The following is a 56,892-nucleotide window of genomic DNA, read 5'->3' on the forward strand; positions in this document are numbered from 1 at the left end:
CACAGCGGCCGGTCTGCTGCGCTGGTTGATGGCTGCTCAGACCGGCCTATTGCCAACCCCACCAACACCAGTTCAGATCACCAAAGGACTCTCGTTATCGCTGGATGAGAAACGGGGGTCACGTCAGTCCCTCTGAACCAGTAACATATTGAGGCCAGCCGATGACGAAACCCACCAACGATCAAGCGCAGGCCAGCCCGACCAAACGGTTCTTCGTGTCGATGCTGACGCGCGACATCAATCTCGCCGACGCAATCCTCGACCTCCTCGACAACTGTCTCGATGGTGCGCTCCGGCTCGCGGACGGCGACAACGTCGACTACGCGCAGCATTTCGTGAAGATCGAACTCGCCGCCGATCACTTCTCGATCGAAGACAATTGCGGCGGCATCCCACGCGAGGTCGCCAAGAACTACGCCTTCAAGATGGGCCGCGAGCCCGACGACGACCGTGACTCCGACACCGAGACGATCGGCATGTATGGCGTCGGCATGAAGCGCGCCATCTTCAAGATGGGACGCGAAGCGCTGGTGCGCACCCGCTATGGCAACGACACCTTCGAGGTGCCCATCACCTCTGCCTGGCTTGAAGCCAAGGGATGGGACCCACTACCGATCAACGAGCCGACGGAAGCGAACGAGAAACTCGCAGAGCCCGGCACGGTGATCCGCGTCGACGAATTATACGAAGGCGTCTCCCGGCACTTCGCCAACGAGGCATTCGAGAACGAAGTCCGTACGGCCATCGCTGAACATTTTACGATGTTCCTTCAGTGGGGCCTGAAGGTCGAACTCAACGGCAAGCCCGTTGAGCCGGTACTCGTCGAAGTGCTCGTTTCGGATCGCGCCGATGGTCCAGCGCCGTTCGTTTTTCAGAAGACCATCGACGACGTGCTGGTCTCGATCACGGTCGGCTTGAACACTGGGCGCACTCTCGGCAACGACGATGAGGACGATTCCGGCTTCGAGCGTGATCGCTCGTCAGCGACCGCTGGCTGGACGGTCCTTTGCAACGATCGCGCGGTAATCGTCGGCGACAAGAGCCGCCTCACCGGCTGGGGTGACGGCATTCCCCTCTACCACCCGCAGTTCGCAATCATCACCGGCATCATCGAGTTCCGCTCCAAGCGCGCGGACAAGTTGCCGGTGACGACGACCAAACGCGCGCTCGACACGTCGTCGAACGTCTGGCTCGAGTCTCTGGTGAAGATGAAGGAGGGTATGCGGGTCTGGATTTCCTACACCAACCAGTGGAAGAACCATCCGCGCGCTGACCAGTCGGACTACTGGGAAGATGCAAAACCCTTGTCGTTGGGTAAGACCATTGCGGCCGTTGCTCTGCGAAGTGACATAAAAAAGAGCGACAGCCAGATCGAGTTCAATCCGCAAAAGGCAAAGGTTCTGCCCGAACCTCCGGGCAAGACCCCCTCGTCGCGGAAGATCGTGTTCTCGCGACCGATCGAGGAAATCCGGCTAGTCTCGAAGATGCTGTACGACACCGACGACGAGAAGCCGGGGATTGTCGGCGAGAAATGCTTCGAGCTGACGCTCGCCAGGGCCAAGAAGCAGGACGGCTGAGATATGAGCGCCGGATCTTCGCTTCCCTACCGGCTGAGGCCCAACAAGGCCGTCGACCGGGAATTATTCCTCTCGCTGCTGATGCGGTTGGCTCCCGCATTGGCGCTGGAGAAATACCATTATGTCGGCCTTGGCGGCCCATTTCTCGAAGATTTCAGGCTGGTCCATGCTCGGCTCGGCCTCGCGCGGATGACCTGCGTGGAGACCGAGGAGGAAGTCCACAAGCGTCAGCTCTTCAATCGTCCAGTCGCGTCGATCGAATGCGTCCATGAGACACTTGAAGATTACTTGGACGGAATCGATTTCGAGACGCCGGCGATCATATGGTTCGATTATACCGAGCCGAAGGGTATCACCACGCAGATCGAACGCTTCGCGCGGACGATCGGCAGTGTTCCCATCGGGAGCGTACTTCGGGTGACGCTCAACGCGAACCCGGAGTCCCTCGGGAAGCCGGATGCCAATGAAGTCTCTGTCGAGATCGACGGTGCGGCCTCGGGCGATCGCAAAGAAAAGCCAACCGTACAGGAATGGCGACTTGCTCGTTTCAAGGAGCGGGTTGGGCAGCTCTTCCCGAGCGGTTTGTCCGCTGAGGGTATGACGCAGAAGCACTTCGGCTTTAGCGTGCTCCGCGTTCTCAAATTGGCGGTCGAAAAAGAGGCGCTCAACTTCCTCGATCGGCATATCGTGTGGGCACTGGCCACGCACTATAAAGACGGTCAGGCAATGGTGACGGCGGCGCTCGTAGTTTGCGCTGCTGATGATGCCGCTGTTGCAGACCTCGTGAAGGGGTGGGAATTCAATTGCACGCCGGATGCCCCCCACCGCCTTGATATGCCCGCCCTTTCGACGCTGGAGCGATTGACGATGGAGTCGACTGACGAAGTTGCGGCGAAGATGGCCTTCAAACTACCAAAATCCGACATGGGCGAAGATCCCGTCACGGTCTTCAGGAAATTCTATCGCATCTATCCGCACTTCTCGCGCGTCGAGCTGTAGAGATTTATTTGGGGGCGACGCATGACCTTGACTACTGATCCAGACGTGCAGAGTTGGCTTGCCAAGGAACCGATTTGGCTCGGCCCGTGCATAGCTCGATTGAGCGGCGAGCGTTCGGCTTATTCGGCGGTCGATGAAGGGCATTGGATCGTCGCGGCCGAAGCCGATGGCACGTTGACACGGGCCGGGCGGGTTTTGCGCATCCGCGGCGACCTAGACAGCACGACGATCTATTTCGACTATGTGCATAGGTTCCGCACGTCGGGAACGGTGTCCGGCCTGGCGTTGACGTTGCCTACCGGCCCGATCGCACGCCTCCGGCCGGAAGACCTGATAAGCATTTTCGGTAGCGACGGGATTTCGATCGCCGATGTTCCGCTGATCCAGAACGTCGCCTATGTGCGCGATCTTCTCGAAATAGCCGTCCGCGACGACCTTCTCGGCCCGGCCGGCGGGCCGCACGAACTCATCAAGGACATGAGCGTCCGTGACCGCTATCTGGTCGGCAAGCTCGCGCCTCGACGGCCGAACGACACCGATACCGTCGCCGTCGAGCCGGCGGCCGGTGCCGACGAAATCCGCGACGTCGAGGACGAACGGGCGGCGCCCATCCACGAACCCGGCGCCGAGTTCGCCAGCGTCTCCGGTCGCGTGGAGCCGGAGGACGACGCCCTCGACGAAATCGACACCACGAACAATCAGTCGCTCGTGCCGTCGAGCATGGGACTCACCTTCTGCGTCGCGCCGGGCGTGGAAGCGCTGGACGCTGAGGTCCGGTGGGGCCGCTATGAGCGCGTCCCGGGCGACGAGCACGACGTCGTCAAGACCCGTCGAAACCGGGCGACCGGCCGGGAAGAGGAAACGAAGGTCAGGGTGTGGCGACGGATCCCCTGCGGCGGTGTGGTTCCCCTGCCGTTGAAAGATGGGCCGATGCGGCCGGCGACGCCGGACCGTGACCAGCCCGAAGTCCGGCTCCAAGGGACGATCCGCACGAACGCCCAAGGGGAGCGCCTCGTCACCCTGTTCCTCGTGAACGGCCAACTGGAGCCCGACGATAACAAGGACCGCGCGTGGCTGTTCCAGCCGGAAATCTCGGTGGTCGCGCCGGAAAGCGCCGCAGATCCATCGATCTTCAGGCGGCGGCCCTCCAACGAAATCATCGTCGATGACCCGGAACGCGATCGCCTCGCCCTGATCTATCGTAACCGGCTGGAGTTTGCCGTGGGCCACGGTGTCTCCGTCCATGCCGATACGACGCCGGGCGACGCCGCGAAGGCTTCGCACCTGCGCACGGAAATCATCCCAAGCTATGAGGTCGGCGTCACAGAAACGCCGGGCCTCGACCCGGACGACCGCCCGGCCATGCGCCGGATGGTTGATGAGGGATGGCTCGACATGGGCCGCCTCGCAGAGATGGAGCCGCATCAACTGCGTGAGGCCTTGTCGTGTCTGGTCGATGACTATGCAGTGTGGATCGGAGAACAGAGGACGCGGCTGACAGCCGAGATCACGGGCTTCGACGAACCAGGGAAGGACGTGATCGCCCGCTGCGAAGAGACCCTGCGCCGCCTGCGCGAGGGTATGGACACGCTCTTTTCCGACCCTGCGGCGCTATCGGCGTTCCGCTTCGCCAACAAGTCGATGGCGCTCCAGCGTGTGCGGAGCCTCTATGCTCTCAAACGCAGGCGCGGTGAGACGGCCGACCTCGTGCAACTCGACATCCCGAAGAATCGGTCCTGGCGTCCGTTCCAGTTGGCCTTCCTCCTGCTGTCGGTGCCGTCCCTCGCCGATCCGGCGCACCCCGACCGGACGAAGCCTGCGGAAGCCTTCGCCGATCTCCTCTGGTTCCCGACCGGCGGCGGCAAGACCGAAGCCTATCTGGGCGTGGCCGCCTTCGCCATGGCGATGCGCCGCTTGAAAGTTGATCTTGGCGGCCTTGATGCGTCTCGCGGCCTGGCCGTCATCATGCGATACACGCTGCGCCTGCTGACCCTGCAACAGTTCCAGCGCGCTACAGCTCTCTTGTGCGCGATGGAGGTGATCCGCCTCGCCGACGAGAAGCTGTGGGGCAAGGAACCGTTCTCTCTAGGGCTATGGGTCGGTAATCAGGTGACGCCGGGGCGAACCGATGACGCCCACCAGGCGATTGAAGCGCTGCGCAACGGCGACCGCAACAAGTCTGGTATCGCTTCGCCGGCGCAATTGACGAGCTGCCCCTGGTGCGGTTCCGAAATCGCTGCGGGCCGCGACATCGAGGTCGACCGGATAGCCGGCCGAACCCTCATCCATTGCAGCGACAAACTCGGCGCCTGCGAATTTTCTCGGGCCGGCTCCAGCGGCCGCCCGCATCGCGGCCTGCCCGTAAAAGTGGTCGACGAGGAAATCTATCATCGTCCGCCGACCATGATGATCGCCACCGTCGACAAATTCGCCATGATGGCCTGGCGGCCGGAGGTGCGAACCCTTTTCGGCCGGGTCGATGAAGAATGCGAGCGTCACGGCTTGCTATGGCCGGGGCACGACTGCGGCACTGGGCATCGCGCGCGGGGTGCTCATCCCGCCGCGAGAGTGAAGCCTATGCGCGCCGCTGTCCGGCCTCCCGATCTCATCATCCAGGACGAGTTTCACCTCATCAGCGGGCCGCTCGGCACGATGGTCGGTCTCTATGAAAGCGCAGTCGACGAGCTGAGTTCCTGGCCTCTCGGCGACACGAAGGTCCGGCCGAAAGTCGTGGCTTCGACCGCTACCGTTCGGCGTGCCGAAGATCAAGTGCGCAACGTATTCATGCGGCGGATCTCGGTCTTTCCACCCACCGGCCTCGACGTGGAGGACAATTTCTTTTCGGTTCAGCGCCCCATCGGCGAGAAGCCCGGACGCCGCTACATGGGCATCTGCGCGCCCGGCAGTTCCCGGCCCGCCGTTCTGATCCGAACCTACACGGCCTTCCTCACCGCCGCACAAGCCCTCTTCGATCGCTTCGGCCCGGTCGCCGATCCCTACATGACGCTCGTCGGCTATTTCAATTCGCTGCGCGAGTTGGGCGGGATGAAGCGTCTCGCCGAGGACGACGTGCAGACGCGTTCCTTCCGTGTGAACATGAGCTTGGTCGATCGTCCGGGGCTGTCACAACGTCGCGTCGATGACGTTCGGGAACTTACCTCCCGCGTCTCCAGCCAGGACATCCCGCGCTATCTCGATCAACTCGAAATACCGTTCAATGGGGCGCTTGATCCCAAGACGGGCGAATGGGCCGAGAACCGGGCTCCCGGCGATCCGCGTCCGATCGACGTCGTTCTGGCCACCAACATGCTGTCGGTCGGTGTGGACGTGAACCGTCTCGGTGTGATGGTCGTCAATGGCCAGCCGAAAGGAACGGCGGAGTATATCCAGGCGACCAGCCGCGTCGGCCGCTCGCCGCCTGGCCTGGTCGCCACTGTGCTCACCTGGGCGCGGCCGCGCGACCTTTCCCACTACGAGACGTTCGAGCACTACCACGCGACCTTCTATCAGCATGTCGAGGCTCAATCCGTGACGCCGTTCTCCCCGCGGGCGCTGGATCGCGGCCTCACGGGCGCGATGCTGTCGATCATGCGGAACAGCTACGATCCTTTCGCACCGAATATGGGTGCGGGTGCGATGAACAGTCCGAGCCGACCAGAGATGACGGCGACGATCCGCGTCGTGTCGGAACGAACCTGGGAGGTCACGGAAGACTCAGCAAAGAAGGCGCTGACCGAACAGGAACTGAAGCATCGCGCCGACGATTGGGCGAAGGAGGCGAGCCTCGGAGGTCGCACACTCGTCTATCAGAAATATGGGGCCGGCCCGACGGCATACCCTCTTCTGGAAACTCCGGGCGTGAAGCCCTGGACGGATTGGACCGTCCCGATGTCGATGCGAGAGGTAGAGCCCGGCGTGAGGCTGGTGATGGAAGACTCGCGCTCGACGAGTGATCCGACCTGGCGAGCCCGCGTCGCTCCGGCCGATGGGGGCGACGCATGAGCAAGACGCCCGTTGGTGAAATCCGTCCGAGCCAGCTTCTGTGGACTTACGGCCCCGGCGCTCTGATCGACCTGCCCAATCTCTCGGTAGTCACCATGGGGATCGACCGTTGGGAAAGGGACAGATGCCAGCCCATCCAGGAGGCCCGGCTGCTGGCGAACGTCCGAAGCGTTCTCGGTCCCCAAGTGGAATCGCTGCGTATGCCACCGCTCGGCGACCGCGATGTCGTCGATCCGTTCTCACCCGCGGCGCTGATCGGCGTTCCGGTGAAGCCGTTTCCCCGATGGCTGCGTTGCGTGAAATGTGGGCTGTTGTCGCCATTCGACGCCGGCTTGTTCAAGCTGAAAGAAAACCGCTACCGACCGGAATTGACGCGCTTCGTCCATGAGGGATGTCGCGGATCGAACAACGATCAGAAAGCCCGAGACGCCGACGCCGTGCCGGCTCGCTTCCTGATGGCCTGCCGTGCTGGGCACCTCGATGATTTCTCGTGGCATTGGTTCGTCCATGGCGGCCCATCCGATTGCCGTGGGACGCTGAGATTCTTCGAGAGCGGCGCATCGCTGCAAACCGAGAATCTCTGGGTCAAATGCGATGCTTGCGGCGCCTCGAAGAACATGGCCCAAGCCTTCGGTCAGGCCGGCAGAGACAACCTGCCTGCATGTCGTGGACGGCATCCCCATATCGACCGTTTTGATGACGACTGCTCCGAAGATCCGCGGGCGATCCTGCTCGGCGCGACCAACGGCTGGTTCCCGGTCACGTTGTCGGTCCTCGCCATACCTCAAACGGGCAGCCCCTTGGTGCAGCTCGTCGGCGATGGTTGGACCTTCTTCGAGGATGTTTCCTCGGCTGATGAAGTTGGCTTCGTAGTCAAGACGCTGAAGAAAACGGCTCAGCTCCCCGGCATCGAGCAGTTCACCAGCGAACAAATTTGGGCCGCCGTCGAAGCCCACCGGAACGGAGGCGCGGACATCGGCCCGAGCGACCTCAAGGAGCCGGAATGGCAAGTCCTGACGGCCGACGATCCGCCGACCGACTACCCGCACTTCATGAGCAAAAAGGTCGGGATTCCGAAAGGCTTCGAAGCCGCGATCACGCGCGTCCTGCTGCTGGAGCGGCTGCGCGAGGTAAACGCATTGCTCGGTTTCACCCGCGTCGAGTCCCCAGATGAGGGATCGGGTGACGATGCGGCACCTCGCGCTCCGTTGGGGCGTTCGGCTTCCGATTGGGTCCCGGCGACGCAGGTTCACGGCGAAGGCATCTTCATCCGCTTCGACACCGAAGCTCTGAAAGCCTGGGCCGATGAGGATGCAGTCAAAGAGGTCGATGCACGTTTGCGTGTCGGCCATCACGGATGGCGCCAAAAGCGGAATCTCGATCCGCGAGAGGGTTATCCCGGAGCGCGCTACGTCATGCTCCATACCCTGGCGCACATGCTGGTCAGGGAGTTGGCCCTCGAATGTGGATACAATGCCGCCAGCATCCGGGAACGCATATACGCGGAGGTGGATGGCGCGAAGGACCAGGCTGGCTTCCTGATCTACACGGCAGCCGCCGATTCCGATGGAACGCTCGGGGGACTGGTCGAATTGGGCAAGCCCGAAAATCTCGGAAGGCTGCTTCGTCAGGCGTTGGATCGAGCGCATGTCTGCGCCTCCGACCCCCTGTGCTCCGAACACGACCCCAGTAAAGATCAATCGCTGCATGGAGCGGCTTGCCATGCTTGCTCCTTCGTGTCGGAAACCTCATGCGAACGGGGCAATCGGCATTTGGACCGTGCGTTGGTGGTTCCGACACTCGAGAATTCAAACGCTGCGTTCTTCCGGGGGAGCTGATGGAAGCGCTCCTGGATGCCGTGACCGAACTCGTGACTTTGCTGCCGCCGTCGAAAATCGAAGCGATAGCGTCGCGGCTACGCGACGGTCTGCCACCGGGGCGAGAGCAAGACCTTCAGCAAGTCGTCGGCACGCCGGCGGCACGGGCAGCTATGGCCTCCCTTACCGACGCTTGGCGGACAACGAAGTCATCAGGGGAACTCGTCGCCGGGATGCTGATGGGCGCGGCCTATGCGCGGGAACGCACGCAACGAGACTGCGCCGTCGAATTGGTCTGGACCGGGCCGACGACACCATTCGTTGCGCCGCGCCGTACAGAACAGGTACTTCTGGACGTCATCCAGCAGGCCACGAAAGAACTCTTCATCGTGAGCTTCGTTGCCTATGACATCCCCTCGGTCATAGCTGCGGTCAACGCAGCGACCCTTCGAGGGGTGGAGGTAAGGATTCTCGTTGAGGCTGCCGTGACCCAGGGCGGTAGCCTGCTCATCAATCCGGTCGCGACGATGAGAAGCGCCGTTCCAGCAGCAAAATTGTATGCTTGGACAGATCGCCCGGATCCCTTCACGAACGGCCGGGTTCACGCGAAGGTCGCCGTTGCCGACGACGTAACGGCCTTCGTGACGAGCGCGAATCTGACCGGCCATGCGCTTGAAAAGAATATGGAAGCGGGCGTCCTCGTCGTTGGCGGCCATATCCCGTCTCGCTTGCGGGACCACCTGCATGCCTTGATCGAAACGAAGATCATCCACCCAGCCTGAATCGCCGCAGGCGTGACTGCTTGCCACAAATGGCGGGCGTGTCGGCCTGCCCGCCGACACGCCCGCCCGTCTTGTTCATGAGAGCCAAGCAGGCCTCATGCGGCTGGCTATATGTCGGCCAGCCTGGTGGGCTTCATGCGGGTTCGCCGCCATTCCCACCACCATGCTTGATCCGCCCCACGGTGCGGCTTCTCCCATGGTCCCCGCGCTTATCGGGTCCGGGTCCCCATATCTGACTCAGGCGCCCGGCGTTTCCGCGATCGGACCGAGCCTGTCGATCTCGGCGATCTTCTGAAACTCGCTGAGATAGTCCTGTTGATGGGTCGCCAGCCAGCGAACCACCCGGTTGTTCGCCAGCAGCTTGGCGACATAGCCGCGGGCGACGGTCAGATGCAGATTGTCGATGCCGTAGGTTTCCTCGACCGACTTCACCTGGGTCTGGAGCGCCGCCAACTCGCGTTCCATGCGGGCGATCTGCTGGCCCGAGGGCGTTGGCTTGCCTCCCCCTTTTCCTTTGCGGGTGGCGGCGAGTTGGTTCTCGGACGTCGCCGCACGCAGCGCACGCGCAAACATGACCGTGAAATTGTTCTGGCCGATCATCAGATCTGCGGCTTCGATCTGCCTGACCGATGTCATCTGGCGCAGGATGTCGAACACCTTCATCGAACAGGGCGTATCCTTCAGCATCTCGGCCGCCTCGGGGCTGATCCCTTCCAGGAGCCGGAAACGCCGCAGCACGGACTCAACCTGAAGGTTCAATGCGGTGGCAATGTCGGTCGATGACACGCCCCGGTCCATTGCCCGCACGATCATCCGATGCTCCTGGATCGGCGGGATGCGATTGACGCGCTTGTTGTAGGTGTAGGTGTCGTCGTCAGCTGCAAGCAGGCACTCGACCTCAGAGATCTCGAGTTCCTTGAGCGCCTCAAGCCGCAGATGACCATCGAGGAGAAACCAGGTTCCGGCATTCTTTTCGTCTGCCATGACGACGGGCGCTTCGATCAGGCCGATCGCTTTGATCGAACTCAGCACCTGCGAATAGGATCGGCTCTCCCTGGCGCCGGGCGGCAACGTCTTCAGCGGAACGATCGCCGCTACGGGGATCGTCAGAAAATCGCGATCGAAGCCCAAATGGATACGGCCGTCATCCCGATCCTTCGGTTCTTCAGTCATGATCGTCTCCCGACACACGGACCTTGAGCGCGCGTGGCATGGTCGCCAGCCCCTCCGCCCTCAACAGATTGATGAAACCGTCATTGCCGAGCAGATCCTTCAGCGCCTCGACGACGAACAGCAGCCGGGTTTGCGTGAAGTCCGACTTCTTGACCAGCAGACGCTGCTTTTCCGCCTCCCGCTGATAGACCTGCATGAGATCGGCGGCCGTCATCCGACGGACGCCGGTGCCTTTTCGGCCCAACCGCCCGACAGGCAATCCACCCTTGCGCTGGCTGCGCATCCGCATTTCCAGCAGACGTCGAACCGCGGCGAGTTTCTTGCCCCGAAGCTTGCCGGTCTCGTAAGCGTCGAGGAGCAGGTTCTGCGCCTCTTCCGTTTCGGCTTTGGAAATCTCCATTGCCAAGGTGATCGGAATGAGCCCGGTCTCTACGGCGGACACCAGCCGTTCCTCGCCACGCTCGAGTAGCGACGCGATCATGTTCACCCAGGATGCCCCGACACCGATCTTCTCCGCGATGGCAGCGTCGTTGTAACCGCGAGATCGTAGCGCGCCGATCTCCTTCATGAGATCGATGGGCCGCGGCGTGCGCCGGGCGATATTCTCGACCAGGCTCATGACGAGGCACTCGCTTTCGCTGGCCTCGATCACCACGGCCGGAATCTCGGTCTGACCAAGCATCTGGAAGGCTTCCAACCGGCCCTCACCACAGACGAGATCATATCTCGGCCCGCCTGCGCCATCGCGGCGGCTCACCGTGATCGGCCTCTTCAAGCCGATGGCTTCGATGTTGTTCACGATCTCCCGATGCTGGCGCTTGTTGCGTGCGCGAGGGTTCAGAACCGTGATCCGGGAGATAGGGATCATTTCGATCTTGTTCGGTCGAACAGCAGGCATCAGGCGGCCTCCCCAAGAGGAACAGGCGCGGCGATGTCATAGAGAAGCTCAAGGTCGTCGAAGCGGTAGGCATCGAGCGCGAGCGCATTCTCCTCTCCTAGCCGCAGCTTTTCGGAGAGCATGTCAATGCGGGGGAACAGATAGAAGTCGAACGGCGCGCGATTGGCTCTATCCATCCGCGCGACAATCGTGATGTCGGGCGCGAGCGAGGTATCGAAGTGCAGGTTCCACCGAAGGAGCCCGGTCGGCGTCTCGATGCACCGCGCGATCACCAACGAGACGCTGAACTCACCGTTGACGACTATCCGGTCGGCCTCGAGATCCTGCCAGGCATCGCTGCCCGTTGCCCGCAATCCATCGAGCACCTCACGAAGAATACCGGGATGGAGCTTTCGCAGTTCGCGGTTGATTTCAACGTAGCGGTAATCGCGATCCGGCGTGAAGCCCACGAGACCGTAGGCGCGAAGCAGGCTGCCAAAGCGGGAGCTGTAGGCGCTGCTGGACGGCATCCCATCGGATTCGTCGATGACGATGCCGGAGAGCAAACCTTTTTGCTGATAAAGCGCCCTCAGAGATTGCAGCATCTCTTCGTCGCTCAGCCGGAAGGAGCGCACACCGATGATGGTCCTGGCCGCCTCGAACAGTTCGCGTTCGATGACGGCCGCAAACGCATCCTGCGCCCTGATCCACATACCGGGATCGTTCCGGACGCGCTTCTTCTTCAGCTTGAAAGAGCGGCGGTTCCATACGTTGTCGCCGACATATTTCTCGTTGATGAGAATCTGGTGGACGGTTCCCCTGGTCCAGGGTCGCCCAAGGTCGGTGGAAATACCCCGCCTGTTGAGATCGGCCGCGATCTCGCTCTCGCTATACCCTTGATGGACGAACGCCCGGTAGATTTCGCGAACCAGATCGACTTCCTCGGCCGGGCCGAGTGTCAGAATCACGCGGTCAGTCTGGAGACTCTTCTGCTCGCCGCGTTCAAGACACCCCTTGATAGCGCCGTGCTCATCGATGAGCGTTCGCCGTAGTCCAAAACCCGCCGGGCCTCCCTGACGATACCCTTTCTCGATCAGGCGCCCCTGGCCGGCGAAAACCTTGACGGAAAGCTCACGGCTATATTCCCCGGCCATGGCGCTCTTCACGCCCTTGATGATGGCCGCGATCGGGCTTCCGTCATTCTCGAACTGTTCGGCGCAGTATTGGACACGAACGCCGGCGCGCTTGCAGATATATTCGTAGTAGGCGCTTTCGTCGGTGTCCTGGAAGCGCCCCCAGCGGCTCACGTCGTAGACGAGGATCATCTCAAAGTCGGCGCGGCCTTCCACGATGTCCGCGATCAGCCGCTTGAACGCATCACGACCATCGACGCTGAGCCCGCTCTTTCCTTCGTCGGCGTAGGTACAGACGATCTCGATTCCGCGCGCCTCGGCATAGTGCTTGATCGCGTCGGCTTGGTTTTCCGTCGAATACTTCTGATGATCTGTCGACATGCGGACGTATTCGGCAGCCCGAAGAGGACGTTCGGGCTGCTCTGACCGATCATTATCGTAGTCTCTCCGGCTCATCACATTACGCCTCACGAACTTGCCTGCGGCGGCCCGGGCGACCTACCGCCGCAGCGCATGACGGGCCTCTGCCGTCACTCCGCACGGGAACAGTTTAGCTGCGGAGAAAACGGAAGATGTTGCCGAAAACGGGCAGGAAATTACCCCTATGGACAGGTGTTCTTGGCGGACGCGAAGTCTATGCGCGGACCATCGCTGAGCTGCTACGCAAAGAGCATGGCGACAGTCGCCGCGCGATTAAGCAGCTCATGCGCCAGACGGACGCAAGCGAGCGAACCGTCAAGCACTGGCTCTCAGGCCAGCACGGGCCAGACAGCGTCTATTTCCTGCGGCTGGTGGTCTCGTCCCCAGTCATCAGGGCCTTCGTTCTCGGCCTGATTGATGGGCCGGCAGCCATCCCGCTGACCGGGCCAGTGGATCGCATTTCCCTGGTCAGAGCGCGCGAAGCCTATGCTGCCGGGGAAGCCGCAGGGGGACGATCGGCAACGGGCGCGCGGAAAAATGTCCCTGAACGTGTCCCTGAACGCGACCCTATAAATGTCCCTGATCGGGCCGAACTCAACGAGCGGCAGCACTGGTTTCTCGACCGAGTCGCGGCAGGTCGAAGTGACGCACGGGATATTGTGGCAATGTGGGCGGTTAGTCTGAAAACCGCGCGTCGGGACATCGCCGCGCTCAAGGTGGCTGGTCTCATATGCTACGTCGGCTCACGCCGGAAGGGCCGGTATCGACGATCAGCCAAATGAACCGATTGGAGGTCTGGCTGGGCGCGGCGAGGGCCGCGCCTTATCCGATATGCACGCCAGAGCGCGATACCGTTCTACGCCCCTCAATCCGGGCTTTCTTTCAACGTCGTCTATCGACTTCTATCCGTTGAACCCAATGGCTGACGGAGTCCTCTGATGAAATCACACGAACCTCCCGCCGTGACACGGACCATCCGGCGCCATGAGCTTCGGCAAATCGTCCCGTTGGCCGACACGACCATCTACGACATGGAGCAGCGCGGTGAATTTCCGCAGCGCTTCTATCTTACGTCTCGCTGCGTGGTCTGGGACCTCGCCGAAGTCGAAGCCTGGCTCGAGGAGCGCCGCCGCGCCTCGCGCGCGAAAACCGTGAAACGCGCACCCATGCCCGATGTCCAGCTTCGCAAGACCCGCCCCATCAAACATCCGGCTCGGGCGTAAGCAGGTCCATTGTCGGCGGATAAAGGGTCGGCGTGTATTTCTCCCCCACGACCCAAGCGTCCACGATGTTGGACCATTCCTGGATCATGTGCCGGCGCTGATGCTCATATTCCGCCTTGTTGTAGATGCCCCGTGAGGATCGGCCATCCTCGTGCGCCAAGCACTTCTCGATCCAGTCGCTGTTGAAGCCCAGTTCGTTCAGCAGAGTCGAGCCGGTGCGCCGGAGATCGTGAACCGTAAAGGACTCCAGCGGCATTCCTTCCTTCTTGGCCCGCACCACCACCGCCGTCGTGACCCGATTGAACGTGGCCCGCGACATCGGCGCGTCAGCGTCGTAGCGCGACGGCAGGACGTATTTCGAGTTACCGGCGCAGGTCTTGAGAGCGATGAAGATGTCGAGCATTTGCTGCGATAGATAGACGTTGTGCGCTTTCGAGCGCTTCATTCGCTCCTTGGGAATCGACCAGACGGCGTTCTCAAAATCGACCTCGTCCCAGACTGCATCCTGCAATTCGCTCTTTCGCACCATCGAGAGCAGAATCAGCTTTATCCCGAGACGGATCGTCGGCAGCGTCGGGACATGCTCAAGCTGTCCGAGCATGATGCGGATCTCCGCGGGAGATAGCGACCTGTCCTTCGGCACGAAGGTCGCGATCGACGATGGGCCAACCTCGTCGGCCGGGTTGGCGACCTTCTCCCCGTGCAGGATGGCGAAGGCGAAAACCAACTTCACAATGTCTCTGACGTGGACCGCTGTTGCCGGCGCCCCGCGTTCCTTTACCTTCGCGCACAACCCGCGCAGATCCTCCGGCAGGATCTCGGTTAGCAGTCGATTGCGAAACGCCGGGAGGATGTCGCGCTCGAAGATCGACCGCCGCATCGCGCGTGTACTGTCCGCCATCCTCGCTTCCTGAAGCCAGCGCTCACCGAACTGGCCGAAGCTCTTGGCTTCCTTGATCCTCCGCTTCTCGCGCTGCTTTTCCTGCGCCGGCGAGCGACCCTCGGAAATCGCGCGCTTGGCATCAATCAGCTTCTCACGCGCCCGGGCCAGAGACAGACCCGCCGGGCCATAACGACCCAACGTCAAGGTCTCCCGACGGCCGTTGAGCCGGTAGTCCAAGCGGAACACGATTGAACCCGAAGGTTGGACCACGACGTACATACCGTCACGATCCACAATCTTGTATAATTTATCTTTTGGTTTCAGTGCCTTGATGGCGGTGTCGGTCAGCATCTGCACCCTCCAGATCGGTCAAAAAATGCAGGAGAGCACCCAATTATACCGTCAGGCCAAAACTGGGCCGCCTGACATAGCTTTTATTCAGAATTTACAAGTATTTATGCCAAAAAATATACCGTCAGAAGCTCTCTTGCCCCTGACGGTATATGCGTTTTTCGGTTGAGACAAGACGCGCCATACCGCCAGCCATACCGTCAAACGGGAGGCTAACCCGGCGATAGACGCCGTAAGTCTCAGAGAGATTTTTTCAGCATTTTCATTGTCTTATGTCGTATTGCAGCGTGAGTTTGGATACGCCCGGATGGGCAAAAATTATTCCCACTCGATCGTGCCGGGCGGCTTGCTGGTGTAGTCGTAGACCACGCGGTTGATGCCCTTCACCTCGTTGATGATCCGGGTGGCGACACGGCTGAGGAAGGCGGCGTCGAAGGGGTAGATGTCGGCCGTCATGCCGTCGGTCGAGGTGACGGCGCGCAGGCCGCAGACGCTGTCGTAAGTGCGGCTGTCGCCCATGACGCCCACGGTCTTGACCGGGAGCAGCACGGCAAAGGCCTGCCAGATCGCATCGTAGAGGCCCGCGTTGCGGATTTCCTCGAGGTAGATTGCATCGGCCTTGCGCAGGATGTCGCAGCGCTCGCGCGTGACTTCGCCGGGGATGCGGATCGCGAGACCCGGCCCGGGGAAGGGGTGGCGGCCGACGAACACGTCGGGCAGGCCAAGCTCGCGGCCCAGTTCGCGCACTTCGTCCTTGAACAGTTCGCGCAAGGGTTCGACGAGCTTCATGTCCATGCGCTCGGGCAGGCCGCCCACGTTGTGGTGGCTCTTGATCGTGACCGAGGGGCCGCCGGTGAAGCTGACCGATTCGATCACGTCCGGGTAGAGCGTGCCCTGTGCCAGGAACTGCGCGCCGCCGATCTTCTTCGCCTCGTCCTCGAACACGTCGATGAAGGTCTTGCCGATGAACTTGCGCTTGGCCTCGGGATCGGTGACGCCTTCCAGTCCCTTGAGGAACAGGGTCGAGGCGTCCACGTGGACGAGCGGGATGTGGTAGTGGCCGCGGAACAGGCTGACGACCTGCTCGGCCTCGCCCATGCGCATCAGGCCATGGTCGACGAAGACGCAGGTGAGCTGATCGCCGATCGCCTCGTGGATGAGGACGGCGGCCACGGCCGAATCGACGCCGCCCGAAAGGCCGCAGATCACCCGCTGGTCGCCGACCTGCGCGCGGATCTCCTCGATCTTGGTCTTGCGGAACTCGGCCATGGTCCAGTCGCCGGCAAGGCCGCAGACGTGGCGCACGAAGTTCTTGAGCAGCTTGGCGCCGTCGGGCGTGTGCACCACCTCGGGGTGGAACTGCATGGCGTAGATGCGCTTGTCGTCGTTCGCGATGACCGCGTATGGGGCGCCGGGGCTGGACGCGACGGGACGGAAACCGGGCGCGAGGCTGGTCACCTTGTCGCCGTGGCTCATCCAGACCTGGTGCTTCTCGCCCACTTCCCACAGGCCGTCGAACAGCGCGCATTCATCCTCGATCTCGATGAAGGCGCGGCCGAATTCGCCACCGTCGCCGCCGCTCACCGCGCCGCCGAGCTGGTGCATCAGCGACTGCTGGCCGTAGCAGATGCCAAGCAGCGGGCGGCCGCTCTCGAGGATGGAATCGGGAATGCGTGGGCCGTTCTCGTCGAGCACCGAGGCCGGGGATCCCGAGAGGATTACGCCCACCGGGTTCATCCGCTTGAAGGCTTCTTCCGCGGCGTTGAAGGGTGCGATTTCGGAGTAGACGCCGGCCTCCCGCACGCGGCGGGCGATCAGCTGGGTCACCTGGCTGCCGAAGTCGACGATCAGGACGGATTCGGAGGACTGGATATTCATGGCGGGCCACTAGTATCAGACGCGATTTCTGTCCAGCCCGCAAGGGGCCGGGCTTGCGGTATTTTCAGCCGTGCGGAGGCAACTTGAGGCACTAAGTGGTTGCGAGAAATGCAAGCAAGATTGTTGCTTTGGAATTTGCAGATGTTACGCGAAGCACCATTTCGCTTCTGCGGGGTGCATGAGCCGACACGGCGCATGGCTACCGCTCACAACCACATGAATGCAGGAGCACTCCCATGACCATCGTCCATCGGACGTTCGGTTTCGCTGCCGCGCTGGGCGCCAGCGCGCTGGCCTTCGCGCTCACCCTGGCCTGACGCCAGCGGCGCACCGAAACTCACGAGAAGGGCGGCCCATCGGCCGCCCTTTTGCGTTTGCTGCAAGATGCCTGCGTCTCGCGTCAGTCCAGCGAAATGGACGGCTGCTGCATGCGTCCGGCGAAAACGTCCTTGCGGTGGCCTGCCTCCCAGGCGGCGCGGGCTTGCGGGTTTCGATAGGGATTGCACGAAATCGGAATGCCTGCCTGTGCGGCCTTGACGCCCCACAGGTGGGCTTGATGAACTGACACTTTGCTGAATCTCGCGTTAATTTTCGAAGAACGGAGGGCCAATGCAGGAGCGCTTGGCTGGTGCCGGGGGATCACCTCCGTTTGGGATGAAAAGCATGTTCATCGCGGCGGATTGATCCGTTACGAACCTAATCCGCACTGCGCTGCAGCAATGGCGGCCACGATGCGGCGGTGTGCTGGCGCAGGGTATTGGGTGAGCGACCGGTGGGCACGCGGACCTTGTGGAAAACCCCCGTGCATACGCCGGTTTCGCTTGGGTTACAGGCGCGCAAACCCTATATGCTCGCCATGTCCAGCGATACCCAGAACGCCAAGAACCAGAACGCCTACGGCGCCGATTCCATCAAGGTCCTGAAGGGCCTCGACGCAGTGCGCAAACGCCCCGGCATGTACATCGGCGATACGGACGATGGTTCGGGCCTGCACCATATGGTTTTCGAGGTATCGGACAACGCCATTGACGAAGCGCTGGCAGGCCACTGCGACCTCGTGCTGATCGAGCTCAACCCCGATGGCTCGGTCTCGGTGGAGGATAACGGCCGCGGCATCCCGACCGGCATTCACGCCGAGGAAGGCGTCTCTGCCGCCGAGGTCATCATGACCCAGCTCCACGCGGGCGGCAAGTTCGAGAACACCTCGGACGACAACGCCTACAAGGTCTCTGGCGGCCTGCACGGCGTCGGCGTCTCGGTCGTGAACGCCCTGTCCGAGTGGCTGGAGTTGACCATCTGGCGCGAGGGCAAGGAGCACTGGATGAAGTTCGCCCACGGCGACGCCGTGGCGCCTCTCGAGGTCAAGGGCCCGGCGCCCAGGGCAGAGCAGAACCCGGATGCCGACGGCTTCAAGAAGGGCACGCGCGTGACCTTCCTGGCTTCCACCGACACGTTCAAGAACGTGACCGAGTTCGACTTCGACAAGCTGGAGCACCGCTACCGCGAACTCGCGTTCCTGAACTCGGGCGTGCGCATCCTGCTGCGCGACAAGCGCCACGAGGAAACCAAGGAGCACGACCTGTTCTACGAAGGCGGCATCGCGGCCTTCGTGAAGTACCTCGACCGCAACAAGAACGCCCTGCTGGAGGAGCCGATCGCGATCTCGTCCGAGCGCGACGGCGTGGGCATCGACGTGGCGCTGGAATGGAACGATTCCTACTACGAGAACGTGCTGTGCTTCACCAACAACATCCCGCAGCGTGACGGCGGCACCCACCTCGCGGCGTTCCGCGCGGCGCTGACCCGCACGCTCAACGGCTATGCCGACAAGTCGGGCCTCCTCAGGAAGGAGAAGGTGACGCTCACCGGCGACGACATGCGCGAGGGGCTGACCGCGATCGTCTCGGTCAAGCTGCCCGATCCCAAGTTCTCGTCGCAGACCAAGGACAAGCTGGTCTCCTCCGAAGTGCGCCAGCCGCTGGAAAGCCTCATGGCCGACCGCATGACCGAGTGGCTGGAGGAGAACCCCGCCCACGCCAAGGCCATCGTCCAGAAGATCATCGACGCCGCCGCCGCGCGCGAGGCGGCCAAGCGGGCGCGCGAACTCACCCGCCGCAAGGGCGCGATGGACATCGCCTCGCTGCCGGGCAAGCTGGCGGATTGCCAGGAGCGCGATCCCTCCAAGTGCGAACTGTTCCTGGTCGAGGGCGATTCCGCAGGCGGCTCCGCCAAGCAGGGCCGCGACCGCAAGACGCAGGCGATCCTGCCGCTCAAGGGCAAGATCCTCAACGTCGAGCGCGCGCGCTTCGACCGCATCATCTCGTCCAAGGAAGTGGGCACGCTGATCCAGGCCATGGGCACCGGGATCCGCGACGACTTCAACCTTGGCAAGCTGCGCTACCACAAGATCGTCATCATGACCGACGCAGACGTCGATGGTGCGCACATCCGCACCCTGCTGCTGACCTTCTTCCACCGCCAGATGCCCGAAATCATCCGCGCCGGTCACCTCTTCATCGCCCAGCCGCCGCTCTACAAGGTCAGCAAGGGCCGCTCGGAAGTCTACCTCAAGGACAACGCCGCGCTCGACCGCTATCTGGTGGAAGCCGGGCTCAACGGCCGCGTGCTCGAAACCGCCGGGGGCGCGCGTTTCGGCGCGGACCTTGAGGGGCTGGTCGAACATGCGATCCGCATGCGCAACCTCATGGCCTTCGTGCCGCGCCGCTACGATCCGGTGCTGATCGAGGCGCTGGCGCTGTCCGGGGCGCTGGAGCCCGGGATCGCAACCGAGGCCCGCCGCGCCGCTCTCGAGGAAGCGGCCGCCTGGCTGCAGCGCGGCGACACCGAGGCCCGCTGGAGCGCGGCTCTCACCGAGGATGGCAACGTCGAGATCGAACGCCTGTGGCGCGGCGTCACCGACCATCACAAGATCGAGGCCAGCTTCGTCTCCAGTGCCGAGGCGCGGAAGCTGGCGAAGCTCGCGGCCGAGAACGCCGAGGTCTATTCCGGCAGCGCGCGCTTCGTGCGCGCCAGCGCCGCCGCCGAGACGAGCGAGCCGGACCCGGCGGAGCGCGGCGACGAGGAAACGGCGGAAGCCGCACCCATCCGCCTCACCAAGGGCGACGAGGCGATCACCCGGCCCAGCCAGCTGCTCGACCTGGTGCTCGCCGCCGGGCGCAAGGGCCTTGCGATCTCGCGCTACAAGGGCCTTGGCGAGATGAACGCCGAGCAGCTCTGGGAAACCACGCTCGACCCCGACAACCGCATCCTGCTGCAGGTCAAGGTCGAGGACGCCGACGTGACCGACGAGATCTTCACGCGTTTGATGGGCGACATCGTCGAGCCGCGCCGCGACTTCATCCAGGAAAATGCCCTCAACGTCGCCAATCTCGACATCTGAGGAAGCGGGGGCCCGACGCCCCCCGTCTTAACCAGCGCCAGCTCCAACGGAAAGGCGGCCGGAAGCCGAAGCTTCCGACCGCCCTGGTGCGCTCGGCCGAGGGAAGGCCCGCGACGGGCTTACCTGGCCGCGGTCTTGACCTTCTTGTAGGGTACGAACTCGTTGAGGCCGAGAAAGCCGTTCCACATGCCGAGCGCCGTGCGGTCGCGCAGCTGGATGGTGTCGTTGTTGCACAGCTGCGAGCCGTAGAGCTTCGTCACCATGATGTCGTCGCGGGTCAGCCGGTCCACGTTGTCGGGCCGGTTGACATAGAGCGTGGAGCCGACGCGGTAGACGATCGCGGTCTTGTCGATCACGGTCGCGTCCTGGGTCCGCGTGTAGGGGATGCAACTAACCGGCTTTCCGGCCTCGCGTCCTTCAAGCATCTTGGCAAGGCGCTCCTCGCCGGTCTGCTTGGGACGTGCTTCTGCGGCGGGCATTGCAAGCATGCCGGTACCCACGGCGAGAGCCGCCGCGATGGCAATCTTCTTCATGGATATTTCCTCTTCAACGCACCCCTTGCCCTTCGTATGCCACGTTCCGCCTGAATGAGAACTGAGCGGGGGCCGGGCAAGGATAACGTCCCGAGGCCGGCATGGTGCCTCAGGCGGTGCCGCCCACCGTCAGCCCATCGATCAGCAGCGAGGGCTGGCCGACACCGGCCGGCACGCTCTGCCCGCCCTTGCCGCACATGCCCACGCCCCGGTCGAGCGCCATGTCGTTGCCGATCGCCTTCACGCGGGTGAGGACCGAAGGGCCATCGCCGATCAGCGTCGCCCCCTTGATCGGCGCGCCCAGCTTTCCGTTCTCGACGAGGTAGGCCTCGGTGCACGAGAACACGAACTTGCCGGAAACGATGTCCACCTGCCCACCGCCAAAGCTCTTGGCGTAGATGCCCTTCTTCATGCCGGCCAGCATTTCGGCCGGATCGGCCTCGCCGCCCTTCATGAAGGTGTTTGTCATGCGCACCTGCGGGGCGTGGGCATAGTTTTCGCGCCGCCCGTTGCCGGTCGGCTCCACGCCCATCAAACGGGCGTTCAGGCGGTCCTGCATGTAGCCCTTGAGGATGCCGTCCTCGATCAGCACCGTCTCGCGCGTGGGGGTTCCCTCGTCGTCGATGGTGAGCGATCCGCGACGCCCCGGAAGCGAGCCGTCGTCGACGATGGTGACGCCCGGCGCCGCCACCCGCTCGCCGATGCGGCCCGAGAAGGCCGACGTGCCCTTGCGGTTGAAATCGCCCTCCAGCCCGTGCCCGATCGCCTCGTGCAGCAGGACGCCGGGCCAGCCCGCGCCGCACAGGACCGGAAACTCGCCCGCGGGCGCGTCGATGCTCTCCAGGTTGACGAGCGCCTGCGCAAGGGCGGTGTCGATGGCCTCGTTCCAGTTCGCGGGATCGAACAGGTCGTCATAGAGATAGCGCCCGCCCATCCCGAACGAGCCGCTTTCCCGCCGGCCGTTGCTTTCCGCCACGATCGAGACGTTCAGCCGCACCAGCGGCCGGATGTCGGTGGCGATGTAGCCGTCAGGGCGCACGATCTCAACCACGGACCACGATCCCGCAAGGCTGGCGCTGACCTGCGAGACGCGCGGGTCGCGGGCGCGGGCGGCGGCGTCGATCTGTTCCAGCAGCCGCACTTTCTCGCCGAAGCCGACAAGGTCGAGCGGCGAGGCGTCTGTATAGAGTTTCGCGTTGGTGCGCACGGGCGCCGCGGCACGGAGCCCACGCGCCGGATCGAGCAGCTGCAGCGTCTCGCCCGCGCGGCGAATGGCGGCGGCGGAAATCTCGTTGGCGTGGGCAAAGCCCGTCATCTCGCCCGAGACGCCGCGCAGCCCGAAGCCCGCATCGCGCGAATAGTCCGCGGTCTTGAGTCGGCCGTCGTCGAAGCCGAAGGCCTCGCTGGCGATGAACTGCATGAACAGTTCGCCGTCCTCGCACGCGCCGAGTGTCTCGGCGGCGAGTGCCTGCGCCTCTTCAGGCGAGATCTGGCTGTAGAGGAGCGAGCGCGGGTCGGTGATGGTCATGGCGCCGATATAGACGCCATCACGCGTTCAGGGAAGGGCGCCGCCGGGCAAAGGCGATGCGCGCGGGAAAGGGCGGCTTCAGGCCGCCTGCTGGTCCGCCGGTCCGCCCTTCAGCACGAAGCGGCGATCGCAGTAGCCGCACTCGACATAGCCCTTCTCGTCGATTTCGAGCCACACGCGCGGATGGCCAAGAGCAGCCCCGGCGCGGATGTCGGTGGCACCGTCGCACGAGACGCGGTGGGAATCGGTGAAGACGGTTTCGGGCGGGTTGGTCATGGTGGAGGCGAATTACCAAGGCCTGCGCGAAAATTCCAGACGGGATTTGCGGGCCGCGAAAAGGGCAGCGGGGGCAGGCCCTTGCGCAAGAACCTTCGCCTTTCGCGAGCCTGCATCCTGTCATCCCGCTCTACAGGGATGACAGGATGCGCCGGTCGGACGGGTTACGCCGGGATCGCCATCGTGCCGGCGTCCGCAAGGGCCTGCGCCACGGCCTTCTCGCGCGCTTCAGGGCCGGAGGCGAGGCCTTCCGCGACGACGAAAGTGGGGTTGTCGATGCCGATGAAGCCGAGGACGGCGCGCAGGTACTTCTCTGCGTGCTCGACCGCGGCGCTCGGATTGCCTTCGCTGTAGAGCCCGCCGCGCGCCAGGGCGACGATCACCTTCTTGTCGCCGACGAGGCCGACGGGGCCCGTCTCGGTGTACCGGAAGGTCTGCCCGGCGATCAGCACGCGGTCGAGCCATGCCTTGAGCTGGCTGGGGATGGTGAAGTTGTACATGCCCGCGCCGATCACGATCACGTCCGAGGCGAGGAACTCGGCGAGTTCGGGCGTGCCTTCGGGCGCGCCGAGCACGTCGAGCGTCAGGTGGGGCAGGGCATCGGCCGCAAGGTCGCGGCGGGTGACCTCGATCGCGGGATCGGCGGTGGTGAGAGCCGAGACGATGGCGGCGGAGATGGCGCGGCTGGCCGAGTTCTCGCCGGTGATGCTGGAATCGATGTGGAGAAGCTTCATGGTGCGGTCCTCGGTCTGGAAAAATGACCAGGTCTAGCTATGTTGCCGGAGCAGGCGCGCCAAGTGCGCATATTTTCGGGACCTGGTACCATGAAGTTGACCACCTTCGACGAGGGCGAGGCATCGGCCGCGCTCACCGTTCACGACCCCTCCAGCAAGGATTGCCGGCTTGTCGGAGACATCCTCAGCCGGGTGGGGGACAAGTGGTCGATGCTGGTGATCATGACGCTGCTGGAGCAGCCGCTGCACTTCAACGAGTTGAAGCGGGCCATCCAGGGCGTGTCGCAGCAGATGCTCTCGCGCACGCTGCGGGCGCTGGATCGCGACGGCCTGGTGACCCGCACCGTCCATTCCGGGGTCCCGGTCCGGGTGGAGTACGCGCTCAGCGACCTTGGTCGCTCGCTCTCCGGGCCGGTGAAGGCGCTCAGCGCATGGGCGCTCGCATCGCGCGATGCGATAGAGGCGAGCCGCAGCGTCTACGATGGCGCGCATGAGTGAGGCGCCGGTCCATGGCCTCTCCGGTCGGGGCCATGAGCCACGGGTGCGCGCCCATGTTTCATCGCAGCCGTCTCAGGCGGGCGCGAAATTCAGGTGGAGCGCCGCCAGCCCACGGATGATATAGCTCGGCTCATACGAAATGCGTCGCGCGCCCGCCGGGCCGTGGTGTGCCTCGTCGAGCGTGATCGCGCTGGTGTGTTCCAGGAAACGATCGAGGATCACCGCCACTTCGGCGCGGGCCAAGGGGGCCCCGGCGCAAGTGTGGGCACCCCGTCCGAAAGCGACATGTTCGCGGATACGCGGGCGACCAATGCGGAACTCGGCAGGGTCCTCCCATCGGCGCGGATCGCGGTTTGCCGCCGAGAGGGAGACGACGACGCGCTTGCCCGCAGGGATGTCCACGTCGCCGATGCGGGTCGCGCGCCGGGCGATGCGGAAGGTGGCCTTGGTGGAACCCTCGATGCGCAGCACTTCCTCCAGGAAAGGGCCCACGAGCTTGCGGTCGTCGCGAAGCTGCTGCTGCATGGCCTGGTCCTCGCACAGCCGGCGAAGGGCGTTGCCGATGAGCTTGGCCGAGGTGTCCTGCCCGGCGGCGAAGAGGAACATGGCGGATTTCACCACTTCCATCGCGTCGGGCGTCGAACCATCGGGATATCTGGCCTGCGCCATCTCGGTCATGACATCGTCCTGCGGCATGGCGCGGCGTTCGGTGATGTAGCGCACGAAGTAACCGCCCATGACCATCAGGGGATGGATGCTCTGCCCCTCGGGCGTGTCCATGTTGCCGGGAGGCGGCGCAGAGTCGATGAGCTGGCGGAACGCCTCGCGGTCGTCGGCGGGAACGCCCAGCAGGTCGGCGATGACCATGGTGACGAAGGGCGTGGCCACCTGGTTCACCAGTTCGCAGCCGCCCGCCTCCACCACGCCGCGCACCATCTCGTCGGCATAGCGACGCATGAAGGCCTCGTTGGCCTTGAGCCGCGAGGGCGTGAACAGTGGGTTCAGCAGTGACCTTGCGGCCGCATGCCTTTCGCCGTCGTAGGAGACCATCAGCTCTATCTCGCTTCCGGGATGGCTATCGAGCAGTTCGGAGATGTCGTCGCCCTCGATTTCGAAGGGCAGGCGCACGAGCGGATCGGGGTTCAGCCACGAGGAGAAGTCGCGCGTGTTGAGCAGCACTTCCACCGCTTCGGCGAAGCCCGTCACGACCATAACGTCGCGGCTCGTCATCTGGTATACCGGGCCGTTCGCGCGGATGCTCTCGAAGTAGTCGTAGGGGTCGAGCAGGACCGAGTGGTCGGTGAAATAGTCCTTTTCGGCAACGGTCGCGGCAGTGGCCATGGTGCTTCTCCCGAGTGCGGCCTCTTCGGCTCGCGATAATGATATAGTGTGGATCATATGCTCGCCGCTTGCCGAGGTCAATCTCCCGGGTGGAGCTTGCGCTCTTTACGGCGGCGTGATCGTGGCGCACATGCACCGCCATGAGCACGACATCCCCCGCAATCGCCATCCGTGACCTCGTCAAGCGCTACGCCCCGGCCGGCCCGGGCGAAGGCAAGCTGGCGCTGAAGGGCGTGTCCTTCGACGTGCCGGAAGGCGGCATCTTCGGCCTGCTCGGCCCGAACGGGGCAGGCAAGTCGACGCTGATCAACATCCTGGCCGGGATGGTCATGAAGACCTCGGGATCGGCCGAGATCTGGGGTTTCGACATCGATCGCGACGCGCGCAACGCCAAGCGCTCGATCGGCATCGTGCCGCAGGAGATCGTTTTCGATCCCTTCTTCACCCCCTTCGAGGTGCTGGAGATCCAGGCCGGGCTCTACGGCATCGCCAAGACCCTGAGGCGGTCGGAAGAGCTGCTGCGCGCAGTTCACCTGGCCGACAAGCGCAACGCCTATGCCCGCACGCTTTCGGGCGGCATGAAGCGGCGGCTGCTGATCGCCAAGGCGCTGGTCCATCGCCCGCCGGTGCTCGTGCTCGACGAGCCGACCGCGGGCGTTGATGTGGAGCTGCGCCGCCAGCTGTGGGAACTCGTCACCGAGCTCAACAAGGAAGGCGCGACGATCGTGCTGACCACGCACTATCTCGAGGAAGCCGAGGAACTGTGCGACCGCATCGCCATCATCAACCATGGCGAACTGATCGCCAACAAGCCCACCCGCGAGCTGGTGGGCATGGCGCGCGAGAAGATCATCGTCCTCACGCTCGACCGCGAAGTGGAAGAGATGCCCAGCCATCCGGGCTTCGTCAAATGCGTGAAGTCCGGCGAACGCTCGCTTGAGATCACCTATGACAAGGATCGCAGCAATGCGGGCGAGATCATGTCGGCGCTGCAGGCGCAGGGCTTCGCGATCATCGACGTGACCACGCGCGAAGCCGACCTGGAAGATGTTTTCGTGACATTGACGAGCGAGGCCCGCGCGGCCTGACCTGGCTCCCGCCAGGCACGCATTCTTGCCCGGCCCTGGAAGCGGGAGCAGCCCGGGGGCGAATCGCCTGCGGCTGCCGTGGCAATCCCGATTTCTCCCCAGGCTGGTTTCCGGTCAGGATTTCATGTGGGCGGCAGGAGCGGGCATGACTTTGCCGCTTCGTGTGAAATGCTGCGCTGCGAAGCAGAACGCCCGCGAGGGTGCGTTTTGAGGCGAATTGCGGTTCAACCCACCGTTATAAGTAGTCCTACTTATTATTTTCTATTCGTCATCAGCATTGTCATCGGCAAGTTTCCATACCTTGTGTTTCTTGCGTTTAATAGTTTTACCGCAATGTCTACACACGCCAACATAGCTAAGGCCGTCCCATTTGACTTCCTTTCGGTTGGGTTCGTGTCTATTCGCAAAGCATAGTGCAATCGATAATCCCACGGAAATTGCCCCTCCGTTGAGCCGCGAAAGCTGGGTATCCTAACCAAAGTCGGTGGCAAGGTCATAATTTAGCATAGATCACAGTGTTCGTAATCAGGACAATTCAAATATTCAAGAATTGCATTGCGCCGCAACATGGCCACGGGTGTTTCTGAAAGTGTTGCGGTCCTGAGGCGGGACTGGCTAGGGAAGCGTCATGGAAACGCCATCTCGCGCCGCCCCTCCTGCGACGCCCGCCTTCGACGTGCTTGTTATCGGTTCGGGCGCTGCCGGCCTCACCGCCGCGCTTGCCCTTGCGGACAAGGTGAAGGTGGGAGTGCTGGCGAAAGGCGGGCTGGCCACAGGTTCCACCGCCTGGGCGCAAGGCGGGATCGCTGCGGTCCTCGACGCGGGCGACACGTTCGAGCAGCATGTCCATGATACGATGGTGGCGGGCGCCGGCCTCAACCGGCGCGAGACGGTGGAGTTCGTGATCGAGCGTGCTCCCCACGCCATCGACCGGTTGATCGAACTGGGCGTGCCTTTCAACACCGATGGGCCGGAAGGCACCGGCGCGCTGCACCTGACGCGCGAGGGCGGGCATTCTCACCGGCGCATCGTCCACGTGGCGGACGCCACCGGCTGGGCGGTGCAGCAGGCCCTGCTCAAGGCGGCCGAGGCCCACCCGAACATCACCCTGCTGCCCGGCCGCTCGTGCATCGACCTCATCACCGGCCGGCACGAGATGCGCTATTCAGGCTCGGGCCGCGTGTGGGGCGTCTATGCGCTGGACGAGGAGAGCGGCCATGTGGAGGCCTTCACCGCCCGCGCCACCGTGCTGGCGACTGGCGGGGCGGGCCGCGTCTACCAGTTCAGCACCGCGCCGCGCGGGGCCACCGGCGATGGCATCGCCATGGCCTGGCGCGCGGGCGCGCGCGTCTCCAACATGGAGATGATGCAGTTCCACCCGACCTGCCTCTACAACCTGGAGGTCAAGAACTTCCTCATCACCGAGGCCGTGCGAGGAGAGGGCGGGCACCTCATCAATCCGCGCACCGGCAAGCGGTTCATGACTTTCTACGATCCCGAGCGCCTGGAACTCGCGCCGCGCGACGTGGTGGCTCGCGCGATCGATTCCGAGATCAAGCGCTTCGGCCTCGACTATGTGCACCTCGACATCAGCCACCAGCCCGCCGAGTTCGTGAAGGAGCACTTCCCGAACATTCACGAGAAGCTGATGGGCCTTGGCATCGACATGACGCGCGAGCCGATCCCGGTCGTGCCCGCGCAGCACTATACCTGCGGCGGCGTGCTGATCGACCTTGCCGGGCGGACCGACCTGCCCGGCCTCTATGCGGCGGGGGAATGCACCGAAAGCGGCCTCCACGGCGCCAACCGCCTCGCGTCCAACTCGCTCCTCGAATGCTTCGTCTTCGGCGAGGCGGCCGCTGCCGACATCCTCGCCAACTGGGACAGCTTCACGCCGCCCCCGCCGGTGCGCTCGTGGGACGAGAGCCGCGTCACCGATTCGGACGAGGAAGTCGTCATCAAGCAGAACTGGACCGAGATCCGCCGGTTCATGTGGAACTATGTCGGCATCGTGCGCACCACCAAGCGGCTGGAACGCGCGCACCACCGTATCCAGATGCTGAACGGCGAGATCGAGGAATATTATCGCCATTTCCGCGTCTCGACCGACCTGATCGAGCTGCGCAACCTTCTCCAGAGCGCGGAACTGATCGTCAGCAGCGCGCTGCGCCGCCACGAGAGCCGGGGGCTGCACTATACGCTGGACTATCCGGGCATCGACGCGGAGCCGATGGACACCGTGCTGGTGCCCTGAATGCACGGAGCTGGTGCGCGCGGAAAGACGCGCGCGCCTGCCATGCTGCGGGGCGCGCGCGATCCCTTGATTGCGGGTGAGGCTCAGCCGATGTTGAGCAGGCGTCCGATGAAGATCAGCGCGATCGCGCCGATCACCGAGGCGAGACAGCCCGCGCGGCTGAAGTCGCGGCTGCCGCGGCTGGTGATGAGACCGGCGAGCAGCGAGCCGCCGATGCCGAGCAGGATCGTCGCGATCCAGTTCATGTCCACCGAGCCGGGATAGAAGAAGCGCGCCAGGACGCCGATGACGAGGCCGCTGATGATGGCGCCGATGATGTTCAGCATGAGCTTTGGGAACTCCCCTGTTCAGACGAGCGCCGCTGCGCCCGCCGCCGCTCGCTACAAGCGATGAATGACGAAGGAGTTGCACCGTTTCGGTCGAGGATTGCGCCGGACCTTGAGGGTGTCTGTAGCGGGGCCAGGGCCGGAGCCAGCGTTACTGGGCGGGCAATGCAGCCGAAATGGCGCTGATCGGCGATTCGGCTCGTCGCAAGCCGGATTCGTTCCATCGGTGATTTATGTGGAAAAATTTTATCCGCCCGGGCGCGAAATTGGCACTTGCGCACCGGAAGGATTGAGGACTTTCCACGCGTCGCGCTTGCTCGTTCGCGGCTGGGCGGCCGGTTGGTCCCGTCACGGCAATCTGCGCCCCCCTCTTGAACCTGACGGCGGAAAGGGCACTATAGGTTGTGTCGTACCGGTCACGAGGCATCAACACCTAGGAAGTCCCGCCATTCGCCCTCGCGGCGGCGGCGCAGCGCCCGGAAGGTTGTGGTCCTTCGTCGCCATGGTGCGCAGACGGTCTGGCAGGGAAGTTCTGTTCTCATCTTGTTCTGGAAATGGTAGGCGAAGCTCCGAAAGCTTCCCGACTCGCTTCCAGACGGCCGACCGCTGGAGACAGCTTGGATCGCCCTCTTGGCGGTTCGATGACATTACGAGTTACGGGGGCACCGATGGATTTCAGGAACGCAAGCGATGGCCAGGTGTCTGATGCAGATGTGGATGTGGACATGACCGGTTCCACGCAGGTTGAAATGGAAGGGCTCTACGCCCCGCGCGCGTCGTCCGCGAAGGACGCGGGCTCGGACGCGGCCGCGCCTGTGGCGGACACGCCGGCACCGGTGGCAGCCGCACCCGCGAAGAAGCAGGCGCGCCTTGTCGACCGCGATTCCAAGACGATCAACGCGCGCCGCTTCGCGATCGTCACCGACGATACGCGCGATGCGCTGCTGACCGATTTCGGCAAGGAGACGCTGGACGACCGCTATCTCCTCCCCGGCGAGAAGTACCAGGATCTCTTCGCGCGCGTGGCCGATGCCTATGCGGACGACGAAGAGCACGCGCAGCGCCTCTACGACTATATCTCGAAGCTGTGGTTCATGCCCGCGACGCCCGTGCTGTCGAACGGCGGCACCGGGCGCGGCCTGCCGATCTCGTGCTACCTGAACTCGGTGGACGACAGCCTGGAAGGCATCGTCGCCACCTGGAACGAGAACGTCTGGCTCGCCAGCCGGGGCGGCGGCATCGGCACTTACTGGGGCGCGGTGCGCGGCATCGGCGAGCCGGTGGGCCTCAACGGCAAGACCAGCGGCATCATCCCCTTCGTGCGCGTGATGGATTCGCTGACCCTGGCGATCAGCCAGGGTTCGCTGCGCCGCGGTTCGGCGGCCTGCTACCTCGACATCTCGCACCCCGAGATCGAGGAGTTCCTCGAGATCCGCAAGCCGAGCGGTGACTTCAACCGCAAGGCGCTGAACCTGCACCACGGCGTGCTGCTGACCGACGAGTTCATGGAAGCCGTGCGCGACGGCGCGCAGTTCCAGCTGCGCAGCCCCAAGGACGGATCGGTGCGCAACACGGTCGATGCGCGCTCGCTGTTCCAGAAGCTCGTCGAGGTCCGCCTTGCCACGGGCGAGCCCTACATCGTCTTCTCCGACACCGTGAACCGCATGATGCCCAAGCATCACCGCGATCTGGGGCTCAAGGTCTCGACCTCGAACCTGTGCTCGGAAATCACGCTGCCCACGGGCCGCGACCACCTGGGCAACGACCGCACGGCGGTGTGCTGCCTCTCCTCGCTCAACCTGGAGACCTGGGAAGAGTGGAAGGGCGAGAAGCGCTTCGTGGAAGACGTGCTGCGCTTCCTCGACAACGTCCTGCAGGACTACATCGACCGCGCGCCCGACGAGATGGCCCGCGCCAAGTATTCCGCCGCGCGCGAGCGTTCGGTCGGCATGGGCGTCATGGGCTTCCACTCGTACCTGCAGAAGCGCGGCATCGGCTTCGAGAGCGCGATGGCCAAGGCGCTCAACCTCCAGATGTTCCAGTACATCAACCAGAAGGCGAACGAGGCCTCGATGCTGCTGGCCAAGGAGCGCGGGCCCTGCCCCGACGCTGCCGACCAGGGCGTGATGGAGCGTTTCAGCTGCAAGATGGCGATCGCGCCCACCGCGTCGATCTCGATCATCTGCGGCGGCACGTCGGCCTGCATCGAGCCGATCCCGGCCAACATCTATACCCACAAGACGCTTTCGGGCAGCTTCGTGGTGAAGAACCCGTACCTGCAGAAGCTGCTGGCCGCGAAGTCGAAGGATTCCACCAACGTGTGGAACTCGATCCTCGAGCATGGCGGTTCGGTCCAGCAGCTGGACTTCCTCTCGGCCGAGGAGAAGGCGGTCTACAAGACCAGCTTCGAGATCGACCAGCGCTGGCTGCTGGAATTCGCGGCCGACCGCACGCCCTACATCGACCAGGCGCAGTCGCTGAACCTGTTCATCCCGGCCGACGTCGACAAGTGGGACCTCATGATGCTCCACTTCCAGGCGTGGGAGCGCGGCATCAAGTCGCTCTACTACCTGCGCTCGAAGTCGGTGCAGCGCGCAGGCTTCGCGGGCGGGGTGGAAGCGGACAACACCAGCGAACTCGCCAAGTTCGAACTGGCCGCCAGCACCACCGACTACGACGAGTGCCTCGCCTGCCAGTAAGCCTGCCATATGGTTCCACCGAGAGCGGCCTTCCGGGCAACCGGGAGGCCGTTTTCGCTTTGTTGAGGACATGACGTTGCAGATGACATGCGCGAAGCGGGCAGGGCTTGCGCTCGCCGCCGCCCTTGCGGGCCTCGCCCCCGCCACCGCCGGAGCCGCCTTCTACACCGGCGACGAACTCTACCGCGTCTGCACCGCGGCCAAGGGCGACAAGGCCTATATCGAGCAGACCTACGAATGCATCGCGTATATCACCGGCGCGGTCGATGCGTTCAGCACCGCGCGGCGGGTGACCAAGGTCAGGAGCTGCATCCCCGAGGGAGTGACGATCAGCCGTCTGCGCGGCGCGACGATGGCCTTCCTGGAAGAGAACCCGAAGCTGCGCAGCGAGCCCGCCTCGGACCTGGTCTTTGCCGCCACGCGCAAGCAGTGGCCCTGTCCCAAGGCGGCGAAGAAGCGCTAGCGCGTCGGGATCCCGCCAGCACGGCCTTCAGGACGCGGGCTGCACCATGTGCACGCGGATGCGGGGGAAGACTTCTTCCAGCGGCTTCTCGTCGGGCATCACGTAGACGTAGCCGCCCTTGCGGCGGAACAGGGGAGTGATCTGCCGCCCGTAGATCGCCTTGGGGACGTTGATGCAGCCGAAAGTGATGCGGTTGTCGTCGATCGCGGGCGAGAGCATCCGCTCGCGCCGGCGCTCCTTGGGATTGCCCGAAGGGATCGTGTGGATGGCAACCGAGGTGGCGTAGTCCACCCACAGGACGCGCTGGTTGCCTGCCGCGACGCCGAACTTCGCCAGGAAGCGCCCCGCAGGCGTCGTCTTCTCCGCCGGGCCGATCTCGGACAGGTTCTTGGAGCCGATGCCGGGGCTCGCCTCGTCTCCGCTGGCGATGCCCAGGAGCACCGGCCCTTCGGCCACGGCCTTGCCCTTGGCATCGAAGACGTGGAGCCGCGCGGCCTGCTTGTCGATCACGATATAGGGGAGCGACTGGTTGTCGCCCGAGGCCGCGATCCAGTCCGCGACGAGGGCGGCCTGCGGTGAGGGCGGCGCGACCGGCTTTTCCTCCACGGCCGCCGGTGCTGCCTTGGTGCGCGCCTTCTTCGCCGCGAGCGCCGGGCCGGGCGCTGTGATCAGGGCCATTGCGGAAAAGGCCAGTGCCAGCGAGGCGGGCGCGAGAGAGGCGGGGAAACGGCGGGCAGGCCGGCGGGGCGCCGACGGGGCGGTCTTCATCGTGGTGGAGGTACTCGAAGGATGGAAGCGAAAGCGTCGGTGCGGTGGCGGCACCGACGCTGCAGCGATTGACCAGATTTCGGGCCGGGCGCCGGGTAGGGGCTGGCGGCCGGCCCTTCTCTTTCAGTCGGGTTCAGCGGCGGCTCAGTTGCGCGCGCGCTTGCGACGGCTTTCCGCCATCTGCTGCTCGACGCCGTCGACGCGGGCGTTGAGCTGGTCGAGGCGCTGGGTGTTGGTCTGCGACTGGCCCGATGCGGCCTGCGCCTCGGCCAGTGCCTGGCGCGCGGTTCCATCGGTGGTCTGCAGCTTGGTGTCGAGAGCGTCGATCCTCTGGTTCACAGTGGCGATCTCCTCGCGAACGAAGCCCTTGGTGGCGCATCCGCCAAGTCCGATGGAACCGATAAGGACGATGGCTGCGGGAGCGAGTTTCGTCAGTGCGTGCGACATTGTTTTCTCCTGGTGGGTCAATGGACCACGAGCGAACAAGCCCAGCGTTGCAGGCGGGACAATCCGTTTCGGGCCGGACGTGCCGTGGTTCAGGTGAGTAGATGCACAAGCCGCCGCGCAGGTGCTCCCGGGGCATGAGGTGCGGCTCTCCCGTCCGGGAACCGGGGCTACCGGGAGCCGTCCGGAGCCGGGGGAGCGAGGAAACGCTGCATCAGTGCGTGATAGAGCTTGTCCTTGCAGACGAACTGCGCGGTGAAATCGCCCACCAGCGCCGCTGCCACCAGCGGCATCATCAGCCCCCGGCTGGCGGTCGTCTCCGAGATGATGATCACGGCGGTGAGCGGTGCTCTCACCACGCCCGTGAAATAGGCGACCATGCCGAGCAGGACGATGGCGCCCGGCGGATAGCCGGGGAAGGCGGTACGCAGGATGTCGCCGATCCCCGCGCCGATCGACAGCGAGGGCGCGAAGATGCCGCCGGGCAGGCCCGAGACGGCCGTGGCCAGCGTGGCCGCGAACTTGGCGATGCCGAACCATGCGGGCACGTCCGCGCCTTCGATGATCCCGTGCGCGGTCTCGTAGCCGGTCCCCCAGGTGAGGCCGGTCGCGGTGCCGATTACGGCGACGATGGCCCCGCAGCCGAAGGCAAGCACGACCGGGCGCGCGCGGAGCCAGGGCAGGGGGGCGAGCGAGGAGGTCCCGCTCGCAAGCATCAGGCGGGAGAACAGGCCGCCTGCGATGCCGCCGAACAGTCCCGCGACCGGAGCGGCCACCAGCGCCTGCGTGACGTGCAGCGTCTGGCGCATGGCGCCGAAGTAGATGTAGTCTCCCGCAAGGCCCATGCTGACCATCCCGGCGATGAGCACGGCCGCCATGACCAGCAGCGCCATGCGCTGTTCGTAGGCGGCGGCCAGCTCCTCTATCGCGAAGGCGACGCCTGCCAGCGGCGTGTTGAAAGCCGCCGCCACGCCCGCCGCGCCGCCCGCGATATAGACCGACGAGCGGATCGGGATGCGCAGGATGCGGTGCATGCGCCCCATGATCGCTGCCGCAACCTGCACCGTCGGCCCCTCGCGGCCCACCGATGCGCCCACCAGCAGGCCTCCGCTCGTCAGCAGGAGCTTGGCCACGGCCGCGCGCGCCGACACCAGGGTCGACATGGCGGCTTCCGGGTTCTTCGTGGCCGCCATGACCTGCGGGATCCCCGACCCCCTGGCGAGGGGCGCCAGCCGGACCGTCAGCCACGCGATCGCCGCGAAGCCGCAGGGCGTCACGATGAGCGGCGCCCACCAGACCTGCGCGGCCATCGCGTGGAACAGCATGGTCGCCCGGTCTGCCACATCGGCGAAGAGCAGCGCCACCAGTCCCACAAGCACCGCGCCGCCCAGGATCGCCACGCGCCGCCGCCAGATCAGCGCCTCCGGCCCGTGACGGCGGATGAAGATGCGGAAACGGCGGGGCAGGAGGCGGGCCAGCTGTTTCACGAAGGACGGTCCCGATTGGCGGTGCGAGAAAAGGCGTTGTGAGCCTCATGGCCTTGCGGACGCGGCATGTCCATGACGGAAGCTCCCCCGGTGCCGCGGGGTAGTGCATCGAAAACCCCGCAGGCACGAAAAACCCCGGCCTCCCGCAAAGAGGGCCGGGGTCTCGGGTGGCGCTCCCGAAGGAGCGCTCCGATTTCGTTGGGTCAGACGGTGCCGACGCCCATCGGGACAGGCGTGCCTTCCTTCAGGTACACGCGGTTGTCCTCGATCCGGTCGACGTTATCGAACGCGACGTAGTGATGCGCGCCGTCGGTGCTGTCGGTACGGGTCAGCTTGATCTGGTCGTCCTTCACGTCATCGACCGTGCCGACGTGCTGTCCGGTGCTGGTGGTGACTTCCATGTGCTCACGGATGCGCAGCTTCTCGAACATGGTGCATTCTCCAAAAATCAGTTCGTCGGGGATATGCAGGGTCAACGGGCGGGAAGGGCGCATCGTTCCGGCATTCGTCGCGCCATGGCCACGCTTCGCGGTTATGGCCTCAATCCTCCGCCGCGAGGCCGAAGGTCGCATCGCCCCGGCCCTGCAGCAGCACCGCGTCCTCGCTCACCCCGTCGATCTGGGTGACGGCGATGAAGGGCCCGTCTTCTCCGGCGGCATGTTCGGCCAGGATCACGCGCTCGCCCTCGACGCGCGAGACGGTGCCGATCGGATCGCCATCGGGGCCGATCACCTTCATGCCCCGGCGGATGGTGCCGACGCTGGTGGCCCAGCTGCTCCGCTGGTCGGTGTCTTCGTTGGGCGATTGGGGGGAAGGGGTGGTCACGGGAATACTCCTCATCCGAAAGGGACACGCATGAACGCGTGTGTTCCATGCAGCGAGAATGCCCCGCAGGAACGGGCGGTTCCTTGGCGCGGGACGGCGGATCGCAAGGCGCTATGCGGCAGTCAGGCGCGATTCGGCGGCTGCGTGGGAACATAGCGGGACCGGCACAAGGTCTTGGGGGCAGGCGTTTTCCCCCGCCACCAGATGTGCGCGCATTCAGTTGTGCAAATAGTGATTCTCCCCCTCCCATTTGGCCCGATCTCGACTATCTCTGGTGCCTGAGCCCGAACGTGCGACGAGCCACGGCGCACGCGGGGCGATACCCGATTTCCGCTGGAAAGCGCCGTCGCCGGCCGCTCGCCGGCAGTGCCGCAGACCGAATCACCGGAGCCAGTCGTCCATGTCCCTTCTCGAAGCCCGCAAGACCTACAAGCCCTTCGAATATCCCTGGGCCTACGACTACTGGAAGATCCAGCAGCAGGTCCACTGGCTGCCCGAGGAAGTGCCGCTGGGCGAGGACTGCCGCGACTGGGTGCAGAACATCTCGGAGCATGAGCGCAACCTGCTCACGCAGATCTTCCGCTTCTTCACGCAGGCCGACGTCGAGGTGCAGGACTGCTACCACGAGAAGTATGCCCGCGTCTTCAAGCCGACCGAGATCAAGATGATGCTCACCGCCTTCTCCAACATGGAGACGGTGCACATCGCCGCCTATTCGCACCTGCTCGACACCATCGGCATGCCCGAGAGCGAATATGGCGCCTTCCTCGAATATGCCGAACTCAAGGACAAGCACGACTACCTGCAGAAGTTCGGCGTCGACAACGACGAGGACATCGCGCGCACGCTCGCCATGTTCGGCGGCTTCACCGAGGGCGTGCAGCTCTTCGCCAGCTTCGCGATGCTGATGAACTTCCCGCGCTTCAACAAGATGAAGGGCATGGGCCAGATCGTCTCGTGGTCGGTGCGCGACGAATCGCTGCACTGCGAAGGCATCATCAAGCTGTTCCACACGTTCGTGCAGGAACGCGGCTGCCTGACCAAGGCGGTGAAGGACGACATCGCCGACCAGTGCCAGACCACGATCCGGCTGGAGGACAACTTCATCGACCTCGCCTTCGAGCTGGGTCCGGTGCCGGGCATGACGCCCAAGGACATCAAGAAGTACATCCGCTACATCGCCGACTGGCGCCTGGGCCAGCTGGGCCTGAAGCCCATCTACCTGATCGACGAGCATCCGCTGCCCTGGCTGCAGCCGCTGCTGAACGGCGTGGAGCATGCGAACTTCTTCGAGACCCGCGCGACCGAATACTCCAAGGGCGCGACCCGTGGCGACTGGAACACGGTCTGGGCGAACTTCGATTCCCGCCGCAAGGTGAAGGCCAACGACGAGGGCAGCGTGGACTATGCCGCCAGCGAGCCCGGCCTGTTCGGCGAAGTCGCGGCGGAGTGATCCGGCAGGCGGCGACGGCGCGGCTTCGTGCTGCCCGTCGCCGCTTTCGCCCCGTTCGTCGACTCCGTGCCGTCGTCGACCCCTTCGCGGCAACTTCCGGTTCGCCTTCCGCATTTCTGCGTGGATAGCCGAATTCCACCGGAGACAGGCAATGAACCGCGCCTTCCTTCTTGTTGCCGCCTTTGCCGCCCTTCCGCAGATCGCCGCGGCACAGCAGACCCCCGTCATCGCCGATACGCCCGCAGCCGCGAAAGCCATGGCCGATCCCGACGTGATCACCGTGCGCAACGTGACGCGCAGCGAACTGACGCCGGGTCTCGCCATCGTCGAGGAAGGCGGGGAAACCCTTGGCACCGTGGCTAGGCTGGCGGGCAACGACGTCATCCTCAGCGCCGCGAGCAAGGGGCGCGAAGTGGAATACCGCGTGCCGATCACGCAGATCTTCGCTTATCAGCAGGACGGCGTGGACCGCTATGCGAGCCGCACTCCGCGCTCGGCCCTGAGGGCCGAGGCAGGGCCTGCCGTTGCCGTCAACGGCGCCCAGTGACCAAGGTGGAGCGGGCTGCGGCTTGCAGTCGGCGCGGAGACGCTTGCTTGACTTTGATAACCATTTAGGTTATACGCCGCAGCATCGATTGCGATCCTTGGGATCACGATCGAACAAAGCGGCGGGCCGGGAGCGTGTAGCTGACGCTTTCCCTCTCCCGGCGCGGTCGGCGCTTCGGTCGTGGACACCGGAACAGCCACAAAGGGATGCGTGGATGAAGATGAGGGTATGCCCTCAGGTAAGGTGGCATGGGATGCGAGCCCTGCCCACCGGCCCCACGCACCACACGGGCTCGGCCTTCGGGAGTTTCTCATAGCCTCTCCCGTGGCCCTCGGCGACAAAAGGTTTGAAACCGGCAACCCTTGCGTGATGCCCGCAAGGAACCCCCGCGCCGACCGCCTTGCCGTCCGCTGAACTTCTCCCCCGGCGTTATCCCGCATTCGCCAGCGGGTGATGAGGCGTGCCTCGCGCCTGTGCGCAGTTGCGCGCGGCTACGCTCGCCGCCCTTGCTCCCGCCGCGCCATCCGGGCATCGTCGCGCGCGCCACAACAGGGAGACGCCGCGATGCCCACGAACCCCACGCTCATTTTCCTGCCGATGCTCGTCGTCGTCGCGCTGACTTTCGTCGCGTTCGTGCGCATGGCGGCAGCGCGCTCGGGCGTCATCAAGACGATGGAGCCGGGCTACTACCGCGCTCACATCGGAGAGCCGGAGCCCGAGGTCGCCCGAACGGCGGTGCGCCACTACGGCAACCTGTTCGAACTGCCGACGCTGTTCTACGCGGCCTGCCTGACCGCCTTCGTGGTGGCCACTGTCACGCGGTGGACGCTCATCTTCGCCTGGGCCTATGTCGCCGCGCGGGTGGTGCAGAGCCTCATCCACGTCACCTACAACAACCCCGCCCATCGCGGCGGGGCCTTCGTCCTCAGCATGCTGTTCATGCTTGCCCTGTGGATCAACGTCGGGCTGGCGATCCTCTCCCGGGTATGATGACGCTGCAAGTGGCGCAGGCGGGGCTGGCGCTGCTGGTGCTGCTCAACCTCGCGACATTCCTGGCCTTCGCTCTCGACAAGGCCCGGGCACGGCGGCGCGGCCGGCGGATCGCTGAGGCGACGCTGCTGTGGCTGGCGCTGGCGGGCGGCACTCCCGGCGCCTATGCCGGGCGGCGCAGCTTCCGTCACAAGACGCGCAAGCAGCCCTTCGTCGGCCGCCTCCACGCCATCGCCGTGCTGCAGTTGACGGCCCTTGCGGTCGCCGCGTGGCTGCTGCTGCGCTAGCGACGGCTTCCCGCCGGAGGGCTCAGCCGACCTCGCTCCCGCCCCCGTCACGCGGAGCAGGCGCGGCGCGTTCGCGGGCCTTGATGCCGCGGATCTGCGCAAGGTCGCCTTCGAGCACGGCAAGCGCGTCGCGCTCCCGTTCGCTCAGCCCCTCCCGGTCGAAGTGGCGCATCAGCACTTCCAGCGCGTCGCCGATCCGGCCCAGCTGCCTGCCATAGCTTCCCACCTCGTCGAGGATCGCGCGCTCGATCTCGGGGTGGCGGGTCTCGCCGATGTTGACGTTGACGAGGCCAAGCTGCGAGCCTTCGAACGTCCAGGTCCAGGCGTTGATCGCCTGCCACAGCTTCTCGGGCGCGAGGCTGAACTGGAAGGGAGGGAGCGGCATCTGTGCCATGGTGCTCACCGGGCCCTTGCGAAGGGATTGCCGTAGACGGTGTAGGCGAGCCAGGTGAAATCGCTTTCGCCCTGGCATGCGACCCGCCCGGCCTTCACCGCGTCCACCAGCCGGTCCCCCGCCAGCAGCCGCGTATAGAACGTCTCGGCGAACGTGCGCGCCAGCGTATCGCCCACCGACCACAGCGCGCCCACGAAGACCGCCGCGCCGCCTTCCGTCACCGGCCTTAGGAAAGCGTCGGCAAAGCCTGATACTCCCGAAATTCCCTCGCCCGCGCGCCCGGTCTGGCAGGCGTTGACGAAGACCATGCCGCTCGGTTCGCTCCCCCGCTCGTGGAACAGCGCGCGCCGCTTCACCGCGCTGGAGGAGAGCAGGTCCTCGGCGATGGTGCCCTTGTCCGTCACTTCGCCCGAGAGCACGAGGTCCGAGTTCAGCACCGCCATCTGCTGCGCCTCGCCGTGGCAGGCGAAGTGGAGCAGGTCGCACTCGGCCGCGTTGCGCGCAAGGAAGCGGCCCACGCTTTCGCTCTGCCCCTCGCCTTCGAAGCGTTCCACCGCCGCAGCCTTGCCTTCGAACAGCTGGGCCAGCATGTCGCGCTCCTGCGTGGCCTGGGGCAGCCTGTCCTCAACGTTGAGATAGTCCGGGATGACGTAGCGCACCCGGTCGGGCCGCAAGTGCAGGGTATCGGCGGGCCACACCGCGTTGTACATCCAGCGCACCAGGCCCCATTCGGCGAGGAAACCGCGGTTCTCCCGTCCGCCGCCCGCCGGATCGTCGATATAGAGCAGCTCCCAGGGCATGTACGGACTGTCGGCGATGACCTGGATGGCATCGATCCGGTCGCGGTGCTCCCACAAGGCGTGGCGCACGTCCTGCGGCACCAGCTGGTTGGTCGCGTCGATGGCGAACTCGGTGATGCGCGCGAGGAACAGGCGGTACTCGGTGCGGCTTTGGCGGTAGGCGGCGTCGAGCTTGCCGAGGAACTGGCCGACGAAGCTTTCCATGCTGAAGCTGGCGGGCAGCACCTTGTCCCAGGTCTCCGCCAGGCCACGCCCCGAAAGGTCGTAGCGGATCAGCAGCGAGCCGTCCTGCTGGCGCAGCTCGTAGATCCGCAAGGTGGCGGCATTGCCGGCGGCGGCGCGGTCGGGCACGGCGGCGACCCGCGCGCAGACCTTGTCGCCGCTTCCGGCCAGGAACACCGGTTCGAGCAGCAGCGAGGCCAGCGGCAGTCCGTCCTGCTGGATCTCCACCTGCACCCGCGCAAGCCCCGGCGCGAAGCCCTCGACCTGGAAGCGCAGACCGGCAGCGTCGTCGGGCACGGAGACGTGCTTTACCGCCGCGCCCACTACTGCGCAGTTGGCGAGCCCCGTCACTGTGACGGCGATCGGCTGCGAGGGGGAGACGGCGATGGGCGACATCGTCGCGCCGGCGTGCGGCCCCTCGGCGACGATCCTCTCGCGCGAGACGGTGACGAACAGCGGAACGGGCCTTGCGACGACGGGAGCCGAGTCCATCTCGGCCGCGAAGAAGCAGGCGGCGGCGGGAACCGGCAGGGCCGGCGGAAGCGTGGCGTGTGGCGATGCGGTCGCATGCGGCGGCGTGACGCTTTCGACGGCGGCGGCGGCGGTCTCGATGCCGTCGCCCAGCATGTCGGCGCCCGGCAAATCGGGAAACGCCCGGAACATCATGCCCCCGTCCGAAGGCACGGCGGGAAACGGCTCGGGGGGAGCCGAGCGGCTGCGCCTCCGCTCGCCCGGCGAGGCCTTTGGAGGCGAGGGCTTGGACGGCGCGGGGGATGGTGGTGCCACCGCTGCCGGGAGCATCGCGGCGCCGGGCGCTATCGCCGGTTCCCCGGGAGGCGGCGGCCCGGGCAGAGCGGCGGCCCGGCGTTCGTCCCCGAGCAGCCAGTCGTGCAGGGCCTCGGCGACGGAAGGCACCGCGAAGTAGATCACGTGGTAGACCGCGTCTTCCAGCGGCATCTCGCGCAGCAGCGGGAAGGAAGGCGCCTCGGCAGCGTCGCCGAAATCGGTCATGGAAGCGGTGTCGACGACAAGGTCGTTGGCCTCGTCGCGAAAGAAGCGGTCGACGACCCGGTCGCCCACGAATAGGGCGAGCTTGCCCGCGATCCCGGTGGCAGCCCCGCGTGCGGGCTCGAAGTTGGACGCGACCACGTGCACCGGCCCGGCGGTCCCCAGCGCGTCGGCGCGGGCGAGCCGGCGGATCGTCTCGCTGCCGGGCCGCATCGCGGCAAGGCCGGGGACGCGCCCTTCCTCGACGCCGACGAGAGGCATCGCCTTGACGAAGCCTGCCACGAACTTGATCGCCTGCTGCGTCACCATGCCCACGAGCGGCGCGGTCGCGGCGCCCAGCAGCGTGGTGCCGGCCATCAGGATGCTGGTGTAGAGGTCCACCAGGGTGCGCCAGTTCGCAGGCTCGGCAAGGTGCGTGCCGGCATTGGTGCAGCCCACGAAGACGAGCTTGCCGAAACGCAGCCGCTCCCCCAGCCGCGCGACGGTGCTGCGCAGGACAAGCCCGCCCCGGCTGAAGGCGACCGCATCCACCTCAGTCCCGTCCGGGAGGAAGGCCAGCGCCTGTTCGAACAGGGCGGCGTTGGCTTCCGGATCGACGGCAAGGGTGCGGTGGTCCACCCCCAGCACGAGATCGTAGCGAAGGCGCGCCTGTTCGAGGAAGCTGCGCCCGGCAGGCGTCGCTTCCAGCGCGCCGAAGCTGCCGCGCACGCTGGAGAACGTGCCGTGGACGAACAGCAGGACGCGGGCAGGCCGGTCCAACCCTTCGATCCGCGCGCGGGCCGGGGCCGGAGCAGGCGCGGCGCCTGCCACCCAGCCAACCGCAGGGCCGTCCATCGCCACCAGCCCTTCGACGAGGTCGCCTTCGATCCGTGCGACGGCAAGGTCGATCGCCTGCGCGGCGACGAAGCGGGCGACGCGGATGCGCACCGGTTCGATCAGCCGGTCGACGATGGCGCTGCCCAGCCCGCGCCTTTCGGAGGCGGCGGGGCTTTCGCCGGGGGGCGCGAGGGTGAACGTGAGCGTCTCCTGCCCGGCGCCGCCGCGGGTCCGCCGCAGCGCGTCCGAGGCCGCAATCTCGGGAGTGGCGGAATGAAGCTCGTCCGGGAAAACCCAGTGGAAGACGCCGTCCTCGCCCTCGACCAGGACGAGTGCCGATTCGCCCGGGGCGACGTCCACCTCGACGCGGGGGCTCTCCACCTGCGGCGAAGGCGCGCGGCGCTCGTGCCGGCTGGCGGGCGCAGGCGGCGCGGGAACGGCGGGCGGGGCCACGACGAGGTCGGCCACGACGTCCATCCCGGCCTGGGCAAGAGCACCGTCAAGGACGGCCTCCGCCTCGCCGCCAGCCCCGCCCCCGGCTCTCGATCGTCGCAGGGCAGCGGGCGCCGCCTCCACTTCGATCACACCGACAAGACGCACTCCCGTGGCAGGTGTCTGAACCATGGCGGTATCCCCCATGCGCCGGACTCGGCCGGCGGGTTGCTCATCGCAAGCAGGGAGAATGCCTCAATCGCGGCGACTTGTTCATGACGTTTGCCGTCATTGCGGACCGTCGCGCGGTTTTGGAGCGGTGCCTCAGGCCGCCGTCAGGAACAGGCCCGCAAGCGCGGCGCTCATCAGGTTGGAAAGGCTTCCGGCCGCCAGCGCGCGAATGCCCAGCCGGGCGATGATCGGGCGCTGGTTGGGGGCAAGGCCACCAGTCACCGCCATCTGGATCGCGATCGAGGAAAAGTTGGCGAAGCCGCAGAGCGCGAAGGTCACCACCGCCACCGTGCGCGGCGACAGGCCGGCATCCTTGCCCAGTTCGATGAACGAGACGAACTCGTTCAGCACGATCTTGGTGCCGAACAGCCCACCCGCGTGCATCGCCTCGGTCCAGTCGGGCGTGGCGAGAAGATAGAAGATCGGCGCGAAAACGTAGCCGAGCAGCGACTGGAAAGTGACACCGCCAAAGCCGAAAAGGCCTGCCGCCCAGCCGACGAAGCCGTTCGCCAGCGCGATCAGGGCGACGAAGGCCAGCACCATCGCACCCACCGCGACGGCAAGCTTCACGCCCGTCTGCGCGCCCTGCGAGGCGGCCATGATGATGTTGGCGGGCTTTTCCTCGTCATGCTCCACCGCCTCGGGCTCGTCGACGTGGACGCCGGGCTGGTGAGTCACGTCCGCCCGGTTGAGCGCGGCGGCAGCGAGGCCGGCGGGGGGCAGGGCGCTTTCGTGCACGTCGAGATCGGCCGAGGCCGCGCCCGGGCGCGGGTCGGGCATGATCATCTTGGCCATGAAGATACCCCCCGGCGCCGACATGAACGCGGCGGCGACGAGATAGTCGATGCGGATACCCATCGAGGCATAGGCGGCCAGGATCGTCCCCGCGACGCCCGCAAGGCCCACCGTCATCACGCAGAACAGCTGCGAGGGGTTGAGCGAGGCGAGGTAGGGGCGGATCACCAGCGGCGCCTCGCTCTGCCCCACGAAGATGTTCGAGGCCGCGCACAGGCTTTCCACCTTGGAGATGCCGGTCACCTTCTCCAGCGCGCCGCCCAGCCAGCGCACGACCAGCGGCATGATGCGCAGGTAGTACAGGATCGAGATCAGCGAGGCGAAGAAGATGATCACGGGCAGCGCCGCGATCGCGAAGCTGGTGCCGCCGATCTCGGGCGAGGCGAGCGGGCCGAACAGGAAGTCCACCCCGGCATGGGCATAGCCCAGCAGGCTCTCCACGCCCGAAGCCGCGCCGCGCAGTATGCGGTTGCCCACCGGCACGTAGAGCACCAGCGCGGCGAGACCGGCCTGCAGGGCGAAGGCCGCGCCCACCACGCGCAGGCGAATGGCCTTGCGGTCGGTGGAAAGCAGGAAGGCTGCCGCCATGATGAGAACGATGCCGATCAGGCTATAGGCGACATGCATCGAGGCGCGGGGCTCCGGAAGGAAAACGTTGAGAACAGCCCCCGACCCTACCGGCGCAGGCGCGGGACGACTAGTGCAATCGTGCGTTCGCCGCTAGAGGGCTTGGATGCAGCCCCAGAATCGCTCCATCCCTTCCGCGCTCTTCCTGTTTTCACTGATCTACGGCGGAATGGTCACGCTGGGAGGCGTGCTGGGGACCAAGCAGGTGGCGCTGGGGCCGCTCGCGGTGGAAGCGGGCATCTTCCCATTCCTGACGCTGGTGGCGATATCGAGCGGCATCGCCGAACTCTATGGCAAGGATACCGCCAACCGCCTGGCGCGCTTCGGACTGATACCGCTGGCGATGGCGATCGGCCTCACTTTCTTCGTGCTTCGCCTGCCCACCGATCCGGGCATGTACGAACCGGCCAAGGACGCCTTCCCGATCGTGCTGTCGCAGTCGGGGCGGATGATGGCGGCGGGGATCTGCGCCTATGCGGTGTCGCTCACGCTCAACATCTGGATCTTCTCGCGCCTCGCCCGCGCGACGGGGCGCTTCGCCGGGCTGCGCGGCTTCATCGCCGCCGCCCTTTCGCAGGTGGTCGATACCGCGATCTTCATCACCATCTCGTTCTATGGCGAGCGGGAGATCGGCACGATCCTTCTGGGACAGGCGCTGGCCAAGGTCGTCCTTTCCGCCTTCGTGGTGCCGGTGGTGATCTGGCTGGTGGTGAAGCTGGGCCGCAAGCTCGACGCCTGAGCGGCTGACGGCCTTAGCGGCTCACAGGCTGACGGGTAGACGGGCGGGGCGAAGCGGCCGCGCGCAAAATCGTCCGAAAACGGGTTCAAAAATGCGTGCACGCGCGTAAAGCGCGTTGCATGTCGAATCCCCACCACCCCTCGCTGCTGGCCAAGGCCGAAACCCTCGTCGATGCGCTGCCCTACATGCAGCGATATGCCGGGCGGACCTTCGTCGTGAAGTACGGCGGCCACGCCATGGGCAATCCCGAAAAGGCGGTAGACTTCGCCGAGGACGTGGTGCTGCTGAAAGCGGTGGGCATCAACGTGGTGGTCGTTCACGGCGGCGGCCCGCAGATCGGCGCGATGCTCAAGAAGGTCGGGGTCGAGAGCCGGTTCGTCGATGGCCTGCGCGTGACCGACAAGGCTACCGCGCAAGTGGCCGAGATGGTCCTGTGCGGTGCGATCAACAAGGAGATCGTGAGCTGGATCGCCAAGGCCGGCGGCAAGGCGATGGGAGTCTCCGGCAAGGACGGCGGCATGGTCACCGCCCGCAAGGTGGAACGCACCCGCAAGGACCCGGACAGCCTGATCGAGCAGGTCGTCGACCTCGGCTTCGTGGGCGAGCCCGAGACGATCGACACCAGCGTCATCGAGACGATCTCGGGCGCGGGAATGATCCCGGTCATCGCTCCGATCGCGGCCGGGGCCGACGGCGAGACCTACAACGTCAACGCCGATACGATGGCCGGCGCCATCGCCGCCGCGCTCGGCGCCTCGCGCCTGTTCCTGCTGACCGACGTCGCCGGTGTGCTCGACAAGCAGGGCCAGCTGCTCACCGACCTGACTCCTTCGGCGATCGAGGGGCTGAAGGAAGACGGCACGATCTCGGGCGGGATGATCCCCAAGCTGGAAACCTGCATCCATGCGGTGGAAGCAGGCTGCGAAGCGGCGGTCGTGCTTGACGGGCGGGTATCGCATGCCATGTTGCTGGAAATTTTCACGCAGGAAGGTGCCGGCACGCTGATCCGGGCGGGTTGAGACTTCCTCCACGGCCAGGCGTTCCTCGGGAGGGGGAAGTCCTGCGAACCGAAAGGCACTTGAAGGCAATGCGCATCACCACAGCACTCGCAACCCTGCTCTCGGGCCCGGCGCTGTTGCTGCTCGCCGCCTGCGACAAGGCGGCGGACGCGCCCTCCGCTGCCGCAAGTGCCAGCATGGACGCCGCTTCCGATGCCAGCGGCGCGGTGGTAGACGATGTCGCCGATGTCGCCGCCACCGACGGAGCGCCTTCGGTCGATGGCGCCGTCGCCAGCACGCTCGACATGGGCGCCCTGGCCGAGCGCCGCGATCCCGAGCGGCTGGTGCGCTACTATGTCAGCGCGGTGCGAGTGAAGGACTGGGCCAGCGCCGCCCGGGCGTGGAGCCTCGACGCGCAGATGACGCCCGCCAAGCTCGAGGCCTCGCTGGGCGGCGATGCGGGCGCGAAGCTTGCCGTCGGCAAGGGCGACGTCGAAGGCGCGGCGGGCTCGCTCTACTACGAGGCGCCGCTGGTGGTCGATTTCGGCGGCGGCCAGCCCTCGAAGCGCGGCACCATCGTGCTTCGCCGCGTCAACGATGTGCCCGGAGCCAGCGAGGAGCAGCTTAACTGGCGGATCGAGCGGACCTCCACGCTGACGCAGTGATCGGCTAGCGTAAGCGATCCGCCGGGGATCGTCGCGGCTCCCAATGCATCGCCGGTTCCGATCAATTGCCGGTGGACGCGCCCTTGCCCCGGCGCGGTCTGCTCGGCTATCAGCGAGCGGTAAGGCGCGCGTCCCCCGCGCATCCAAAGGAGCCGGCGTTGCTGTTCTTGACCCTTTATCAGATCGTCGATTACCTCATCAACATCATCGTCTTCGTGGTGATCGTGCAGTTCGTGCTGGGGCTGCTGATCGCGTTCAACGTGGTCAACATGCACAACCAGTTCGTCTCGGCGGTCTACACGGCGCTGAACGCGATCTTGGAGCCGATGCTGCGGCCGATCCGGCGCATCATGCCCAACACCGGCGCGATCGACTTCTCGCCGATGGTGCTGATCATCGGGCTCACCATCCTGCAGATCATCCTGGCCAACCTTGCAAGGGCCTACGCCTGATGACCACCGCCTCGATCATCGACGGCAAGGCCTTCGCAGAAACGCTGCGCGCCCGTGTCGCCGATGCCGCCGCCAGCTTTGCGCAGCAGGCCGGACGCAACGCGGGTCTCGCGGTGGTCCTCGTCGGGGAAGACCCGGCGAGCCAGGTCTACGTGCGCAACAAGGGCCGCCAGACGCTGGCCTGCGGCATGGAAAGCTTCGAGCACAAGCTGCCCGCCGATGCGCCCGAGGCCGACCTGCTGGCCCTGGTGGAGCAGCTGAACGGCGATCCGGCGGTCGACGGCATCCTCGTCCAGCTGCCGCTGCCCCGCCACATGGACGAGGCGAAGGTCATCGCCGCGCTCAACCCCGACAAGGACGTCGACGGCTTCCACGTGGTGAACGTCGGCCGTCTTGCCACCGGCGCGCCGGGGTTCGTGCCCTGCACGCCGCTGGGCTGCGTGATGCTGCTGAAGGATCAGCTGGGCTCGCTCTCGGGCCTCGATGCGGTGGTGATCGGGCGATCGAACATCGTCGGAAAGCCCATGGCGCAGCTGCTGCTGGCGGAAAGCTGCACGGTGACCGTGGCGCACAGCCGCACCCGCGACCTTGCCGATGTGGTGCGCCGCGCCGACATCGTCGTCGCCGCGGTCGGCCGCCCGGAAATGGTCAGGGGTGACTGGCTGAAGCCCGGCGCCACGGTGATCGACGTGGGCATCAACCGCGTCCCCGCGGCCGAGGACGGCAAGAGCAGGCTGGTGGGCGATGTCGATTTCGCTTCGGCCAGCGCGGTCGCGGGCGCGATCACGCCGGTGCCGGGCGGCGTGGGGCCGATGACCATCGCGGTGCTCCTGCGCAACACGATCGTCGCTGCGCATCGCAACATGGGGCTCGCGCTCGACGAGACCCTCCTGTGAGGCCGGCCGCGCCGGGCCGGGCGCGCGCGTTCGTATTCGCAGCGGTGCTGGGCCTTGGCGCGGTGGCGATGGCCGGGCACGGCGATGCGCGTCCGCGCGGCTATCGCGGACCGCCCGGGCATGGCACCGCCAATCCCAGCGCGCTTGTCGCCGCCGAGATCGCCTTCGCCCGCATGGCGCGCGAAAAGGGGCAGTGGAGCGCCTTTCGCGAGTATGCGGACGAGGATGCGACGATGTTCGTGCCCGAGGCCGTGCGCGCCCGGGACTGGCTCAAGGGGCGCGACGATCCGCCCGCGCCCGTGCAGTGGCAGGCGCACCAGGTCTGGATGAGCTGCGACGGCACGCTGGGCGTCACCAGGGGCGCGTGGCAGCGCCCGGATGGCTCCACCGGCTATTTCACCACCATCTGGAAGCGCCAGAAGAAAGGCGATTTCCGCTGGGTGCTCGACCAGGGAGACACCCTCGCGCAGCCGCTTGCCGAGCCGGACATGCTCTCGGCCTCCGTGGCCGACTGCCAGCGCGGCGTGCGCGGCGTGGAGCCGGACGGCACGATCGTGGTGGAGGAGCAGTCCGCCTCGCGCGCGAAGGGCTCGGGCCGTTCGGCGGACGGTACGCTGACGTGGAAATACGCCGTCGCGCCGGACCGCTCGCGCACGATCTCGGTGTCGATGCGCAAGGACGGCGGGATGCGCGAAGTGCTGGCGCTTAGCGTGGCGGCACCCGTTGCGGCGCCCCGGGCGGGCGACGGCGGGGCCGGGGGGCAATAGAATGTACGAACTTTTCATCAGCGCCTTCATCACGCTTTTCGTGGTGATCGATCCGCCCGGCTGCGCGCCCATCTATGCCGGGCTCTCGGCCGGGGCGAGCCGCAGGCAGGCGGTCTCGATGGCGGCGCGCGCCTGCATCATCGCCACTCTCATCCTCGTCGTCTTCGGCCTGTTCGGCGAACGCCTGCTCGGCGCGCTTCATATCGAACTCGACGCCTTCCGCATCGCGGGCGGCATCATGCTCTTCATGATCGCGGTCGACATGGTGTTCGAGAAGCGCACCCAGCGCCGCGAGGAGCGGGCCGAGAAGGTCAAGGCTCACAACGCCGACACGCACGAGGTGGAGGACGTCTCCGTCTTCCCGATGGCGATGCCGATGCTGGCGGGCCCCGGCTCCATCGCGACGATGATGCTGCTGACCTCGCGCGCGCGGGGCGATGTGCAGACCGCCGTGATCCTGGGCGCGATGCTGGCGGTGATGGCGCTGAGCTTCGCCGCGCTCGCTGCCGCCGGGCCGCTGATGCGCGTGCTGGGCGACAAGGTGGAGGCGGTGATCACGCGCCTTCTCGGCGTCCTGCTGGCGGCCCTGGCGGCGCAGTACGTCATCGACGGGATCAAGGCCTCGCTGCTGTCGTGATCGCCGGGCCGCAGGTCATGGCGACCGGCGCGGTCTACCTCGCGGCGGCGCTGGCGGAGATCGGCGGCTGCTTCGCCTTCTGGGCCTGGCTGCGGCTGTCGAAGAGCGGGTGGTGGCTGGTCCCGGGCTGCGCCTCGCTGGTGCTTTTCGCATGGCTGCTGACGCTGGTGGATACCTCTCAGGCGGGCCGCGCCTACGCGGCTTACGGCGGCATCTACATCACCGCGGCGTTGGCGTGGCTGTGGCTGGCCGAAGGCGTGCGGCCGGACCGCTGGGACCTGCTCGGCGCTGCGCTGTGCCTTGCGGGAGCGGGCGTGATCCTGCTGGCGCCGCACCGCTCCTGACGCCGCCCGCCGTTCTCGACGGGGTGGAGCGACGCGCCCTTACTGCAGGGTGGCGCCCTCGTCGTCGTCGTCGCGGGTGCGCCCGAAGAACTGCATGAGCTGGACGAGCAGCTCGCACCGCGCGACCAGGCCCGGCGCTTCGAGCAGGGCCTGCTTGGCTGCGGGATCGAACGGCGCGATCTGCGAAACGCCGTTGATGAGCGAAACATCGTCGAGCCGCCCCACCTGATCCCAGTCCACCACATGGCCTTGCGCCTCGGCGAAGCGCCGCGCTTCGCGCTCGAAGCTGGCGCGTTCGATCGGGGCGAGCACGGCGCTCTCGTCCTCGGGAAGGAGTTCGGCCTCGACCTGGCGGAACGGCGTCGTCACATCGAGTTCGCGCAAGGTTCGAAAGCGTGACAGGCCCGAAAGGACGATGTTGAAGCGCCCGTCCTCGAGCGCCTCGACATCGCCGATGCGCCCGACGCAGCCCACGCTGTAGAGCGGCGCGCCCTCGGCCGGGCGCTGGGGCTGGATCATGCCGATCCGCCGGTCCCGGGCCAGTGCATCGCTCACCATCGCCCGGTAGCGCGGCTCGAAGATGTGCAGCGGAAGCTGCAGCCCGGGATACAGAACCGCGCCCGTCAGCGGGAAGATGGTGATCCGCGTCAAGACGTCAGCCGAACAGGATCGTCGAAAGCTTGCGGCGGGTGGCCGAAACCCAGGGATCTTCCAGTCCCACGGCCTCGAAGATCTGCAGCAGCTTGGCGCGGGCGGCGCCCTCGTTCCACTCGCGGTCGGAGGCGACCATGCGCAGCAGCGTGTCGGCGGCGGCATCGCGCTCACCGGCGGCGAAGGCGGCGCCGGCGAACGCGAACTGCGCGTCCATGTCGGCCGGGCGCTCGGCAGCGGCGGCGCGAAGGGCGGCGAGTTCGCTGTCCTCGGGCCGGTCCTGCGCAAGCGAGAGGGCATTGCGCGCCCGCTCGACCTGCGGATCGGTGCTGAGCGGCTCGCCCAGCGAATCGAGCACCTGCGCCGCTTCCTCGAGCCGACCGGCGGCGATGAAGGCGCGCACGAGACCGGCGATGACCTCGCCGTTGTCAGGCGCGATCTCGAGGATCTGCATGAAGATGCTGGCGGCGCGCTCGCCATCCCCTGCGGCCAGCGCTTCCTCTCCCATGGCGATCAGCGGAGCGAGGTCCACTTCCGGCTCGGCGCCGCCCGGCTGCACGGGAAGCTTCGCCAGCAGCTGGTCGAGCATACCCTTGATCTGCGATTCGCTGCGGGCGCTGGTAAGGTCGGCAACGGGCTGGCCCTGGAAGATCGCGTAGACGGTCGGGATGGAGCGGACCTGGAACTGGGAGGCGATGAACTGCTCTTCGTCCACGTTGACCTTGGCAAGGACCACGCCCTTGTCCGCGTATTCGGCGGCAACCTTTTCCAGCACCGGCGTCAGCGCCTTGCAGGGGCCGCACCATTCGGCCCAGAAATCGAGGATCACCAGCTGGGTCATCGAAGGCTCGGCCACTGCCTTGCGGAACCGATCCACTGCCTTCTGCTCGTCGAGGTTGAGACCCATGCTGGCCAAGGTACGTGCTCCCATAAGCTGTTGCGCCGCGCCTTGCGCGGGGCGGATCGGCCATAGATCGGCCCTCCACGCCGATTTGTGAAGGGCGAATGCGCCGTTTCGGTCTCTTGCGGCCGTTCGCAGGCGTGCGTGAAAGATTTCTTTCAGTTCCCTCTTGCGGGCCCTGCCAACCGCTGCTAGTGGCGCGCCTCCACACCGGAACGGCCTAGTTGCCACCCGGTCTGAAGCGCCAGAGCGGGCGTAGCTCAGTGGTAGAGCACAACCTTGCCAAGGTTGGGGTCGAGGGTTCGAATCCCTTCGCCCGCTCCAGTTTCCCTCCTCCATCGTCGATCGCAATGGCTTGCTGCGCAAGCGCACCGTTGTGTCTGCTGCACTGCGGCATGATAGTGCGGCCATGCAGAACCTCTTCCGAATCGGCTTCTGGCTCGCGCTCGCTTTCGCTGTCGTCATGGCGGTGCTGCCTCATCCCCCGCAGCTTCCCGGCGCGCCGGGCGACAAGGTGCAGCACATCCTCGCCTTCGCCACGCTCGCAGTGCTGGCCGCGCTCGGATACCCGCGCGTCCCGAAGCTGAAGATCGGCCTCGGCCTCGTGCTGGTGGGCGCCGGGATCGAGGTGGTGCAGATGGTGCCCATGCTCCACCGCGACGCGCAAGTGTCGGACCTGGTGGCCGACAGCCTCGCGATCCTGCTCGTGCTTGCGCTCGTGCGGCTTGCTTTCGGCATGCGCCGCAGGGCCGGGTGACAGGCGCGGGAAGGGCCACGGGAAGCGCGCGCGGGAGATTGCGTTTCTCCCTCTTGCGGTCCCTCCAAAGCGCTGCTAGTGGCCCCTCCACCCGGACGGAGACGCCATTCGCGTCACTCCGGTTCAACGCCAGAGCGGGCGTAGCTCAGTGGTAGAGCACAACCTTGCCAAGGTTGGGGTCGAGGGTTCGAATCCCTTCGCCCGCTCCAGCGATCCTCCCTCCATATCGCGCATGAAGCGTCTGGATGCGCCCGCAGCTGCGCCCCGGACGGCCTGGCAGCACGGGGGCGGTTAGCCTCGGGCGCTGCACGCCGCCTTTCAGTCTCCCGCCACCGTCATGCCATCCACGCGCACCGTGGGCACGTTGATCGCGCGGTACCATTCCAGATCGTCGGCCGCGGTCATGCGCGCGAACATCGCCAGCAGGTTGCCGGCGATGGTGAACTCAGCGACGGGACCGGCCAGTTCGCCGCCGACGATGCGGAAGCCCGCCGCGCCCCGGCTGTAATCGCCGGTGACGCCGTTCACGCCCTGGCCGATGAGTTCGGTGACGTAGACGCCGTGGGCAATGTCGGCGATCAGCTGCGCCGGGGAAAGCGCGCCCGGTGCAAGGTGGACGTTGCCCACCGAGACGCCCGGGGCGCCGCCGCCGTTGCGGGTCGCATGGCCGGTAGGGGCAAGGCCCAACTGGCGTGCGGACGCCGAATCGAGCAGCCATCCGGTGAGGCGCCCGTCCTCGACGAGGTTGCGCGGCGTGGTCGCCAGCCCCTCGCCGTCAAACGGGCGGGCGCGCAGGCCGCGCGGCGCGTGCGGATTGTCGACGATCAGCGTGCCGGGAGCGAAGATCTGCTCTCCCAGCCTGTCGAGCAGGAAGCTGGAGCGCCGCGCGATGGCGCTGCCCGAGATCGCGCCGAGCAAGTGGCCGACGAGCGAGCTGGACACGCGCGGATCGAAGACGACCGGCATCGGCCCGCTCTTCATCCGGCCCGAATCGAGCTTGGCGACTGTGCGCGTGCCGGCAAGGCGGCCGATCTCGGCGGGAGAGGGCAGGTCCTCGCCGTGGTGAGCGGTGCGCCAGGCATTGTCGCGCTGCTTGCCCGCTCCGTCTCCGCCAACGACCGAGGCGCTGACCGAATGGTTGGTCGAACCGTAAGCCCCCGAAAAGCCATGGCTGGTCGCCAAAGCGAACACACCAACGCCCGCACTGGCGGTCGCGCCGTCGGAATTGGTGACGCCCGGCACCGAACGCGCCGCGTCCTCGGCTTCCTCTGCCATGGCGCGCAGGGCCGAAGGGCTGGGCTCGGCAGGATCCACCAGGTCCAGCTCGGGCCAGGGGCCGCGTGCCAGCATGTCCTGCGGCGCGAGGCCGGCATAGGCGTCCTCGGGCGCGAGCCGGGCCATCGCGATGGCACGCTCTGCCAATTCGTCCAGAGCAGCGGGAGAGAGGTCGGACGAGCCGATGCTGGCGGAACGGGTGCCCGCGAAGACGCGCAGGGCGATGTGCTCGCCCTCGGATCGCTCCACATCCTCGAGCTTGCCGAGGCGGACCTGGATGCCTTCGGAGGAACTGGCGCCGTAGACAGCGTCTGCCGCGTCCGCTCCGGCGCGCCGGGCGCGCTCCACGAGGTCGAGCGCGCGGTCCCTGGCCTGATCCGGTGTGAGCATCGTGCCTTATAACTCCCGAGCGGCGAAATTGCGTCGGCCCGCCCTAGTCGCCGCGAGGGCGCAGGGCAAACGGGACTTGCTGCCGGGAAAAAGGCGTGGCGGCTACTCGAAGGCGAGAGCCAGGGCCTTGAACAGGCCGGTCAGCGCGAACGGAAGGCCGATCGCCAGCGCCCAGAGGGCCAGGCGATCGCGCCGGTAATAGCGGGCGAGGGCGGGATCATGGGCCTGCTCGTCGTCGAGCCGGTTCCACCGCGCCTCGAAGCGGCGACAGGCAGGGATGATCGCGACCACCAGCATGACGAGCGCGAAGTAAGGCAGCAACGAGCCGTGGCCGGCCTTGAGAGCGCCCACGGTCACGAAGATCTGCAGCGCAGTGTAGACCAGCAGGGCGTAGGCGATGTGGTCGCTCATCTTGCGGCGCCAGTCGATCACCGATGCGCGAGCGTCATCGCTGCCCCGGTCCAGCGAAGCCGGGGCCGCAGGCGTGCCCAGCGGCGCGGCGTTCGTGGAACCCAGCGCCGGCTGATGCGCTGCATGATCGGAAATCCTGTCCATCCAGGGCAACTCCCCATCTTTTTTCAGAGTACATCATCGAATGTCGGTCAGATCAAGCTCGGTTCCCTTTCGGGCAAGCGCGAACGGCAGTGCGTGCCGCTTCGGCGGCAGGTATGCACGAAACCTGCCAAGTGGTCGCACTAAGCGGAAATGCCGTCTTGCCGTGGCGCCCTGCGCTGCGTTAAGTCCTGCGCGATGACTGCAAGCACCGATCTCACGCAGAACCCCGGCAGCGCAGCGGCGGAAACGCACGCTGTCGAAGGGGGCGCCATCGACGCCGAACTCCTGAGGGAGAACGGCGGCCTCGAGGTCATTTCGATCGCCAAGAGCTACGACAAGCGGGCGGTCCTGACGGACATCTCGCTGTCCGTCGCCAAGGGCGAGGTGCTGGGCCTGCTGGGGCCGAACGGCGCCGGCAAGACGACCTGCTTCTATTCGATCATGGGGCTGGTGCGCCCGGACTCGGGCCGCATCCTGATGGACGGCGTCGACGTGACCCGGCTGCCGATGTACCGCCGCGCCATCCTGGGGCTCGGTTACCTGCCGCAGGAAACCTCGATCTTCCGCGGCCTCACGGTCGAGCAGAACATCGCCGCCGTGCTCGAACTCAACGAACCGGACCGCGACGTGCGGCAGGGCGAGCTTGACCGCCTTCTCGACGAATTCGGCCTCACCCGCCTGCGCGGCAGCCCGGCCATGGCGCTTTCCGGCGGCGAGCGTCGCCGGTGCGAAATCGCGCGCGCACTGGCCGCCAAGCCCTCGATCATGCTTCTGGACGAACCGTTCGCAGGCATCGATCCGCTTTCGATCTCGGACATCCGCGATCTCGTGCGCGACCTGAAGACGCGCGGCATCGGCGTGCTCATCACCGACCACAACGTGCGCGAGACGCTCGACATCGTCGACCGGGCCTGCATCATCTATGGCGGCCAGGTGCTGTTCGCCGGCAGCCCCGAAGCCCTTGTCGCCGACGAGAACGTGCGCCGCCTGTACCTTGGCGAAGGTTTCACGCTTTGACGCGCGCCCCGCGCATCGAAGTGCCGGGGGACCGCGTCCGCACGGACCGCTGAGCCATGGCTCTGGGGCCACGCCTGGACCTCAGGCAAAGCCAGTCGCTGGTCATGACGCCGCAGCTCCAGCAGGCGATCAAGCTGCTGGCGCTGTCGAACCTCGAGGTGGAAACCTTCATCGGGGAAGCGCTCGACGCCAACCCTCTGCTGGACGTGGGCCAGACCGGCGCCGGCGAGGGCGTGGAGTTGCCGGGCGAGCAGATGGCGGGCGAGCAGGTGGCGGGCGAGCAGATGGGGGAGGAGCGGCGCACGACGCTGGAGGCCTCCTCGGTCGACCGGCTGATCGGTGAGGGCCATGCGGCGGCCGACAGACCGCTCGACATCGACGCAGGCGCCCTCGACCGTGATCGCGACACCGGCGACGGCAACTTGCGCGACGATGCGGGCTGGGGCGCGGAAATGCGCAGCGGCGCCGCCGAGGATGGGCCGGGGATCGACGAGCGCGCGGCGCTGCAGGGAACGCTGGCGGAGCATCTGGAGGCGCAGGTCTTTGCCGCCGCGCGCGATCCCTTCATCGCGGGGATTGCCCACTACATCATCGGCCAGCTGGACGAGGCGGGGTATCTGGCGCTGCCCCTGTCGGAAATCGCGGCGGACCTCGGGATCGCTCCTGCCGAGGCCGAGGCCGGGCTCGCCCTTGTCCAGACGCTGGAACCTACGGGCGTCGGCGCGCGCAGCCTGTCGGAGTGCATCGCCCTGCAGGCGCGCGAGGCGGATCGCCACGATCCGATCATGGCGCGCCTGATCGACAATCTCGATCTTCTGGCGCGCGGCGAACTGGCGCGGCTCAAGCGCATGTGCGGCGTGGACGACGAGGACTTCGCCGACATGCTGGGCGAACTGCGCGGCTACGATCCCAAGCCCGGGCTGCGCTATGGCGGCGAGCCGGGGGGAGCCGTGACGCCCGACGTGCTGGTCACGCCGCGGGCCGACGGAGGCTGGGACATCGCGCTCAACCAGGCCACGCTGCCGCGCCTCGTCGTCAACCGGGGCTACTATGTGGAGCTGAAGGGCGACTGCACCGACAAGGCCTCGCGCGCCTGGCTTTCGGAAAAGCTCGCCGACGCGAACTGGCTTATCAAGGCGCTGGACCAGCGGCAGAAGACGATCCTCAAGGTGGCCGCCGAGCTGGTCAAGCAGCAGGACGGCTTCTTCCGGCACGGCGTCGCGCACCTTCGCCCGCTGACGCTGCGGGCCGTGGCCGATGCGATCGGCATGCACGAATCCACCGTCAGCCGCGTGACCTCGAACAAGTTCCTGAACTGCCCGCGCGGTACCTATGAGCTGAAGTATTTCTTCACCTCCGGGGTGGGCTCGGCCGACGGGGAGGGCGGAGCCTCGGCCGAGGCGGTGAAGGCAGCCATCCGCCAGTTGGTCGATGCCGAGGATCCCAAGGCGATCCTGTCGGACGATG

Annotated in this window: 51 protein-coding genes and 2 tRNA genes (1 of these 53 only partly in view); 30 read left to right on the plus strand and 23 right to left on the minus strand. The window is 65.8% G+C overall.

Annotated elements, in window-relative coordinates; all coding sequences use genetic code 11:
• Window positions 1–161: 161 nt before the first annotated feature.
• From GR702_RS06595 to drmC, 5 genes are read left to right on the plus strand one after another with little or no spacing between them, the layout of a single operon-like run.
• Entirely contained in the window at window positions 162–1,577 is a 1,416-nt protein-coding gene (locus GR702_RS06595; RefSeq protein WP_160985192.1) for an ATP-binding protein, read from the plus strand.
• 3 nt (window positions 1,578–1,580) lie between these two features.
• Entirely contained in the window at window positions 1,581–2,576 is a 996-nt protein-coding gene (locus GR702_RS06600) for an O-methyltransferase (protein ID WP_160985193.1), read from the plus strand.
• 21 nt (window positions 2,577–2,597) lie between these two features.
• Window positions 2,598–6,578, plus strand: coding sequence for a DISARM system helicase DrmA (gene drmA, locus GR702_RS06605; protein WP_160985194.1), 3,981 nt, complete (start codon window positions 2,598–2,600; stop codon window positions 6,576–6,578).
• Entirely contained in the window at window positions 6,575–8,416 is a 1,842-nt protein-coding gene (gene drmB, locus GR702_RS06610; protein ID WP_160985195.1) for a DUF1998 domain-containing protein, read from the plus strand. The genes drmA and drmB overlap by 4 nt, the downstream gene beginning before the upstream one ends.
• Window positions 8,416–9,177 (plus strand): DISARM system phospholipase D-like protein DrmC, encoded by a 762-nt coding sequence (drmC, locus tag GR702_RS06615; RefSeq protein ID WP_160985196.1) that lies wholly within the window; start codon window positions 8,416–8,418, stop codon window positions 9,175–9,177. Before drmB ends, drmC begins: the two co-directional genes overlap by 1 nt.
• Before the next feature lie 237 nt (window positions 9,178–9,414).
• Here the strand turns inward: drmC and GR702_RS06620 are convergent, their stop codons facing one another.
• Genes GR702_RS06620 through GR702_RS06630 form a run of 3 tightly spaced genes read right to left on the minus strand, consistent with a single transcriptional unit; the run spans window position 9,415 to window position 12,816 of the window.
• Complete coding sequence (locus GR702_RS06620; RefSeq protein WP_160985197.1) at window positions 9,415–10,350, minus strand: plasmid partitioning protein RepB C-terminal domain-containing protein; 936 nt, start codon at window positions 10,348–10,350, stop codon at window positions 9,415–9,417.
• Window positions 10,343–11,248, minus strand: a complete 906-nt coding sequence (locus GR702_RS06625; RefSeq protein WP_160985198.1) for a plasmid partitioning protein RepB C-terminal domain-containing protein — start codon at window positions 11,246–11,248, stop codon at window positions 10,343–10,345. Before GR702_RS06625 ends, GR702_RS06620 begins: the two co-directional genes overlap by 8 nt.
• Window positions 11,248–12,816, minus strand: a complete 1,569-nt coding sequence (locus GR702_RS06630) for a recombinase family protein (RefSeq protein WP_272916654.1) — start codon at window positions 12,814–12,816, stop codon at window positions 11,248–11,250. The genes GR702_RS06625 and GR702_RS06630 overlap by 1 nt, the downstream gene beginning before the upstream one ends.
• 116 nt (window positions 12,817–12,932) lie before the next feature.
• Between GR702_RS06630 and GR702_RS06635 the strand changes: the two genes are divergently transcribed.
• Together GR702_RS06635 and GR702_RS06640 are read left to right on the plus strand one after the other, a co-directional pair.
• Window positions 12,933–13,562: a Fic family protein gene (locus tag GR702_RS06635; protein ID WP_160985199.1), complete on the plus strand. Its 630-nt coding sequence runs from the start codon at window positions 12,933–12,935 to the stop codon at window positions 13,560–13,562.
• A gap of 156 nt (window positions 13,563–13,718) precedes the next feature.
• A complete protein-coding gene (locus GR702_RS06640; RefSeq protein ID WP_160985200.1) occupies window positions 13,719–14,003 on the plus strand; it encodes a helix-turn-helix transcriptional regulator in 285 nt (94 codons plus the stop codon).
• On the opposite strand, the gene GR702_RS06645 is transcribed toward GR702_RS06640, so the two are convergent.
• Complete coding sequence (locus GR702_RS06645) at window positions 13,981–15,237, minus strand: tyrosine-type recombinase/integrase (protein ID WP_160985201.1); 1,257 nt, start codon at window positions 15,235–15,237, stop codon at window positions 13,981–13,983. The genes GR702_RS06640 and GR702_RS06645 overlap by 23 nt on opposite strands.
• Window positions 15,238–15,555: 318 nt before the next feature.
• Complete coding sequence (gene guaA, locus GR702_RS06650; protein WP_160985202.1) at window positions 15,556–17,115, minus strand: glutamine-hydrolyzing GMP synthase; 1,560 nt, start codon at window positions 17,113–17,115, stop codon at window positions 15,556–15,558.
• A gap of 847 nt (window positions 17,116–17,962) precedes the next feature.
• Here guaA and gyrB point away from each other — a divergent pair.
• Window positions 17,963–20,515, plus strand: a complete 2,553-nt coding sequence (gene gyrB / locus GR702_RS06655; RefSeq protein ID WP_419880284.1) for a DNA topoisomerase (ATP-hydrolyzing) subunit B — start codon at window positions 17,963–17,965, stop codon at window positions 20,513–20,515.
• A gap of 119 nt (window positions 20,516–20,634) precedes the next feature.
• Here gyrB and GR702_RS06660 read toward each other — a convergent pair whose 3' ends face one another.
• From GR702_RS06660 to GR702_RS06675, 4 genes are all read right to left on the minus strand, one after another.
• On the minus strand, window positions 20,635–21,048 hold the full coding sequence (locus tag GR702_RS06660) for a hypothetical protein (RefSeq protein WP_160985203.1): 414 nt from the start codon (window positions 21,046–21,048) through the stop codon (window positions 20,635–20,637).
• 109 nt (window positions 21,049–21,157) lie between these two features.
• Window positions 21,158–22,576, minus strand: a complete 1,419-nt coding sequence (tldD, locus tag GR702_RS06665) for a metalloprotease TldD (RefSeq protein ID WP_160985204.1) — start codon at window positions 22,574–22,576, stop codon at window positions 21,158–21,160.
• A gap of 78 nt (window positions 22,577–22,654) precedes the next feature.
• Window positions 22,655–22,852 (minus strand): zinc-finger domain-containing protein, encoded by a 198-nt coding sequence (locus tag GR702_RS06670; RefSeq protein WP_160985205.1) that lies wholly within the window; start codon window positions 22,850–22,852, stop codon window positions 22,655–22,657.
• Window positions 22,853–23,016: 164 nt separating this feature from the next.
• A complete protein-coding gene (locus tag GR702_RS06675) occupies window positions 23,017–23,586 on the minus strand; it encodes an FMN-dependent NADH-azoreductase (RefSeq protein WP_160985206.1) in 570 nt (189 codons plus the stop codon).
• Between the two features lie 90 nt (window positions 23,587–23,676).
• On the opposite strand from GR702_RS06675, the gene GR702_RS06680 reads away from it, so the two are divergent.
• Window positions 23,677–24,084: a winged helix-turn-helix transcriptional regulator gene (locus tag GR702_RS06680; protein WP_160985207.1), complete on the plus strand. Its 408-nt coding sequence runs from the start codon at window positions 23,677–23,679 to the stop codon at window positions 24,082–24,084.
• A gap of 72 nt (window positions 24,085–24,156) precedes the next feature.
• Here the strand turns inward: GR702_RS06680 and GR702_RS06685 are convergent, their stop codons facing one another.
• Complete coding sequence (locus tag GR702_RS06685; RefSeq protein ID WP_160985208.1) at window positions 24,157–25,425, minus strand: cytochrome P450; 1,269 nt, start codon at window positions 25,423–25,425, stop codon at window positions 24,157–24,159.
• 140 nt (window positions 25,426–25,565) lie between these two features.
• Between GR702_RS06685 and GR702_RS06690 the strand changes: the two genes are divergently transcribed.
• Complete coding sequence (locus tag GR702_RS06690; protein WP_160985209.1) at window positions 25,566–26,513, plus strand: ABC transporter ATP-binding protein; 948 nt, start codon at window positions 25,566–25,568, stop codon at window positions 26,511–26,513.
• Between the two features lie 628 nt (window positions 26,514–27,141).
• A complete protein-coding gene (gene nadB / locus GR702_RS06695) occupies window positions 27,142–28,767 on the plus strand; it encodes an L-aspartate oxidase (protein WP_160985210.1) in 1,626 nt (541 codons plus the stop codon).
• 83 nt (window positions 28,768–28,850) lie between these two features.
• On the opposite strand, the gene GR702_RS06700 is transcribed toward nadB, so the two are convergent.
• Window positions 28,851–29,093, minus strand: coding sequence for a GlsB/YeaQ/YmgE family stress response membrane protein (locus tag GR702_RS06700; RefSeq protein ID WP_160985211.1), 243 nt, complete (start codon window positions 29,091–29,093; stop codon window positions 28,851–28,853).
• Window positions 29,094–29,818: 725 nt separating this feature from the next.
• Here GR702_RS06700 and GR702_RS06705 point away from each other — a divergent pair.
• Together GR702_RS06705 and GR702_RS06710 are read left to right on the plus strand one after the other, a co-directional pair.
• Window positions 29,819–31,792, plus strand: coding sequence for a ribonucleoside-diphosphate reductase subunit alpha (locus tag GR702_RS06705; RefSeq protein WP_419880285.1), 1,974 nt, complete (start codon window positions 29,819–29,821; stop codon window positions 31,790–31,792).
• 82 nt (window positions 31,793–31,874) lie between these two features.
• Window positions 31,875–32,255, plus strand: a complete 381-nt coding sequence (locus GR702_RS06710) for a Rap1a/Tai family immunity protein (protein WP_202408126.1) — start codon at window positions 31,875–31,877, stop codon at window positions 32,253–32,255.
• A gap of 27 nt (window positions 32,256–32,282) precedes the next feature.
• Here GR702_RS06710 and GR702_RS06715 read toward each other — a convergent pair whose 3' ends face one another.
• From GR702_RS06715 to GR702_RS06735, 5 genes are all read right to left on the minus strand, one after another.
• Window positions 32,283–32,933, minus strand: coding sequence for a L,D-transpeptidase family protein (locus tag GR702_RS06715; RefSeq protein WP_160985455.1), 651 nt, complete (start codon window positions 32,931–32,933; stop codon window positions 32,283–32,285).
• A gap of 234 nt (window positions 32,934–33,167) precedes the next feature.
• Entirely contained in the window at window positions 33,168–33,470 is a 303-nt protein-coding gene (locus GR702_RS06720) for a hypothetical protein (protein WP_160985214.1), read from the minus strand.
• Between the two features lie 167 nt (window positions 33,471–33,637).
• Window positions 33,638–34,954 (minus strand): chloride channel protein, encoded by a 1,317-nt coding sequence (locus tag GR702_RS06725; protein ID WP_419880286.1) that lies wholly within the window; start codon window positions 34,952–34,954, stop codon window positions 33,638–33,640.
• Window positions 34,955–35,157: 203 nt separating this feature from the next.
• Window positions 35,158–35,385: a DUF2171 domain-containing protein gene (locus GR702_RS06730; protein ID WP_160985215.1), complete on the minus strand. Its 228-nt coding sequence runs from the start codon at window positions 35,383–35,385 to the stop codon at window positions 35,158–35,160.
• Between the two features lie 109 nt (window positions 35,386–35,494).
• A complete protein-coding gene (locus tag GR702_RS06735) occupies window positions 35,495–35,779 on the minus strand; it encodes a DUF2171 domain-containing protein (RefSeq protein WP_337192543.1) in 285 nt (94 codons plus the stop codon).
• A 400-nt stretch (window positions 35,780–36,179) separates the two neighbouring features.
• Here GR702_RS06735 and GR702_RS06740 point away from each other — a divergent pair, with 400 nt between their 5' ends.
• The 4 genes from GR702_RS06740 (at window position 36,180) to GR702_RS06755 (ending at window position 39,056) form a co-directional block, all read left to right on the plus strand.
• Window positions 36,180–37,232 carry a ribonucleotide-diphosphate reductase subunit beta gene (locus GR702_RS06740; RefSeq protein WP_160985217.1) on the plus strand — a complete coding sequence of 351 codons (1,053 nt, stop codon included), beginning with the start codon at window positions 36,180–36,182 and terminating at the stop codon, window positions 37,230–37,232.
• A 151-nt stretch (window positions 37,233–37,383) separates the two neighbouring features.
• Window positions 37,384–37,779, plus strand: a complete 396-nt coding sequence (locus GR702_RS06745; protein ID WP_160985218.1) for a hypothetical protein — start codon at window positions 37,384–37,386, stop codon at window positions 37,777–37,779.
• 564 nt (window positions 37,780–38,343) lie between these two features.
• Window positions 38,344–38,769 carry an MAPEG family protein gene (locus GR702_RS06750; RefSeq protein WP_160985219.1) on the plus strand — a complete coding sequence of 142 codons (426 nt, stop codon included), beginning with the start codon at window positions 38,344–38,346 and terminating at the stop codon, window positions 38,767–38,769.
• On the plus strand, window positions 38,766–39,056 hold the full coding sequence (locus tag GR702_RS06755) for a DUF1294 domain-containing protein (protein WP_160985220.1): 291 nt from the start codon (window positions 38,766–38,768) through the stop codon (window positions 39,054–39,056). Before GR702_RS06750 ends, GR702_RS06755 begins: the two co-directional genes overlap by 4 nt.
• Window positions 39,057–39,078: 22 nt before the next feature.
• Here GR702_RS06755 and GR702_RS06760 read toward each other — a convergent pair whose 3' ends face one another.
• From GR702_RS06760 to GR702_RS06770, 3 genes are all read right to left on the minus strand, one after another.
• A complete protein-coding gene (locus GR702_RS06760; RefSeq protein WP_337192544.1) occupies window positions 39,079–39,441 on the minus strand; it encodes a hypothetical protein in 363 nt (120 codons plus the stop codon).
• Window positions 39,442–39,455: 14 nt separating this feature from the next.
• Window positions 39,456–42,920 carry a DUF7379 domain-containing protein gene (locus GR702_RS06765; protein ID WP_160985221.1) on the minus strand — a complete coding sequence of 1,155 codons (3,465 nt, stop codon included), beginning with the start codon at window positions 42,918–42,920 and terminating at the stop codon, window positions 39,456–39,458.
• Window positions 42,921–43,052: 132 nt separating this feature from the next.
• Window positions 43,053–44,381, minus strand: a complete 1,329-nt coding sequence (locus GR702_RS06770) for a NupC/NupG family nucleoside CNT transporter (RefSeq protein ID WP_160985222.1) — start codon at window positions 44,379–44,381, stop codon at window positions 43,053–43,055.
• A 106-nt stretch (window positions 44,382–44,487) separates the two neighbouring features.
• Between GR702_RS06770 and GR702_RS06775 the strand changes: the two genes are divergently transcribed.
• From GR702_RS06775 to GR702_RS06810, 8 genes are all read left to right on the plus strand, one after another.
• Window positions 44,488–45,120 carry a queuosine precursor transporter gene (locus GR702_RS06775; protein ID WP_160985223.1) on the plus strand — a complete coding sequence of 211 codons (633 nt, stop codon included), beginning with the start codon at window positions 44,488–44,490 and terminating at the stop codon, window positions 45,118–45,120.
• A gap of 119 nt (window positions 45,121–45,239) precedes the next feature.
• Window positions 45,240–46,139: an acetylglutamate kinase gene (gene argB, locus GR702_RS06780; RefSeq protein WP_160985224.1), complete on the plus strand. Its 900-nt coding sequence runs from the start codon at window positions 45,240–45,242 to the stop codon at window positions 46,137–46,139.
• Window positions 46,140–46,207: 68 nt separating this feature from the next.
• On the plus strand, window positions 46,208–46,783 hold the full coding sequence (locus tag GR702_RS06785; RefSeq protein ID WP_160985225.1) for a hypothetical protein: 576 nt from the start codon (window positions 46,208–46,210) through the stop codon (window positions 46,781–46,783).
• Between the two features lie 158 nt (window positions 46,784–46,941).
• Window positions 46,942–47,235, plus strand: coding sequence for a YggT family protein (locus tag GR702_RS06790; protein WP_160985226.1), 294 nt, complete (start codon window positions 46,942–46,944; stop codon window positions 47,233–47,235).
• Window positions 47,235–48,131: a bifunctional methylenetetrahydrofolate dehydrogenase/methenyltetrahydrofolate cyclohydrolase FolD gene (folD, locus tag GR702_RS06795; protein ID WP_160985227.1), complete on the plus strand. Its 897-nt coding sequence runs from the start codon at window positions 47,235–47,237 to the stop codon at window positions 48,129–48,131. Before GR702_RS06790 ends, folD begins: the two co-directional genes overlap by 1 nt.
• A complete protein-coding gene (locus GR702_RS06800; RefSeq protein ID WP_337192545.1) occupies window positions 48,128–48,898 on the plus strand; it encodes a hypothetical protein in 771 nt (256 codons plus the stop codon). The genes folD and GR702_RS06800 overlap by 4 nt, the downstream gene beginning before the upstream one ends.
• A gap of 1 nt (window position 48,899) precedes the next feature.
• A complete protein-coding gene (locus tag GR702_RS06805; protein ID WP_160985228.1) occupies window positions 48,900–49,535 on the plus strand; it encodes a MarC family protein in 636 nt (211 codons plus the stop codon).
• A 17-nt stretch (window positions 49,536–49,552) separates the two neighbouring features.
• Complete coding sequence (locus tag GR702_RS06810) at window positions 49,553–49,879, plus strand: YnfA family protein (protein ID WP_160985459.1); 327 nt, start codon at window positions 49,553–49,555, stop codon at window positions 49,877–49,879.
• Window positions 49,880–49,918: 39 nt separating this feature from the next.
• On the opposite strand, the gene GR702_RS06815 is transcribed toward GR702_RS06810, so the two are convergent.
• Together GR702_RS06815 and GR702_RS06820 are read right to left on the minus strand one after the other, a co-directional pair.
• A complete protein-coding gene (locus GR702_RS06815) occupies window positions 49,919–50,530 on the minus strand; it encodes an LON peptidase substrate-binding domain-containing protein (RefSeq protein WP_160985229.1) in 612 nt (203 codons plus the stop codon).
• A gap of 4 nt (window positions 50,531–50,534) precedes the next feature.
• Window positions 50,535–51,437, minus strand: a complete 903-nt coding sequence (locus GR702_RS06820; RefSeq protein ID WP_237449609.1) for a tetratricopeptide repeat protein — start codon at window positions 51,435–51,437, stop codon at window positions 50,535–50,537.
• Window positions 51,438–51,680: 243 nt separating this feature from the next.
• On the opposite strand from GR702_RS06820, the gene GR702_RS06825 reads away from it, so the two are divergent.
• From GR702_RS06825 to GR702_RS06835, 3 genes are all read left to right on the plus strand, one after another.
• A tRNA-Gly gene (locus tag GR702_RS06825) sits at window positions 51,681–51,755 on the plus strand.
• Between the two features lie 85 nt (window positions 51,756–51,840).
• Window positions 51,841–52,188: a VanZ family protein gene (locus GR702_RS06830; protein WP_160985231.1), complete on the plus strand. Its 348-nt coding sequence runs from the start codon at window positions 51,841–51,843 to the stop codon at window positions 52,186–52,188.
• Between the two features lie 134 nt (window positions 52,189–52,322).
• Window positions 52,323–52,397: transfer RNA gene (locus GR702_RS06835), tRNA-Gly, on the plus strand.
• Between the two features lie 109 nt (window positions 52,398–52,506).
• Here GR702_RS06835 and GR702_RS06840 read toward each other — a convergent pair.
• Both GR702_RS06840 and GR702_RS06845 read right to left on the minus strand, forming a co-directional pair.
• Window positions 52,507–53,853, minus strand: coding sequence for a TldD/PmbA family protein (locus GR702_RS06840; protein ID WP_160985232.1), 1,347 nt, complete (start codon window positions 53,851–53,853; stop codon window positions 52,507–52,509).
• Between the two features lie 102 nt (window positions 53,854–53,955).
• On the minus strand, window positions 53,956–54,408 hold the full coding sequence (locus GR702_RS06845; RefSeq protein WP_160985233.1) for a hypothetical protein: 453 nt from the start codon (window positions 54,406–54,408) through the stop codon (window positions 53,956–53,958).
• A 195-nt stretch (window positions 54,409–54,603) separates the two neighbouring features.
• On the opposite strand from GR702_RS06845, the gene lptB reads away from it, so the two are divergent.
• Window positions 54,604–55,425, plus strand: coding sequence for an LPS export ABC transporter ATP-binding protein (gene lptB / locus GR702_RS06850; protein WP_160985234.1), 822 nt, complete (start codon window positions 54,604–54,606; stop codon window positions 55,423–55,425).
• A gap of 56 nt (window positions 55,426–55,481) precedes the next feature.
• A protein-coding gene (gene rpoN, locus GR702_RS06855) for an RNA polymerase factor sigma-54 (protein ID WP_160985235.1) crosses the window boundary here: on the plus strand, window positions 55,482–56,892 show its 5' portion. Its footprint extends 131 nt past the window's final position; the window shows 1,411 of its 1,542 coding nt (coding positions 1–1,411); the start codon lies at window positions 55,482–55,484; its stop codon lies off the right edge, out of view.

Origin of the sequence: Novosphingobium silvae (assembly GCF_009856825.1) — a bacterium.
In the GTDB taxonomy this organism is placed as follows: domain Bacteria; phylum Pseudomonadota; class Alphaproteobacteria; order Sphingomonadales; family Sphingomonadaceae; genus Novosphingobium; species Novosphingobium silvae.

Coding starts and splice junctions, on each gene's coding strand:
- GR702_RS06705 (WP_419880285.1), top strand. CDS start 29,819: ATGACCGGTTCCACGCAGGTTGAAATGGAAGGGCTCTACGCCCCGCGC.
- GR702_RS06620 (WP_160985197.1), bottom strand. CDS start 10,350: ATGACTGAAGAACCGAAGGATCGGGATGACGGCCGTATCCATTTGGGC.
- GR702_RS06820 (WP_237449609.1), bottom strand. CDS start 51,437: ATGGGTCTCAACCTCGACGAGCAGAAGGCAGTGGATCGGTTCCGCAAG.
- GR702_RS06600 (WP_160985193.1), top strand. CDS start 1,581: ATGAGCGCCGGATCTTCGCTTCCCTACCGGCTGAGGCCCAACAAGGCC.
- GR702_RS06595 (WP_160985192.1), top strand. CDS start 162: ATGACGAAACCCACCAACGATCAAGCGCAGGCCAGCCCGACCAAACGG.
- GR702_RS06745 (WP_160985218.1), top strand. CDS start 37,384: ATGAACCGCGCCTTCCTTCTTGTTGCCGCCTTTGCCGCCCTTCCGCAG.
- lptB (WP_160985234.1), top strand. CDS start 54,604: ATGACTGCAAGCACCGATCTCACGCAGAACCCCGGCAGCGCAGCGGCG.
- GR702_RS06710 (WP_202408126.1), top strand. CDS start 31,875: ATGACATGCGCGAAGCGGGCAGGGCTTGCGCTCGCCGCCGCCCTTGCG.
- GR702_RS06715 (WP_160985455.1), bottom strand. CDS start 32,933: ATGGCCCTGATCACAGCGCCCGGCCCGGCGCTCGCGGCGAAGAAGGCG.
- GR702_RS06730 (WP_160985215.1), bottom strand. CDS start 35,385: ATGTTCGAGAAGCTGCGCATCCGTGAGCACATGGAAGTCACCACCAGC.
- GR702_RS06840 (WP_160985232.1), bottom strand. CDS start 53,853: ATGCTCACACCGGATCAGGCCAGGGACCGCGCGCTCGACCTCGTGGAG.
- argB (WP_160985224.1), top strand. CDS start 45,240: ATGTCGAATCCCCACCACCCCTCGCTGCTGGCCAAGGCCGAAACCCTC.
- drmA (WP_160985194.1), top strand. CDS start 2,598: ATGACCTTGACTACTGATCCAGACGTGCAGAGTTGGCTTGCCAAGGAA.
- GR702_RS06775 (WP_160985223.1), top strand. CDS start 44,488: ATGCAGCCCCAGAATCGCTCCATCCCTTCCGCGCTCTTCCTGTTTTCA.
- drmC (WP_160985196.1), top strand. CDS start 8,416: ATGGAAGCGCTCCTGGATGCCGTGACCGAACTCGTGACTTTGCTGCCG.
- GR702_RS06625 (WP_160985198.1), bottom strand. CDS start 11,248: ATGCCTGCTGTTCGACCGAACAAGATCGAAATGATCCCTATCTCCCGG.
- guaA (WP_160985202.1), bottom strand. CDS start 17,115: ATGAATATCCAGTCCTCCGAATCCGTCCTGATCGTCGACTTCGGCAGC.
- GR702_RS06680 (WP_160985207.1), top strand. CDS start 23,677: ATGAAGTTGACCACCTTCGACGAGGGCGAGGCATCGGCCGCGCTCACC.
- GR702_RS06630 (WP_272916654.1), bottom strand. CDS start 12,816: ATGAGCCGGAGAGACTACGATAATGATCGGTCAGAGCAGCCCGAACGT.
- GR702_RS06635 (WP_160985199.1), top strand. CDS start 12,933: ATGTTGCCGAAAACGGGCAGGAAATTACCCCTATGGACAGGTGTTCTT.
- GR702_RS06640 (WP_160985200.1), top strand. CDS start 13,719: ATGAAATCACACGAACCTCCCGCCGTGACACGGACCATCCGGCGCCAT.
- GR702_RS06785 (WP_160985225.1), top strand. CDS start 46,208: ATGCGCATCACCACAGCACTCGCAACCCTGCTCTCGGGCCCGGCGCTG.
- folD (WP_160985227.1), top strand. CDS start 47,235: ATGACCACCGCCTCGATCATCGACGGCAAGGCCTTCGCAGAAACGCTG.
- GR702_RS06720 (WP_160985214.1), bottom strand. CDS start 33,470: ATGTCGCACGCACTGACGAAACTCGCTCCCGCAGCCATCGTCCTTATC.
- drmB (WP_160985195.1), top strand. CDS start 6,575: ATGAGCAAGACGCCCGTTGGTGAAATCCGTCCGAGCCAGCTTCTGTGG.
- GR702_RS06750 (WP_160985219.1), top strand. CDS start 38,344: ATGCCCACGAACCCCACGCTCATTTTCCTGCCGATGCTCGTCGTCGTC.
- GR702_RS06645 (WP_160985201.1), bottom strand. CDS start 15,237: ATGCTGACCGACACCGCCATCAAGGCACTGAAACCAAAAGATAAATTA.
- GR702_RS06770 (WP_160985222.1), bottom strand. CDS start 44,381: ATGCATGTCGCCTATAGCCTGATCGGCATCGTTCTCATCATGGCGGCA.
- GR702_RS06805 (WP_160985228.1), top strand. CDS start 48,900: ATGTACGAACTTTTCATCAGCGCCTTCATCACGCTTTTCGTGGTGATC.
- gyrB (WP_419880284.1), top strand. CDS start 17,963: ATGCTCGCCATGTCCAGCGATACCCAGAACGCCAAGAACCAGAACGCC.
- GR702_RS06755 (WP_160985220.1), top strand. CDS start 38,766: ATGATGACGCTGCAAGTGGCGCAGGCGGGGCTGGCGCTGCTGGTGCTG.
- GR702_RS06685 (WP_160985208.1), bottom strand. CDS start 25,425: ATGGCCACTGCCGCGACCGTTGCCGAAAAGGACTATTTCACCGACCAC.
- GR702_RS06700 (WP_160985211.1), bottom strand. CDS start 29,093: ATGCTGAACATCATCGGCGCCATCATCAGCGGCCTCGTCATCGGCGTC.
- GR702_RS06675 (WP_160985206.1), bottom strand. CDS start 23,586: ATGAAGCTTCTCCACATCGATTCCAGCATCACCGGCGAGAACTCGGCC.
- nadB (WP_160985210.1), top strand. CDS start 27,142: ATGGAAACGCCATCTCGCGCCGCCCCTCCTGCGACGCCCGCCTTCGAC.
- GR702_RS06740 (WP_160985217.1), top strand. CDS start 36,180: ATGTCCCTTCTCGAAGCCCGCAAGACCTACAAGCCCTTCGAATATCCC.
- GR702_RS06810 (WP_160985459.1), top strand. CDS start 49,553: ATGGCGACCGGCGCGGTCTACCTCGCGGCGGCGCTGGCGGAGATCGGC.
- GR702_RS06830 (WP_160985231.1), top strand. CDS start 51,841: ATGCAGAACCTCTTCCGAATCGGCTTCTGGCTCGCGCTCGCTTTCGCT.
- GR702_RS06765 (WP_160985221.1), bottom strand. CDS start 42,920: ATGGTTCAGACACCTGCCACGGGAGTGCGTCTTGTCGGTGTGATCGAA.
- GR702_RS06660 (WP_160985203.1), bottom strand. CDS start 21,048: ATGAAGAAGATTGCCATCGCGGCGGCTCTCGCCGTGGGTACCGGCATG.
- GR702_RS06670 (WP_160985205.1), bottom strand. CDS start 22,852: ATGACCAACCCGCCCGAAACCGTCTTCACCGATTCCCACCGCGTCTCG.
- GR702_RS06690 (WP_160985209.1), top strand. CDS start 25,566: ATGAGCACGACATCCCCCGCAATCGCCATCCGTGACCTCGTCAAGCGC.
- tldD (WP_160985204.1), bottom strand. CDS start 22,576: ATGACCATCACCGACCCGCGCTCGCTCCTCTACAGCCAGATCTCGCCT.
- GR702_RS06760 (WP_337192544.1), bottom strand. CDS start 39,441: ATGCCGCTCCCTCCCTTCCAGTTCAGCCTCGCGCCCGAGAAGCTGTGG.
- GR702_RS06845 (WP_160985233.1), bottom strand. CDS start 54,408: ATGGACAGGATTTCCGATCATGCAGCGCATCAGCCGGCGCTGGGTTCC.